The sequence below is a fragment of the Bacillus sp. FSL R9-9834 genome, assembly GCF_038006905.1.
In the GTDB taxonomy this organism is placed as follows: Bacteria; Bacillota; Bacilli; order Bacillales; family Bacillaceae_G; genus Bacillus_A; species Bacillus_A pacificus.
In genome coordinates, this window is record NZ_JBBOWD010000002.1 from 115,343 (window position 1) to 172,623 (window position 57,281).

Consider the following 57,281-nt stretch of genomic DNA (forward strand, 5'->3'; position numbering starts at 1 on the left):
ATATATAACGCCCTTCAAAAGATATTCCACCAGGTATATATCCTTCATCACTAGCACGATTAAAAATCTCGTAGTAATGCATATCTTGATATTCTTCATCACAAAGTTGAAAAATGTCTAATTCACTATTATTAAGGTTATCACTTTTTAAAATTTTATTGTATACAGGTCTAGGTTTTATGCTACGATATCTACAATCATTACGCATTTTAACAACAAGTGTTTTCCAGTCTAACAAGAATTGATAACTGTTTTTTCCTTCCGCAATCAATCGTTTTAGCATCTTATCCTCAGATACAACTCCGCATAACCAACAACCACTTCTCGCACCGTTCATTGAACAGGCAGAACCAATATCATTTGCACTCGTTTTAATACCACACTCAAGCATTTCTCCACCATATTGAATTGTCATCTCTTCTACATCAATACCATAACTTAATGTTCCTCTATCCATTAACTCAAAAAATACTTCATCAGATGTTAAAAACTTTATTGGATGGAAATACTTTATTCTAGGCATATCCGGATGTTCAGCAAAGTATGATGTTGCATCATCTTCAATTGCAGCAATACTCCTTCTTCGACGCGCACTCTCCTCATTCCTTACACCGGTATAAAGCAAAACATCAAATTCGTCGTTTTCTATACCCATAGGAATTGCGTTTAAAATTTCTTTCAATTTATTCTGCATCGGCAGAAGTTTCAAATGGCTCGTGCACCATCTATTTCTTACATTTCCTAACGGAATAGAAGTACCGCGACCTAGTAATTTATAAAAAAATCTACTTTTCATTTGCGGTTTCACCATATGAACCACAAATGGCATTTTCCCCTTATTATGAAATTCACCTGCCGCATATCTCTTAATTTGTTCTAAACATCTATATTGATAAGCAGTCATTTCTGGTGTCTCAACACCCGTATCTGCACAAATTATATGAACGGTGTGAATACGTTCCTCTGGTTCCATATCTTCTAATGTTTCGCATAACAATTGCATTACGAGCGATGAATCTTTTCCTCCACTCATTGCAACCATGTGAGTCTTATAGTTTAAATAAACTTCTTTCATTCTTTGCTTTATTATTTTAATTTCATCTAAAGAGTTTCTGTTCATTTTTTCTTACCCAAAATTACAATAAAAAACACAAAGGGATCTCCCCCTTGTGCATATTGCAACAAAGGGTTAGCCCCCTTTCAATTTATGTTATTTATTGCATGAATAATCTTTAATGAAGCAGCTGATTAAAATAAAGTTAACTGTCCTGATTCGTCATTATTCAAATTCATCTCTTTGCTAATTTTTTCTTCCGGTTCTAATAATTCTTCGGTACATGATTTAGATAAGACATTTTGTGTATTACAATCTGCATGATTCCGCTGGTAACAAGCGCAATACAATGGTACTTCAGGATCCACCTGTTCTAAATAGCAATCTCCTTTGCCTAAAGAACAAGTTTCCCAGTGTCCACATGCCCCAAATCCTTTCTTAGAATAGCCTAGAGCCGTGTATGAAGCGTCTGATTTCATATGTGGGTTTCTTTCCATTATCCTTTTTAACTGTTCTATCCACATAGAATTTCCCCCTTACAAAGCAACCATATATACATTTTTTTGCAACTTAATGAACATTTCTTGCAGAACAAGATTTAACGAAACATTCGCTTGTCTTCTTATATAACCTTTTTCTAAAAGTTCTATTGCATCAGCAATTCCTTTTACACCTAGTTTTTCAGCATGTAGCTCTAAAATATTGATTTGACTTTGAAAAGATATAAAACCCTTCTTTTTCGTTAAAGCATAAAGTACATCCTTAAACCATATGTTTATAAATTTAAATAGAATTGGCTCTTTTTCTTTTGAATCTATTAATTTTAATAACTTTATTATTTCTATATAGACTGCAGGTTCCATCAAATTCTTCATCAAGCAGGCTACTTGCGAATGTAGATCTATAAACCACTGATCTCTTGCTAGTGACATAGCCTTATCTATATTATTTGTCATACGAGTTAAAAGCTTTACTATATCCTGAGAAAGATTTGCTGCAGATAATTCTTCTTCGTATTCTCCCAAAGGTGTATCTAGAAAGTTTAAAATTTGGCATCTAGATTGAATCGTACCAAGAACCTTTTGTATATTTTCTGTAACAAGAATGGCCGTTGTATTTCCATCTGGTTCTTCTAAAAATTTTAATAAACTATTTGCAGCACTAGTTGTTAGCATTTCAACTCGATCAATAAGATAAATCTTTCTTGAGAGTTCAGTAGATGTGTATGAGATCTCCTTGTGTAATTGCTGAATTTGCTCCTTCTTAATACTCCCACCCTCTTCTGGTGAAATAATAACTACGTCAGGATGAATGTTGTTATTTATGCGATTACAATTTCGGCAATCATTACATGGTATTCTCTCTGTATTTTCTAGGCAAAATAGGCTTTTAATAAATAATAAAGCTGTCTCTTTTTTTAAGGTACCTGCTTCCCCGTTAAATAGATACGCATGATTAACCTTATTATTTACTAATCCATTTTTCAGTATTGTCCCTACGATATGTTGCTTTTGCATTACTTCATTCCAAGATATAATTCTTGTCATCATTACCACTCCTTAATTTTTATTAACACAAAAAGACCTTTCGAAGAAATAAGTGCTATTGTAAGAGGCTTACAATAATTCTTATAACCCGAAAGGTCTTGTGTATTAGTTTAAGCAAAATAAAAATATTAATACGTAAATAATACCGAAAATTCAGATAAAAAACAAGTATACACGCCATTGTTATATTACTTCACCAGTTTTATAAATTATTGTCCATAAAAAAAAAATAAAGTGTCACGAACGTTGATTTTGTAATAGAAAAAGCCCTTTTATTTTGAAAATAGTTTGATTAAAAATAGAATTATCTTTGTGAACGAATGTACAATTTTTATAAAAAAGTTTGATTAAAATTCATTATAAACCCTACTACAACAACATTCCTTATAAACTTTATGCTTTAAAGCGGTTGAACTTTTTTCAAAACGTCGCGACTTTTTTATAAACAATTCATCTTTTTTCAAAACGGTACGACTTTATTTCAAATACATATTAAGTTCCTCTGTTATCTACTAGCCATAAAATGAATAAACGATATGAAATTCTATTTTGATGCTGCAGCTTTACCTTTTATACACTTCTGTAATAAATCTTGATATTTCACATGGTTGATTTCTAACTACCTTTGGACTAGAGATATACAATTCACTTTCAGCACGGGTAATTCCTACATAAGCTAATCTTCTTTCCTCTTCTAAGCTTTCTTGTAGCTTCATTATTATTTCTTTTTTATTTGTAATTCTATCTTCCATCACCTCAAGTGCTGACTTATGAGGTAGTATACCTTCAGATACACCAATAAAGAACACGGTTGGAAATTCTAATCCCTTAGAGGAATGTATAGTATGCAATGCAACCGCATCAGGGTTTTGCTGCTTCTGCAATTCTTCCATTTGCTTATTTCGAAGGATAACTTTGTCTATAAATTTTAAAAATGAATCTATATCTTTAAATTTCTTGGATGATGCTGTTAGTTCATCAAGCACTTCTTTCACTAATTCTTGATGAATAGTTAAAGATCCACGTTTATTGTTCTGTAAATACTTTTCATATCCAATGTACCCATTTCTAATTTCTTCAATAGCTAGTGCTGGGTTTAATCTCCCCAAGCCCTTTAAGTTTTTAATCACTCCTATAATAAATTGAAGTTGATACTTTTTTAATTCTGGAATTGATGTTAAGTAGTATAATAAAGGTTTTACCTTTCCCTCTATATAATCTAATGTAGAAGCTCGATTAATATGAGACATCGTTTTATCCTTACTTATATACAGTACATTACATATTTCATTTATTGCCTCTTCATCATTTGGATTTAATGCTAGCCTTAAAAAACCTATAATTGGCCGTACATACATATTTTCATAGAAAGTATCCTTATTACTATATTGAACATAAGGGATATCATTTAATACTAGCTGCTCTACAATCGCTCTACTGACAGCATGAGTCCTGTATAGAACTGCGATATCTTTAAATTGTCTTTTTTCACCTTTAACTACACTCTTTATACTTTGCACTATATTTATTGCCTCTTCATCACTATCTTCAGGTGAACTATAAATCGGTTTAGGTCCGTCCACTTTATAGGCTCTAAGTTCTTTTTTAAATTGTATCTTATTGTTTTTTATTACTTCATTCCCAAGTCCAACAATATATGGATTTGATCTATAATTGACCTCAAGCTTTATCACTTTCGTACCTGGAAATTCATTCGGAAAATCTAATATCAATTTTGGATTGGAACCCCTAAACGAATATACAGTTTGACCATCGTCCCCCACACCGAATATTAATTTTTGCGGGTATGCTAACATCTTAACTATCATTTGTTGCAGCAAGCTAATATCCTGATATTCGTCCACTAGGATATGAAGAAACTTATTTTGAAGTAATTCAAGAAGATGATAGTCATCTAAAAGAAGTTCATAGGTATATAGTAAGATATCATCAAAATCCATTTGATTATTATCTGCTTTCCATTCTTCATAAGATTGATATATTGTCTTGATTTCCTTTTCAATTGGCGTTTTAGCAGGAAGATTCTTTGGAGTTACAAAAGTGTTTTTGTAATAAGAGATAAGTGACAATATAGTTTCAGGGTCATATGCTTCCTGGTATTTATATTTCTTTAATATGTTTTTAATAATGATGTGTTTGAACTTTTCATTACTTAAAATACGTTGATCGTATCCTCTGCTTCTTAATATCCTCAAAAATACAGAATGAAATGTACCAGCAACAATAGTATTTAATACCGATTTACTTATGCCTGGTAAACCAGCAATCCTTTCCTTCATTTCATTGGCCGCTTTACGTGTGAATGTTAAAACTAATATTCTTGATGCATCTACATGTGCTACACACATTAAGTAGCCTACTCTACTTGCTAGAACTCTTGTCTTTCCACTCCCTGCAGCAGCAATTGCTAATACAGGTCTATCAATTGTTCGAACAGCTTCAATTTGTTTCTCGTTTAGATAAATGCCATTTTCTTCTAACGCTCTAAAATAAAATGAATCAAATCCATTATCAGTTATTAATTCCTTAGAAGTGTAAATATCAGCTATTTCCGCTTGAGGTATCGTCTTCATTTCAAAGTAGCCTTCTGGTAGAAATACACTTTGTTTTTCTGACATCTTCAAAACTTTCCCCTCTCTTTCATACTTTTGTACAAATAAAAATAGCCCTCCGGAAAAGAATTGCATGTACGATGTACAGCGTTCTTTTACCCGAAGGGCATAATTCCTAATAAACGAAAGAAAATTCAAAAATATATCACAAGTATTATATCATACTTAAATATACGGTTCACTTTACATTTTACTCATTTGCATATCTATTCAAGGCACTTTCAAACGCTGAAATCCCCTTACTATTTACAAATCGGATAGGAGTGTTATAACGAGCTGCGGCTGGAATAATTAACTCATGATATATATGACTCAATAATTCTGTTAGATAAAAGACTACATCAGCTTTTTTAACTGCACTATCTATCTTACGATGCTGATCTTCTGCTACAAATATAATTTCTGCATTGTACTTTTCAACGCACTCTCTATAGTATCTTTCTTTATTCCCACCAATTACAGCCACTTTCTTTCCTGACAAATCATTCTTATGCACATCTCCTTCCGGCTCTTCTTCTTTCTGCAATTGAATGATTTCTTGAGCCATTTGTTCAATCATTTTATTTAAATACTCTATTTCTTTTTTATGTTGTTCGGACTTGATTTCCTCCTCAGTTGCCAACTCAGTCATCAATTCATTTACTGACCTCTCTGTTTGCTTAACAACTCTTGATGCCTTAGCATCTGATGAGATTTTTTGTTTTTTCAAATATTCATTTTCCATTTTGTATTTATTTAACATTTTTTCTTGTTTATTAAGCTTTTTTTCATACTCGTTTAACTTACTTTGAAGTTTATTCCACTCCTCTTTAAATGAAATCTCTTCAGCCTTTTCTTGACTAGGATATCTCTCCTGATGAAATATTGCTAATTCTGCAAGAATGTTAATGTATCTGAATGGAGCAGCTTCTAAGTACAAATCATGCATATCATCTGTTCCTTGAGTTTTTATATAAGCAGTGATAAAAATTGTGAAATGCATTCCGTACTTCTCAATTACTTCTTGTACATCTTTAATTTTCTTCTGTTGATTAACTGTTTGATCATACGCTGCTTGTAATTGAGCTATCTCAATTTCACCAGCGACTTTTAAATTCTTTTGAAGCCTTTCTTTCATCTGTGGTTTACTATATTCTTTTAACAAGCGATCGATTTTCCCTCGTTTACCCTGTTTCTTTTCCTTCGCTGTTAAGAAAATTTTACAGTCATTGAAAAAACGAGTAACTATTTTCTTGTGTTTCGGTGAATCACTTTCTATTAAAGAAATAATAATGTACAAATCAACAACATCAGGTAATGAGTCCATAGATTCTAACCAATACTGAGTAACAGCATCTTTCACTTTTGTAAATAATTCATCAGATATCTTATCTTGACCTATAGAATCTCCTTCCTCAAAACACTCACTATAATGTTTAAATAAATCTATTGATTCTTTTCCGTCCTTTTTTGTAATCGAAACTAATTCACCCATTTTTAATCCCCTCTCACAATAGAATTTTCTGATAACTCCTCTAAATAGTAATATGTGGAATTACGAGTGTCAAATCGATTAATAAAGTTTTTAATCTTCCTTTTTGTTAGTTCAAGAGTTATAATATTCTTATAATTTTTTACTTTTTGTTTTTTCTTCTTTAAATTAAAAGCAGCCCTTTGGGTTGAGTTAACACATGAAAATGTGAACAGTAACTCTACTCATTTGGCTGCTTTTTTGCATTTAAAAGGATTGCCATTTAATAAAATTTGATATTTATGGGAGGAATATTAATGAGTAATTATGTTGCACTATACCGTGCGTATAGACCAAATAGCTTTAATGATTTAGTGGGGCAAGATCATATTAAAACGACCATCATGAATGCGATTAAACTAGAAAAAGTAGCCCATGCCTACCTACTCTCTGGACCACGAGGTACTGGTAAAACAACTGTTGCCAAAATAATAGGAAAAGGTGTTAACTGCTTAGCTCCATTAAGTAATGGTGAGCCTTGTCAAAAGTGCGCCAACTGTAGTGATATCAATAATAATAAATTCGCGGACATTCTAGAATTTGATGCTGCAAGCAATAATGGAGTAGAAGAAATACGGCAGATACGAGATCAGGTACATTTAGCACCGGTTACAGGGAAATATAAAGTGTATATTATCGATGAAGTGCATATGCTTTCAAATTCGGCATTTAATGCTCTATTAAAGACATTAGAAGAGCCACCAGCACACGTTATTTTCATACTGGCTACAACAGATCCACAAAAAGTTCCTAAAACTATCATTTCTAGATGCCAACAATTCGAATTTCGAAATATACCTCTTCAAGCAATGATTGACAGGTTAAAATTCATTTCCCATGATCAAGGGATTCGTATTACAGACGAAGCATTACATTTAATATCCCAATTAGCTGAAGGCGGTTTAAGAAATGCTCTTAGCATAATGGACCAAGTCATCGCATACGCAACAAATAATGTAACAATAGAGCATGTTGCAACAGTCGTTGGTAAGGTAGCAATTCAGGATATTGAAAAACTAATACATTATATAACTGAGAAAGATTTAACCAGCACTTTGGATTCCTTGCAAACTATCCTAGAGAGAAAACAAGCGGATTTCTTTTTAAGCGATTTAATTGGTTACTACAGAGACCTCATGATATTCAATCTATCTCAAAAAACTGACATGTCTAAAGTGGCCATTTATAATAATGCCTTTATAAATCTTGCTGAGCGAATACCATTATCCAAGATTCCAAGTATTCTTGAAGAGCTTACAACGGTACAGTATAAAATAAAAAGCTCTGTATATGCAGCGACACTAATTGAAATTGCATTAGTTAAGATACTTCAGCTGGAGCAGGAAATATCAACGATCCAACCGAATATCAAAAATAATGAAAATGAAGATTCCAGTGAGCTTAATCAAACATTGTTACAAAGTTTACTTGATACCATCGCAGCATTCAATCAGCGTTTAGACGAATTTGAAAAACAAAAAGAAGAACCAACTGCTAATCAAAGACGCAGAAACATTCAAATTTATCGCGACCCTAAAGCTAAGGAAACTGCAAAAGATATTGTTTTACCAGAAATCACTTGGGAAACAAGCAAATTATTAGAAACATTCCTACCCAACTGTATCGCTCATATAAAGAAAGATAATCCCCTTATTGCAAATAGTTTAGGAGAAATAGTTCATGCCACTGGATCAAAGCACCATATTATATTCGTAATGGAAAATCCCCAACAAGTTGAGACTTTATATAATCCATTAAATGATTCCATAGTTACTAAAACCATTTCACAATTACTTAGACGTCAAATTAAAATGATTTACTTAGAAAAAAGTGAGTGGGAAGAGATAAATACTAATAAGGAAGTGTAAAAATGAATCGTATCAAAGTACCATTCGGAAGAAAAAAGAAACCTAAACTCCCAGTTGAAGATATTTCCGCCTTATCTTCTATGGAATTTGATCATCTATTGCATGTACTTAACGAACATGCAAATAGATATACGTATTATAATCGCTCTTATGAAATTAGAAAGTTCCAACAATTAATTGCATTTCATCTAGCAAATAAATTAACAAAGCAGCAAACATTTTCTAACATCGAATTAGGTATCCTAAACGTTATACTTGAAAATAGGAACCTACCAATTGAGGAAAGAAAAAAATCAGGTGATTTTGTATTATTAGAGGAAATTGATAAGCAAAATAATTCAAATGAATTTATTAACCAACTAATAGAAAATAACTTTCAATTAGTTGAGAACATTGCATACGTACGATTAAATGACGCTAATGAACATAATTAAATAATCCATTAAAAAATAACCCCGCTTAAATATAGGCGGGGTTAAACATTTGAAATCAAATGAACAATAGGATTAATGATACCTCAATCAAAGATACTATTGAGTAAGCTATGTCCTACAATACTATAAGATGCCGATTTTTCATCCCATTTTAATTCAATTTCTAATATTTCTTCTCTATTCCGTACTGTATTTTTAGCATTACGATGTTCAATCCATTTTATTTTTTCTGGTACATCTGGAATAAATAATGCTGTAAAGTAAGCTCTCCTTAGTATTGTTGCTAACTGAGCATAACGATCTCCTACTGATCGAGTATCATTCCCATACATCACAAATCTTGCTTCTATATCGTTTGCTATATCTTTATCATTAAGAACATACACTTCTACAGGAAATCGTTGTACCTCACGTACCTTATCTTCATTCGGTTCCATGGATTTAAATAGACCAGTAATATACGGTAATTCAAACTTATATAATCCAGAATGTATTTGTTGATATTTTGGTACTTCTTTGGTTCTATTAAACATTAGTAATCCCCCTTAGTATATGAATATAACTCGATTTAATTTTTGCTACCGATTACTCTTTATTCTATATATACTTTTCTTTAGCTTAGGCTTCTTGTGTAACCGTACTTTAGTTCCATTAATATCTAAGTCAATTTTTTCTTCCTCTAAAACCTCCATTTTCTCTTCATGTTCCTTTTTAATTCTATCTCTTTCTTCTTTTTTCTTAGTCGCTTTTGGACCAATTACGAACAGAATTAAGAATATGCTTACCATTACAACAAAAGTTGTCACTAGTACCTCTCCCCCTTCGCCAAAACTTCGTACCATATATTTTTTAATCAATAAGATTTAATCTTGAAATCGACAGGAGAATAAGCACTAGCATCATTACACAGAAATATTATAGAAATAATTTGCACTATTCCTCCTTCTCCTTTTATAAAACGAAATTATAAATGACGCAGTAAGGCCGGTACCAGCAAGGTCATTACAAATATAAAAATGGAACTATATCTCAAACTTGAACTCCATTTTCCATATTTGGGATGTTCAAATTTCTTATAAAGCATACCTAATGCTAAAGATATCAAAAACATTAATACAGCTGTTCCTAAAATTATAGAAGTAATTAAGCCCACCATATTACTCATAAAGGTTTGAAAATCAAATGAACGTGTTGTCAACATTAACACTGGTAGAATCCTTATTAAAAGTATGAGGATAAATGAACCTACTCCAAAATATATAGATCTTTTTTTCCACTTTATATGTTTAAACCATAAAGAAGCCCCAAAAACTAATAATGATATTAAAATTACTACAGAAAGTATAAGGAAAATAACATCAAAGAATGCAGGCACACTCGCATGGACTGCACCATCTATTTTATCTCCCCCATCTTTTATTACATCACTGCCACCATTAAACAAAGAACCAAACCAGTCTACAATCCAATCGGTCATCCAAGAAATATCGAATGGTAACTCTTCATTATTTGTTTGTGCAGGAGCAGCTGAGTTATACACCTCCAAATTATCCTCCCCCTTAATTGAAATTAAGCCCTTTACTTTAAGTATATAAATTTTCTTATTAAAACTAAGAAATTGGCTAAATTTGAGAAGAGATAATATTATCAAATTAAAAATTGTTAGTGTTTTATGCAATGCTAAATTAACGATTATACAATCATTAAATAAACATAACCCCGCCCATAATTTAGGACGGGGTTATCTATATAACTTTAAAACTTAGATTGATTAAGTAAAAAGCCATTTAATAATCATAATTAATACAACTATCCAAAACACAATACTAAAGATTTCAATGAGAAGTGAACCGGTATCACTTTGAGATTCTTGTTTATTTACATTTTGATTTGGTGGATAGTTTGAATAATCTTTCTCAATATCACGATAGATTGTATTGCCTTTTTCTCTATTTTGTTCAGCTATTCTCTTTAAATCATTTAATTCAAATGGAGATACTTCTAAAATATCCTGCATTCCATTATGATAAGAAATTGCAGCATACATTTTAGTCTTATTTTTCGCCGTCACTCCACCTACAACAGCCCCTACTCCTCCCAGCAGAACTCCCCCTACAATAGCTCTTCCTGCCACACTTTTTTTACTTCTAGATTTTTCCTCTGTTAAAATCTCTACATCTCTTATATTCATACTCCATACATCTGGATCAATAATATGTTTATTGGCGATGCCATTATTAAATTTAAAACCATCTTTAAAATTACCACTTATTTTCTTTCCTACCTCTAAAACTTCACCTTGTCGAACAATTGCCATTAAGTAACACTCCTATATTTTTTCAAATTATACTTAAAGATATATAACTATTTTTATAAAATCTTTTATTTTATTTATTTTTTTAATCAAATTAATAGATGTTATAGTAAAAAATTATTCTCTTCCAAAATTGTTAAATTCTTTATATGCTTTGATTCATATACTAAATTTTACACAAATCACCATTTCTTGTCTATACAAGTGAGTTTTCTACAATCATTAGCGTTACTTTGTGTTGATTTGAAATAAAGTTTAATCAAAAAAACTCCACAAACCCATATTATATGGTAAATAAGAAGACTCCATTTTGAAAAAAGAATAATCAAAATGGAGTCTTTTGTTAGAAATCCGAATCTAGTTTTTATAAAAAAGATTAATCAAAACTCATAGACATATCTATTACAACAATATATTTTTACCTAACCTATTCTTCAAACCAAAACAGAACTTCAATAGGTGCTTTCAAAACCTTCGCAATATCATAAGTGAGTTTGAATGAAGGATTATATTTTCCATTTTCGAGATTGCCAATTGTTTCCCTTCGGACACCAACCTCATTGGCTAGATCTTCTTGAGACATACTTAGCTTTACCCTATATTCTTTCATTCGAGTTTTAAGTCGCATCTTGCATCCCTTTCTTTTCTCTACGTTCAAATATTTCTAAATTAATTACAAAAGTTCCTAATGGTATTACAACTGCAAGTACAACGCATAATCTGATTACATGTACATTTGCAAAAATAACGATACTTAAGATTAGTAAAACACCCATTACTAATGCCACGAAAAATGCCTTTGTGGCAGCAATGCGAACATGCAGGATAAAAAGTTCATCTGGTATAACTTTTGCATATAAAAAGAAGGGGAAGAAAGCGAAAAAGTAATATGTAAATGATGTTTCACCTAAAAATGAATGAGGACCTAAAAGTCCTAGAAATCCTAGAAATCCAATAAACCCCAAGTAAGCCAGTTTGTTTTTCATGTGAATTCTCCTTTGTGATGTATTTCGCACTAATTGTTATAAATATATCACATTAACTTGGAAATAAAAAGGATTGAAAACGGTACGACTTTTTTATAAGCAGTTAATCTTTTTTCAAAACGGTTAAACTTTATTGCAAACCTACACTTTGAAATATAATTTGATCAGATATACCTTACAGAATAGCATTTTACAATAAATAAAAACTCAGCATAGCTGAGTTAAATTAGTAGTCTATCCAATTCTCTTTTTGGAATGGGTGTTTCAATTAATAGGTCCAAATAATAACCTTCTTCTGTATCAAAGAAATACTCCATAGTCTTCTCAAATCCTTCTTCTTCACTTTGCATATATTTCTCTACTTCATAATTAGAAAGCGCTGAAACTGATTGAGCAATTAAAGAATATACGAATCGCTCTGCTAACACATTATCATCAAAATGCTTTTTTTCTTTTCGAAAACACCCAGGAGCATTATAAGTAAATGAGACAAAACTTTTCATAATAAAATCCCCCTTTAATTGTCTTTAAATAATCAATGGATTTTCGTATTTTTTTCTTCATTTAATTCTAAAAGTTTAAACCTACCTTTTCCCGTTTTTACAAGTAAGCCTTCATCAACTAACTGATCCATGATATTACGAACTACATTAACATCTAGTTTCATTTCCTGTTTTACACGTGTCACTGCAGTATCCCCTGTTTCTATAATATAAGTCTTTATCCGCTCATATGGTGTTGGTAATGGTTTAATGGTTAATCCATTCTTTGGACGCTCATATGGGAACAAATCACATATACTTTGCAATATATCTTTAGTTTTACCTTTAGATAAGTCAACAACAGGACTTTGAAACCTTACATATTCTTCGCTCATGACAGGGCTTTTTAATAAAGCATCTCCCTTTCCTAGTAATTTCACGCCTGGTGCATTTCCAAAAACAGTTTTGTAATCATGATAACTACCACAACTAAAGGCAATTTTAGTTGGTAAATTCGCCTTGATTAACCCGTCTACAACTTTTACTTCCGGTCTTTGAGTACCACAAATCACATAAATACCTGCGGCTCTAGCCTTTTGGCCTATTCGCACAATATAGTCTTTCACATCAGGGTTTTGCATGACTAAATCACTAAATTCATCGACAATACAAACAATATACGGAAGTTTTTCCACATCAGGTAATACATTATAGTCAACTAAATCATCTATATCGTATTCTTCCATCAATGCATATCTTCGGTCCATTTCTTCAGTTACTGCAGCTAAGACAGCTGTTGACTCCTCAACTTCAGTTACTATTTTTTGAACATGTGGGAAATCCTTAAATTTCTTAAAATCAATACGCTTTGGATCTATAATATAAAAATGCAAATCATAAGGCGTTTTCAATAAACATAAGGACAAAATTACTCCTATTAAAAAATACGTTTTTCCACTTCCAGTTGCTCCAGCTATTAACATGTGTAAGGTATCTGTTAAGTCCTCAAAGAGTGGCTTTCCATGTTCATCTAAACCAATGATAAAAGGTAATCTTGCCTCTTTTGTGAACGTTAAAAACTCGGAACTGCTTATGATATCTCTCAAGTAAACAACACTTCGTTTTTCTTTTGGAAAACTAAACATAATTGAGTTCAGTTCTGAAGCAGATGATAATTGTAGGTCCTCCAAACCAACAGCTACCCGTATATCCTCTACATGTTTTTTAATGTCTCTAAATTTAACATTAGAAGGAATTGAAAGAGTTACATGCATAATTGTAGACCCTTCCTCTATTTTGATAATTTCACACGATTCCTTTATAATATTTTGTTCTCTCATTACATTTAGTATCTTTAATGTATTCTCATCTGCTTCTAAACGCGTATTACGCTCCTCTTTTGTATAGGGTAAAAGTTCAATCACTTTTTCCATAAAGTCGGAACTGTACACTGTATTTGTTTCTGACTTAACTGCAGAACCAATAATCGTACATTCATTCGTACCAATAACATCTTTTTTACTTTCTTGTCTCTCTTGCTGTACAATCAAAGACAAAATTTCACTCTCACTTATATACTGTTTATTTTGGTTCACATGGATCTTTCTGCTTTTTATACCGTCTATAACATTTTCATTTTCTTCGATTGGAGACATTTGTAGGCGGTTAAAATAAGTAATTTTCTCTAATGAATTAGCAATTACATGCTGTAAATAATCTTTTCTCGAAGTGTCTTCAGCGTAGATTCCAATGATTAATTGATAATGATATAGCGGCTCTTTTATTTTGGCTTCAATATCCTTCACCTGAGAATTTTTATTTAATGGATAGTTCATACTTTTAAATAATTGATAAACATATTTTTGGAACTTCCGTTTAAACAAAGCATCTGATGGATTCGCTATTCCAGATAAATAGTCAATGTATTGCTCTATGAGGTCTTCTTTTGCTTTATCCTCTTTCTGAGTTAAAAATTGCATCCATATTTTTTCTCTTTCCTGCAGTACATTCTGTATATTTTGAAATATCCCTTTGTCATTCTTCAATGGAAATATACTCCCTTTTTGTAAAGACACTTCATACAGGTTCATACCACTGATTAGTTCTAAAACATAATTACTATCTATCTGCTCCTGAACTATCTCAAAGTTATTTCCTACTGGCGTAGATAAATAGTTGTTACAACCTTCTTTATAAATGATTTTCTCAAACCCTATTGTTGTATTCACATCACAATTTAAAACATATTTAACCGTGTTTTCATCAAAAGTATTTATTGAATAGATTGTCGATAATAAAACATCAGCCTGAGAAGTAAATCTACGTTGAAATTGTTTAAAAAACATTACCGATCCCCCTATTCGATTTATTTTCTCTTTCCTTTTTTCCATAGCTTCATTACTGTTCCTTTCAAAGGAATTCTTGTAAAATGGCTCTTTAACGATTTTCCTATTGAAAACACATCATCACCATTATCTTGAAAACCTTTTAAAAATCCTGGAGGGTTTGCGACCCTATAGAAACCACCAATTATAAATAAGATTTTCAATAAAATCATATTTGGTTCTATAAGTCCCCTTGTTGCAAATAGAACAATTGCCATAAAAGTAATAAATGTAGCATGTATAAGCTGTATCAAAGACAACTGCTTAACATTTTTCCACCATAGGTTAAACCAATGCCGATGTTGATCGAATATCCATGTACATAGTGCTAATGGAGTACTTATTACAAGCAACATCAAATCAAACCATCGCCTTCCTGCTTTTAATAAAACAGGGATTAGTGTAGAAATAAGTAGTAAATCAAAACCTATTAGTGCAATTAAATTAATTACACTTAAAGATCCATTTAACACTAATTCACCAGCTTTTATTTCACTGACACCAATACCAGTAATTGCATCTGAACATAGATTTAATAAGGAGAAACCTTTTGCAAAAAGTGTAGGAGCAGCACCAGTTAGTAATAATGCAAGAGGAATTCTGTGAAGGATTTTTCGTATAGGGGTGTGTGGTTTGCGAAGCATCATTTTTATCGAATTAATAGTACATAAAATCATGATTAAAATTAATGAAATAGTAAAAAATACAAGTGTCTGATCTTTAATAATTGTCGTTTCAAACAGAAATGCCGGTAACTTTAACAATACGTTTGAAACTAACTCAAAAATTTCATTTAGCAAAATTACACTGCCATTATAAATGTGTTGAGGTAGATTTTTAATAAACAAATCAATACTATCAATTGCATCTGATATTCCTGTTACTTTTGACTTAATATCTGTTAAAAGAGTACTTACACTTTCAAAATAATTACTTCCAGGGATAAATGAAAATGGAGCAGGATCTTCTGTTTTAGTAGGTAGTTTGAATTGAAACTTATCTTCAAATGGCGCCCATGGTTCAGCAGCACTTTCCATAGCATAAGCTTCTTTCACATGAAACATTAGGAAAGATGTTGCTACGGTTGCATAGGGAATAAGGTTTCCAAAGCCTCTTGAAATGTAGGTAAGTACCTTGCAGGATCTATATACCACTTTAGATTTCCAAACAGTGAGTGGAATAACAAAATGATGCAAAATATAGCGAGTGGCATTAATAATACTTGAATTAACCCGCGAATGATATCGTTGCTCCATTCCTGAGCAAACTTGTGTTTTCGAAACATGCGGCAAACTCCTGCCAATACGGAACCTACTAGAGCAATTCCAACTGCAATGATGATACAGCTCATTAAAATAGCCAATAGTACTTGTATCATTTCTGCTGGCATTAATACTGCTTCCGCCGTCTTCGATACTGTTTGAGCAGCTGCTGGTGATGCGTACATGAGAATCCCACTCAACGTTGGTATACTTTTTTTTGCTAATTCTAACCACTGGTACCTTTTCTTCTTTTTGCTGTTTATCACTTCCCTTTTTAGATTTTTTACATGAAAAGGGACTTTCTTAAGTTGCTCATTAAACTCTTTTTCAACATTTTGATACTCAGACTGATTTTGATGAAACTTTATTTTATATGTGTTTCCCACTTGTTCGACGGAAAATGGATGTCCTTGCCCTTCATCAATTCTGTGATGTTCTAACATAAGTACACCCCATTTAAAAAATAATTAACTACTAAACATTTTCTTCGTTAAGTTCCTTTCTGATTGCTTCATAATCATGAGTTGGTGAAGCTGGCGCTTTAGACTTTGTTTGTTTCTTATTCTTTTTATCAAAGGTATGAAAATAGTCTATCGCTTTCGTAACACCAACTGTAAAAGCGCCCGCAACTCCAAACTTCGATACAGTCATTATAAGAAACCCTATACCAGTCATATTGTCATGCCACCTTTTCTTCTCGATTTGGTAAAATTTATTACGCCTGTGCCTGGTTTTATGACATTTATTTTTAAAATTAAATCAAAAAGTTTTAAATTTAAAACTTAAGGACAAAATAAAAACTACTCTAATCCTTATCTCGATAGAATAATTCCTCAATAGGTGGATATTGTAGTGCTGCCCAAATTTTAAAGAATGCTTCTAGCGAAGGCTGAACATGATTATTTACAATTAAGCTTAGATTCCCTTTTTTTATATTGGTTATAGCAGCTAATTCTGTTTGCTTCATACCAATTTTCTTAAGATATTGTCTCAATTTATTACGTAATGGGTTCCCTGTATCAGAAGCTAATAATTTCAAATAGTTTATATTAATTTCTTCAATTTCTGTGGCTTGTTCAATCTTTTTTAAAAAAGTTAAAATAATTCCTCTGACCAATATTTCAAGATCTACTTTTTCTTCAACATTTAATTTTTTCCTGAAATTCTGATATCCTACCATCTCTACCAACTGATCATATATTTCCTCTGAAACCGTAAATATAATCTCCTTCTCATCCATAATTGAATAAAAACCTCCTTTTGCGGAAATCGTAATACTACATGTTATAAGCGAAAGGACAGTGATATGCGTGATTTCACTATTAAATAATACTGAAAAAGTAGATGAGATATTAGATGAAGTATTTGATGCAGGAAAAAGAAGTAAATAAAAAGGGTGAAATTGATGTCATTTAAATTTCTCGGAATGTGGGTACCACAAACTGGAGTAACACCTGAGTGGTTAGAAAAGCTTGAGATATGTGACGAAAGTATATTTAAAGAACTAGGCTTATCAAGAGAAAAGGTTATTGAAATCTGCCAACACCTACATGATAATTATATCTTAATTTAAAATCATCTTTCATATACAAAAAGTAAGACACACCTCTTGTCAGAGTATGTGTCTTTTAAACTTTCCATACTTTAATCTCTATTAATGCTTCTCTCTTTTTTTCTCCTCCGTTACACCTCGCGATGTAAGTAGAAGTAAGTTAATAAAAGTTAAAATAAGATAGACTAATTTCCTCAAGTAACATGTCTCCTATTACATTAATTCTTTTAAAACAGATGAAAAACGAAACCTTATAAAATATTTACATTTTTATAAGCATAGTAAGTTTACATTGAATTCTATTATCTTTATATTATTTATATAAGGATATTAAAACTTTTGAAAAGCTAATTAGTTATAAATTCGAAATAAGGCTACATTTTATTCAAAATGATTAAACTTTTTTCGAATCTGCACCTGCGGAAAAAGTCGAAAAATTCATCATATATTACTTAATCTATTCTGTTAATATGAAATAGAAATAATAATTAGGGGGTAAATATGCATAGTGATTTGGAATATAAACTTCAGAACATTTTATTAGAAAAAAATGATAGTAATGGCCCATTAATCAGTTGGAAAATTAGTACTGATATTATGAAGTTTACTCATTCAGATAAGAAAGGGAGAAATCCTACTTTAGTGGGGAATATCATAGTATATATGTTTGATGAACAAATTGAAGATTTATACGCAGCAGCAGGATCCCACTCTAATGAGTTTCAAAATATTTTAGATGACACTTGGGTAGTGAGTGAGAAAACAGACATAAATATGTTCTCAAAAAATTTATATGAACCTCATTTAAGCTGGTCTGATCCAGTATTGTATTTAGACGGTAATAGTTATAAAAAAGCGTGTATAAGTGGAAGAATTGCCATCTTACATAAATTACACATCCAGGAAGAGACCACTATAAATAAAGAGATTAGATCTCAGTTAATCAGACATCTAATGCATGAACTAATGTTTTACTTCAACGTTGATTTTGTCCTTACAAAGGGTGATTTATTTCAAAACGAAACAGAAAAACTATCTGAAAATTCAGAATATAAAAAAGGGACTATTGAAAGCGAATTGTTATCCATTGGTTTCAATAAAACTGGAAAATCTACTCTAATCCTCAAGTTAAACATGGTTAATGTAGATGATTATTTCACATTTTTAAACCAATAATAAAAACTATTAATATTAAATGAAATACATATATAACGAACATAATAAAACCAGTTGGGAAACGCGTTGCCCAACTGGTTTTATTATGCCACAACCGGAACAGAGTGAAGGGCGTAGCTTAATGTAGCTTTATAAAAAAGTTTGATTAAAAATATAGTAAAAGTGCTGATATATCAATACAACTAATTCTTATCTTTTGAAAAAAGATTGATCAAACCTTTAATTCTTATTTAACCTATATGGTTTTAAAGAAACTAATAAAACCGTACATAAATATGCTAAAAAGTTCGCTAGAGATTCTAACATGACAGTTGAAGAGTGGATTGATTATCATACATCCACAATGAACGCATACACTACAGATCAAATTTCACTTCTAAATGATAAAAAGGACTCATGATTTATTAAAAGAGTCCTTTTCTTCAATATATTATAAGTCTTACTTTTATTTTGCGTCTTCCAAAAACTACTCAACACTCGCTAATATTTCTTGCTTATCTACTGGTTCGATATTTTCATTATTCAATCCCATAATTCTTACCAAGAATCCCAAGCTGTATCTCCCCCTACAAATATTTTGTGAACATACGATTTATAAGCAGCACCTGAAGTAGTCTTTCCTTCAAATTCTAGATAACCATATGCATTACTACTGCTAGTTTCTTTACCTCTCACTATTGTAGGTAATCCAACATTTTTACTAATTAAACCAGTAACACTCGGTGCATATACTTTACTAAGACTATCATAACCACCTTTTACAAGTGAATAATCAGCTTTAAAAGTAGAGCGTACCGATCCGCTTAAACGAGAAACTGACCGACCATAATAATTAACATAACCTGAACCAGTAGTAGAAGTACCACCTGAAATGACTTCTTGTTTATCTGTGGCTTTAACCTTTTCAACAGTACCACCTGTAATAGTTTCTAACGTAACAGATCCATCTAAATATGTTGTTTTCTTTTCTGTACAAAATACACCATTTTCATCTAAATATTCTTTAGATTGTGTAATTCCAGTTCCTACTTTTTCAGGATCCTCAGCGTCTAATACTTCTCCTCTTTTAATCTTTTCAATCAACCTTATTTGAGTTTCTTCTGAAATCCCACCTATAGTGAAATTGTCTTTTATTTCTTTAATTAATTCTTCGCTAAGCATTTCTTTTTGTGGTGCTACAACAGGATTTGCTGGCACTTCTGCACTACTAATAGTTGGCGATGCAGCTATTGTTAATCCTAATACTAAAGCTAGTCCTAATTGTTTTTTCATAAACAATCTCCCCTTGTAATGTTTTTGAACGTCTGGAAAATTAAGACATTTCACACTATAAAGATAACATAACTTATTACAAACGATTTCAGAATCCAGTTTTTTCAACAAAAGACAGAATATTAAAAATATAAAATGATATTTTGGATTACCTACCTTACTTGGTACCGATAAAACACCCTTTTTTTAAGTGGTTTGATATTTAAGTTACCTTTAACAGTTACTTAAATATAGTTTTTGATAAGCGAAAATTTCTTTCCATGTATACATTTTGGAGAAGGTATATGTTTCTTATTGTTAGGAGGAAATGACTTTCATTAAAAACAAAATATTCTGTATATTATTTCTCAACTTTTTAACATTTCTGCTAAGTGATGTAAAAGTTGTATAATACTGGTAGGATTTGTTTTAAAAATTAAGGGATAGGGAGGAAGAAATATGAAACTAAGGAGTAAGATTGCAGCAGGGATATTTACGTTGTCATTAGCTATTGGTTCATTTGCACCTTCATCTTTTGCAAGTACAATAGAGGTTAAAAAAGAAGAACAAATCAAATCTATTAAAGAAAGTTATGGCGATACTAAGGTTCAAAAATCTTTAATAGAAAAAGTAAATAATGGGGAAACTTTAGATAACGTTAATCCTGAAAAGAAATCACTTGGGAAAAAAGAAAGAATAGGTGAATCAGCTACCTTAACAACTTTTCCAGATGGTTCAAAAGAAGAGACGGGAATTGATTATAGTGAAGCGAAGTTTTTTGATGAAAAAGGTAATGAAGTGCAACCTAGTAAAGTTCAACCGATAAAAGGAATAAAAGGACCTCAAGATAGTATTACTGGTGGGACTTGGACGAACGGTTCAGGTTATTCTTGTGTAAAAGGTGCAAAGGTATGGCGTCAATCATATGGAAACTTTATAGTTCAATATTATGCAGATTATTGTAATCACAATGGTGCATATGATAAATTAGATCGAGTTTGGGGACGTACTCTAAGTAATGTTCATGGTAGTTACTCTATAGAAACAGAAGGTGTATTTAGAACTTGGGAAAAAAGTGGTTATTCAGCCTATGGAGGCGTGAAATTTAACTTTACAGACAGTAACGGTAGATCAAGTACTCAATATTTATATATTCGTGTTGGAAATGATCGCGCTTGGGAAGATTCGAATTTTTAAACATATGAATAACGATAAAGGAACAGGGATATATTCCTGTTCCTTTATCGTTATTCTATATATTTTTAAAAAATCATTTTTCTTTATGATTAATTGTATTTTTAATTTCATTAAGGAGCTTAATAACTTGTTTTTGATGGTTTGTTTGATTTTTTAAATATTTTATTAAGTTAAGAGTTAAAAATATTCCTAAAAAATATAAAGTAAATTTAATTAATGTGTCTATAATAACCAGGAATAGCGAAGTATTTGGAAGAAACCAATAAAATGGTGCAACAATTAAAAAACTTAAAACTAACGCTATCCATAAGTTGTTTTTATTCAAATTTATCACTTACCCTTCCTTAGAAATTAAAGTATTATACTATAATCATAACATAGTCAATACATATATATGTTGAGAAAAGTATAAGTTAGAATCAAGAAATTTTGAGGGGATTTTAGGATACAATTACAAACCAATAATATTTATTAACATTTGTTCTTTAAAGAACTCTTCTTCTGATAAACCTATTACATTTAAGAACCATTGAATCAAGAACATTAACCTCTCAAATACAAATACTGTTAAAGATATTCCGTATTTACGTATAAGATGAGTCCTAAGTTTAACCTCAATCTCCTTTAAATCCTCTTGTAGCTCCGGTTCAAAATTCGAAACTAACCTCCATCACCTGATAGTGGCGGGTGCTTTTTCCCACTTCAAGAAATACTCCAATTCCCTCCTGTTGTCTACTAGATTTATAATCGCATCACTTTTTAATTTCAAATCCTTCTCGTTTTTTAAGATTTCAAAATCCTTTTCTTTAGATTTTTTTCAACACTTAATAGTATTTCTTTTTTATCTACCACTAACGGTAGCGAAAACACCGCTTTTTTTTCCAAATCTTCTTTTCTATATCGTATTAAAGATTGCATTTGTATTTTTGGAATACCTTGACTCTTCAGGTAACGATATACCATTACTTTATATCGGAACTTCATATTTAAATCTTCTATATCCTCCACTAATTCTTTGAGACTATATAAATTTACAGGCAATTCACTAATTGCTAATTTTTTAGTAACTCTACTTTTTAATTCTCCTACTGAATATAATTTTTTCGCTTATTGTAGCGCTATAACCTCAAATCCTTTTGCAACAGTAGTTTCTTTCTCTTGTTTTTAACTATTACTTCCAATCTCTCTCTAGCTGCGGCGCTTAATTCATTTAAATAATATCGTTCCCGATCACAAAGTAGAACCGATTCTTCCAATACAAATTGCTGAAATCCTATGCGTGAAAATAACTTACGTTTCGTGAACAAATCTATATATTTACTTTTATCTCCATGTTGATTTAACGCCTTATTTGCTACGAAGTTGATATATATATGATGGACGTATGGCGCTATATTCTTTTGGACATAATCATAACTACAACTAAGATAATCAGCCATTTCATCAATTGTCATATTAAAATCATCTTTTATCAATCCTAAATATAAAGATGCTATTGATTCTAAGGTTTGCCCCTCACCATTTATTTTAACTAGAAATTCACTCTCCATACGTTCTCCCCTCCACTGACACTTATATAGCTTAGCATAACACACCATTTCCATTGTATGTTACGTATAAAAGTAACTTATAATGAAAATCTATTAAAGCCTCTGCATCATTATAATCCATTTCGGTATCTGTAGCTTTATAAAAAATTATGTGGTTCTACTGTTTGAGAAGGGGATTATGGACAATCAAAATATATATGTGAAAACAAGGTTTGCGAAAGGTCAGATCCAGATTGGGCTTATAAAAAGAGAAGTGAAATTTTAGAGCCTTTTTTAGAGAAAATAGAGAAATATAGTTCTTTTAGTCAAGGTACAATTGATTTTTATGATACTAGATGGGTTGGAGATGGTTCAGCTGAAATCACACTAAAGGATGGTACAGAATTTATGTGTCATGTTAAGCAAGGTAAATTCAACCCATTTGATTTTTCTCATTTCGAAGAACTAGAAATTAATATTAACGAGAGTGTAATCAAAGAAATAAAAGAAAACATGCTAAAGTTAATTAATTTAAGAGAAGAAATGCGAAGAGCTATTAAAGTAGGGAGTAAATAAAAAAACTTATCGAACTTTAATATAAATTATCGAACTTTATTACAAATACACACTTAATTTAATAAACAATGTAAAGGAAATCTATATTTTAAATTCACAGTTATATCTGGTTTAGGCGTGGGTAATACTAAAGAGGAAAATACTTGTGCAAAAACTTAAATACTTGTTTTGTAGCAACGTATGAATAATATCGGTTATAATACATTATCTCTGAAAGGACGATGCAATTGTTATTCACATTTTTTATAATCTGTCTGTTTATTTATGGAATAGCTTTTGCTATTAAAAATGCACAATTGAAATTTAGTCCAAAACAACGCACGGATCAAAGAGATATAGGAATCAAACATAATCGTGAAAAATGTGGGAATCGTTTTGAAAGAGAAGTTTTTGACTGCCTTGTGAAATTGGGCTACTACCCTTTATCACAAGTAAAGGAAGGACGATATAGATTAGACTTTGTTTTATTGGAAAACAACAAACGAATTGTTATTGAATGTGATGGAGATATTTTTCATAATGCTCAACATGATAAAAAGCGTGATGCTTATTTGAAAAAGGCTGGTTATGTTTCTGTACTTCGTATTAAATATAGCCAATGGAAAGAAGATAAGAATAAATGTATTCTTAGACTTGAATCAAAATTATACGAACTACAACATTTACCATCTACACACCCCTCTTTTAATTTACAATTTAATATTGAATAAAAACACTGCGCAAAATATATGACAGTGTTTTTATTTTATTTTATTTATGAAAGATATAATTTATTTAAATCTATTTCAACTAGAGCTCTTGTTAATTTAAGTATGATTCTTAACAAATTATTGAGATTCTTCTTCGTCTAGAAAATTAAAATTACAATCAATTAGATTTTGTAAATACTCATCAAAGCTGTTTGCAATCACTTCATATTCATCGGGGTCGTGTAAAAAACGAATTATTTGACCACATACCCCTTCCTCAGAAGGATTAAAATCAATATACAGCCTTGATGTTCCACCGTTGTTCATACAGTCTGAAAAGTGAATATACGTGCCAGGGAGAAGTCCTTCTGGATTTATCTTAGGGTCAACAGCATCCTCGTCATCTTGGTATTCTAAAAGATAGGAGACGTCTTCTCCTTCTTTTGAACTTTCAATCATCTCCTGTGTAGAAAGCAAATAATACGGATACTCTTCAACATCTGAACCTAAAATACATACCGAGACTTCGTTTTCTCCATATTTCCGCCAATATGTACCATCGATATTTTCAAGTAAAGAAATTAATGATTCTGGACAATTTGGATATTTCGTCCTTAATATATCAATATCCTCTTTTGTAGCACCGTATGCTTTATTTAGCGCTTCGAGATCAGCTCTTGATAAGGCTTCTTTCAAACCGTTTAAAAATTTGTTTACCAAATCCATAATATTGTCCTCCCAATAATGAAATATAAAATTTTTCAGTCTATATATCTATCATAAATGAGATTTTACCTTTAACGTTTTTTACATCTAATTTAATTAGTACCATTACGCTCTAGCTCTTCACGATTAAAGTATTGTTCTAGTAGCTCTTTACCTGTTTTGATTGTTGTATAGTACTCGCCACCATACAGTTTCCCTTCTGATGGATTATGAAAATCTTCGTATTTCTTGAAGTCTTCATTTTCTTCAAATGATTTCTTTGCAACTTCCATGTCTTCTGCTTCTATTTTAGCAAACAATCTACCTATATCGAATACACCGTCTTCATCAATACTCTCTTCTACTAAGTAATGCGCTTCTTCCTCTATAGGAGTTAGCTTCTTCTTTGTAACAGAATATAAATGTTTCGTTTCCTCTTCCTCTACCATAATAAAGAACCAACCCACTCTTACTACTGTACATGGTGCTAATCCTAGTAATGTATAGGCAACTACCTTTTGGTCTTTCACATATTTCCCCATTTTTCTTCCCCTTGTAGTTTATTTTAAACCGTAACCGTAGTCTCTCAGACATCTATCTGCCCTCAGTAAAGTATCCCTAGCTGCTTCCTTCTCTGTAGATGTTAATCTGTTGTCAATCGTGTTCCAATACACCTTACCGTATTTCTCTATCACTTCTACATGAGCCATTTCAACAAATGCTTCGTGACGTTGCATGACGTCTCTATTGTTTTCTCTGTACCCCATATACTTATACCACGCGTCTACTCCGATGTCTTCTCCTGTACCGCTTACTTTCGTGAAACCTGCTTTGGCACTACCTATGAAAAATGGCATATTTTATCACCTCTTTTATTTCATAAGTTTTTTTACATATTCTGTTTAAAGAACAAAGTATTTATTAACGTGGTGATACATATCTATAACCATATAAAACAGTAATTCCCTTAACTACAATTGTATTTTCTTCTATACTTTTCACTATCGCTTTTCCTGTTAAACGGTTCATATATCGAATATAAATAGCAAATTCTATAGGCTCCTTTATTTGTTTTGCTTCTTCAAAATAATATAATTCTTCTTCACTTACACTTAATAACTCTAACTCCCAATCTGCAAAGTTAGTTTCATTTATGGATAGTCCATGAGATTCAGGTGATCCTATTTCATATTTAAAATCTTTAACAAAAACACGATCTACGCCATGCCAGTTCCTTTTTCTTCCCATTTTTGTCATCCTTTTCGTTCCTATTAATAATTTTTTCTTCTTCTATTAGGTCAATTATTGACTATGAAAATATTGGAATATCTCCATTTTTATCATACAGGATAAAAAGTGATTACACCAATTATCACCATATATTTCTATAGTTTCTTGAAATGATGTTGTTAGCTCATATAACAAAGCTTTTTAATTGTAAATGCAAAGAGCTATCATCATTAAACATGATGATAGCTCTTATATTAATCAAAACTAATATCTTCTTTATTTTTTTCTAAATCCCCACCAACTAATACTAGTTGTAGTTGTTCATAAATTTCCTGTGTATCCGGTGTAGTTTCTGCTTGTTTACGTTCACGCTTAACTGCAGAATCATTTTCTTCTTTAGTTTCTGCGACCATTTCTACGTGCTCCAGCACCGCTACACGCTCTAAGCCTTCCATTTCATCTAAATCTTCTACATCATCTGCATCGTCAATTATTTCTGGTTCTTCTGTTTGTATAATTTTCTTCTGTTCTTTTTTCAATTCAATTACTGGTTGCTCTTGTACTATGTTCTCTTTTTCAATATTAACTTCAGCAGCTTCAATTACCTCTAAAGGTTTGTTTTTCGTATTTACTTTTTTATTTGCTTTTGCTATAGCAATTTTCACTTTCATCACTCTTAAAGAAGAGGAAATATGATTTAGTATTCTGCCTAACCCATAGAAACGAATTGCCTCAACAATAACACCCATTACAATTCCAAAAATCCATGAATTAGAAAAGTATCCAACTAAACCAAATGTTATAACTCCTGGTAAATATAAGCTAGCATAGGCTATTAAATTAGGTAAAGCTTTTTCTACTGTTAATTTAAAGCTGTATTTAACTATTAAATATATGGCGCTCAACCCCACTATTAAACCAGCCAAACTTAACAATAAATTTTTAAAAGTTTCACCTATCATTACAATTTCCCCCCTTAATGTTTTAATTTTAATTTTTTTATTAAATTCCTCTTTACTTTTCACATTTTTTCAAAAATCAAATAAATTTATCGCTAATTGTCCTTCTTCAATCTTCCGTTTCAAATATATACAACTACTTTCATCCTTTCTTTTTAGAAATATCTATATAAATGGCATAAGCCTAATTGTTTTTAAACACAAAAACCCTTTCGGGTATATGAATTTTTGCAAGCAAGGCTGCTTTACAAAGTCATTTCCCCGAAAGGGTTGTAGTATTTTTGGATTTTAAAAAGAAAAAAGAAAGTCTTACATACATTATATAAATTACTACCATCATATTCAATTTATTTTTAACAGAAGATTCAGACCCTTATGTGTATTTACATTTTTTGTTATAATATGGATATATTTTAAAAGGGTTAAGCTATAGCTCCTTATTACTATTGATATGATTTCATAGTATATTACCACCTATTTTAAGTATTATATATTTTAAAATATTGATTGAATTGTGCTATAGTCTCTTATTACCTTCTGATATGTATGCAGACTAATTGTTTGCTATAGTTCCTTATCACTTCTTGATATTATATGATATGTCACCATTGAAGACCTCTAAAATAACATTATTTAGAGGTCTCCATTTATGGATAAAAGCACTAACTTTATATACTTAAAATATAACATGAGTAACTTTTGAGTATGTTTGATAATTCGCCTTTAACTATTATTTCTATTTTAGGAGTAGATTCTATGGAAGGAAAAACATTGATAAAGTATATTTTTTACTTTTTTTCTTATTTACTTGTTTACATACCCTCACTTCCAGTTATAGTTGTTCTTGGTATGGCTGGCGCTTCTCCTGATGTAGAACATACTATATTAGAATGGATAATTACGACTTTTGAGTTAACTGTTACAATTTTAGGGGCTTGGTTTTTTAACTTTATTTTCAAAAACATAATAGGAATTAAGAAAAATACAAAATTCACTTGGACTATCTGTATTCTTCATTTAATTCTTATTCCTTTGACATGGAGACTTCTTCTTTATTATTAGGTTATCGATCTTTTTTATGAATAAAACTATATTTTAAATCCCGATTATTCAATCGTGTACTTGCATACTAAAAAAATAAATACCTTTGTCTGTCCTAAACAAATATTCTTCATAACAGCATGCATAATAACCTCCTGGATCTAATTTAATCCAATAAACCTCATCTGGTTCTTGTTTGAATACATTTAATAACTGCTGTATTATAAATTCCTTGGGAGTCACTCCATTTAAATCATATCCGTACGGTATTTTCCCAAACCAAGAAGACTCTCCATTGGGATATTGGCAAATTAGAAATTCTTTTTTCCATTCTTTCAAGCGAATAAGTTCTAATATGTCATTACTAGTAGCGTATGTCGCGTTTTTGGCTAGTTCAAAAATATTGTCCTTTTTATTTTCTGACATAATACTAACCTCATAATAATTACTTACATATTCGTCTGCATTTATATCAGCAAAATCGCTTAAGATTTTATTAATTGTATTCATTTTTTACTCCTTTTAACTTTAAATTATAAGAGAACGACAATTATGTAAAAAGTAAAGCCGTCCTGATGGACGGTTTTTTGTATTTTTTGGAGAACATAGTTTTTTCCGAAATGCTGACGATACTCCTTATAGTCTTGCGAAATATTATTTTAAATAATGCGTCTTTTGCTTCATTATGATTATATAAATGTATATAAATTGTAAGTCATATGTCCAATTTTTTCTGTACTTATTTCGTTTTAGCTTCCATACTTTATGTATGTAGTGCATTCTTATCAATTTTCCCCATTACTTTAACTCGTAGGGGCATTAACTTTAGAACTCTACTAACGGATAAGCAAGTTAATAATTGTACTTAAAAATGGAGTGATACAATGAATAAGACGTATGATGTCATCATTACCGGTGCTAGATGTGCCGGCTCTACCCTGGCAATTTATCTTGCTAAGGCAGGTTTCCATGTGTTATTAGTGGACCGAGCGAATTTTCCAAGTGACACATTATCAACCCATACCTTTTTCAATAATACTGTCGCACTTCTTCGAGAAACCGGTGTCCTGGACAAGTTATTGGAAACAAAAGTACCGCCGGTACGGGATATTAAATTTCAATTTGAGGATACCGTGATAGAAGGTCTCATCCCTGAGGTTTACGGAGAGGAAAGTTGTTATTGTATTAGAAGAACTTATCTCGATCATATTCTACTTGAACAAGCCAAATCCCAAATGAATGTAACTGTTTTAGAAGGATTTCGTGTGACGGATGTCATCCGTGATGACGAAACAGTGATAGGCGTGAAAGGTTTAAACGGCGACAACGAGAAACAAGAATTTTTAGCTAGCCTGGTAGTCGGGGCAGACGGCCGATCCTCTATTATTCGCAAGCTGGTAAAAAGTGAACTCAAAATAAGTATTCCGGCAACAGTCGGCATCTATTTCGGGTATTTCTCTGGATTTCGCCACGATAATGTCCCTAAATTTGAAGTATACAAGATAAAAGATAACACAGCCATTCTATTTCCGACGAATGATGATTTATATGTAATTGTCGGCATTTTCCCATTAGAAAATAAGGAATTGATAGAACGGTTGAAATTAAATCCGGAAAGCTGTCTACGCAATTTCTTTACAGATAACTTTCCAAATACAACAATTGGGGCGCGTTTAAAAAATGCAGAACTAGTAGAACCGGTCAAAGGCATTCTCGGATATGATAATTACTGGTATAAAGGAATGGGAAAAGGATGGGCGTTGGTTGGAGATGCAGTTTGTTTTAAAGATCCTGGCATGGCGCAGGGTATCCATGATGCTATATGTGGAGCACGTATATTATCCAATATTCTATCAAAATATAAGGGACAATTCGATCAATCAAATCAAATGTCTGAAGAATATCAAAAGGCAATAGAAGATGAGTTTATGGTTCGGTTTCACATGGGATGCCAAATTTCAAAGAATGAACGCATATCTGAACAACAGGATGCTGTCAACAAGCTAATCAGTTCCCATCCAGAGGCTATAGAGAAGTTTTTAGGGATTTACAATTATGCAAACGAGCCCGCTGCTTTAGAAAAAGAACTCGCACGAATTATGCAATCGATCTAACAATGATTTTAGAGATTAAGTGATTTAAGTACAAAAATAATTCGCTATGAACCTCCCCCACTTACTCGCTTCCTCTTGAAGTGGGGATTTCTTAGCATCAACATAGACAAGGTCCGATGAGGAGCAGATTTCCCATCTCCTCTCTGCACCTATGCAAGGACTCCTTTTCTTCATTTGACTAAGCACCTTCTGCACATGCAGAAGGGTGAGAACACACCGTCTACTACTTTTTGCTTACGCAATCCACAAATACTTTCTCTTCGTTTCTTCCGGGATATGACACATCTTTCTGTACAGTTCTTTTGCCAAATGCTGCGGGCACCGTGAATGTCCCAGTGTTCTTCGTAGCCGCACACACAAACGTAGTTACGTGTCCGCACTTTCTTTCTTATTTGGCAACAAGGGCATGTTTTTAAAGATATTTACTTTTCTTTATGAAGTTACTTTAAATGCTCTCTACGTTCATATTTAGTCATTTGTAACAACTTGCTTTCGTTTTTAGTTCTGTTGTATCTTAATATCCTGTCTTTCCTCATTCCCGACCTTATTATATCGTCCCAATACATCTACTTGATATTTTTCAATCAATAGTAAGTTTTTAGTACCAATACCTCTTGCTAGTAAACTTTCATCATGTGATTCCAAAGTAAATGCTCCTGTACTACTATCGAGCCCTTTAAAATAGCCAATAAATTCCTTTCTTTTAGCACCTTCTACATCATCTGCACCAAGCATTTCAAAATCATAAGGTGGATTTAAATAAATAAGCTGAAAGACATTTCGCTGTACTACCATTGTCTCAATAGCTGCATTACTGCAGTAATCCAGTAATTCCATAGCAACTTTGCTTCGAGCCTGATCTACCTCAACTCCGTATGTTTTTATTTGATTTTCATCATTATCTAAACGCTTGACTATTTGCTTTAATATTCGCCCTTCGCCACAAGTTGGATCAAAATATTTATTGACCCTTTTGGTTTATTGAATAGTTCAACTAGATATTTTCCTTGTTGCTCTGGCGTCGCGAAAAAGCCACTTCTTAACTTGTTACCGATATTACTCATAATTACATCTCCCTTTAATATTTTTACTTTTTAATACCACAAAAAAGCGGTCCTCGGATAAAGATATTAAGCACTTTAAACTTAAATCTCAGTCCGAAAGACCGCTGATATTTGTAGATATAAAAATAAAATTAAAAAGTATACTTACATTTTAACTATAAATCTAAAATAATTCAATTTGATTTAGTATAAATCGAATTTTAAGTCAAGTGTAATCTAGCATATTACGAACCACTGCAGGCAAAAACAACTGTTACAAATGAAGCAGTAAGTTGGGCTATTATATCCGTCTACTGCACCTGTAATAGAACTTCTATCAGTAAAAAATTATGATGTTTCTTTCCCCTAATAGTACTATCATATTAGTAGGTGGGGAATTATGCTTACAGTAGAGAATATGTTAGCAAGTTACGGCTTAGATTTAACTAAGAACATTAAAATCGTTCGACATAAAGATGAAGGTAGAATTGATGTTGTTGATTTATATGAAAAAGGACAAATAGAGTTATACCAGAAACACCAAAAAGATGATGTGTTTGGAGACTGTGAATATGTAGTTAGTTTCCTAGACTTTGAAGAAGGTAAAAAAGCTGTATTTATCGGTGTTTACAAGGTGTTAGGTAAAGCCAATCCCCAAAAATTCATTGCTGATAAATATTATGAATGGATGAAACCTGAGTACAAAAAGGGTAATGCATACTATTATGAGATGGAAAAAGTTACAGGCTTTGAGGAACTAGAGGATCGAATAATTATTAATTGGTCAGAGAGAACATTTCATATGTGGTTTGCTCCACTAAAAAAGGTAAAGGCAGTCAGAAAGAGAAAACAATTTGATATCATAGAAATTATTCAAAAAGGAGCAATTCGTAAGTTTCCAGGATTTCTTGATTTCTCACTTACATACAACGATTTAAAAAGCCTTTACGATAACCCTGATGTAAACTCCACTTGGTGTAAAATGCTTTCCTCAGTAGCAGGAATCTATGTAATTTTAAATAAAAAAACAGGGAAGTTATATGTAGGTAAAGCAAATGCACCTGGTGGAATAGGTAAAGGCGGAATATGGGGCAGATGGGAATCTTATGCTAAAACTGGACATGGAGGTAATAAGCAGTTAATTGAGCTATTAGAAAATAATCCTGAACATAAACAGGATTTTCTTTTTTCGATATTACGTACTTTACCCAAAACAATTACGAATGATGAAATACTAGATATTGAAAATATTTACAAGGAAAAGTTAGGTACACGTGAATTCGGATATAATGCGAATTAGTCTTTAATTTGAAATAAAGTTTAATCAAAACTTGCCCTCAAAATACTTTAACAAATTTCCCCTATAAACAGTTAATCGTTTTTAAAAACGGTTGTACATTGATAAAAACGATTGAACCATATTTCAAATCCACATTCGGATTAAAATTGCACGACATCAATGTCGCACTGAGCAACCAATTTATTAAAATAAATTGGTTGCTTAAAAGATTATTCGAAGAAGATCAGTAACAGCTTTAAATCATTTTCTATCCGTTATAATAAAACTAATGTTAATTGTCTTATCTTTCCCTACATATCTATCATATCCGAAATCATATGTGTTTGGTGACTCGTTCTCGTCTACCCCTTTTGCTATTAACTTATCAATCTCCTCTATTGTTAGTTTAGGGTCTGCGATACGAATCACACATTCCATTAGTTTACGGTATTGCTTATATGAAGTTTTATCCTCAAATACTTTCTTGTTTGTTGCAACTGATACGGAGTTCGATACCCAATCGCTTTTACCCACTTTAGCGTATAGTTCGAAACCCTTCCAGTTTGCTTTATATATATTATCGTTTTCTTTATCACGATGTTCTATCTGTGAATCTTCAATCAAAATCATACTGTTTGAGTATTCTTTTAACTTGTTTTCAAAGTCTAATTGATGTGTATACCCCTCTTCTATTTTATCAACATTACTATTTGTAGTTACAGCCCATACTAATATCAGTCCAAATATAATACCTAAAATAATTTTATATCTCCTTACTTCTTTGTCCACATCTATTCATCCTTATCTTCTTTAATGTTTCAGGCTGCCTTGATTTCACTTTCTGGTTGTGAGATTGGATACCCGTTTTTATCTGTATTTTAATTTCATTCTTTCAATGCTTAATATTAATTTTTCTTGTTGTTAATTTTAAAATAAAGATCAATCAAAAAAACTCAATTTTCCCCAATTTAATTTAAGTTACTATAAAATTATTTTTAATCATTAAATTCAGCACTTAGTGGCATATGATCACTAAACTCAATCCACTCTTCATAGGAACCTATTTCAATAGATTCTAATTTGTTAAGGAATATATCAGAAGCAAATAGACAATCAATATGAAATGGTCTCACTTTTTCTTTTCTAAAATAATGGGTCGCTTTCAACTCTTCACCTTGTTCTTCCTCAAAAAATTGATGATATGCACTCTTAATCCCAAATGCTTCAAGAAATCCAATAACCTCAGAATGTGTCTTAACTCTTTTAATATAATCAAATACCTTATTACTGTTCCAGTCCCCTACAATGATACATGGCTCCTTTAGCAAAGAAGCATATTTCTCTAACGCTAAATATATTTGACCTATGTAACTACTATAACGTTTTTCACCCTTCTGTGACCAAACAGCAAACATTATAAATTCCTGGTTATCAGCAGAGACTTTTATTGGAACAATATAGCGGAAAGACTTATCATATTCAGGATGGATTTCGATTTTATACCTTTTATCAAAAGTAATTATTCCAATACCCTTGTTTGGATTATCCCCTTCCCATAAAAATTTATAAATACCTTTTTCTTTATCAATCTGCCCCCATTTTTCTGGTTGTTCACACTCTGAAATTATCAATATGTCTGCTTTAAGCGGTAATATTTTATCGATTTTCTTCCTAAATGCCATGCCTGCATTCCATGCAACTATTTTCATTTACCCAGCTCCTATATGTGACTACATAATATTTTACAACCTATCGACACCCTAAAATTTTTTAAATCCGAAATAATTGATACATACTTATTCAAGCAAAAAAAGGTCATTGTAACAATGCCCTTTGCCACTCATTTATTTACAACCTTTTTAACTATTCTTTGGTTTGTTTGCTGGAAAATTAAAAGCTTTAAAAACTTCTAAATGCACTCCAGTAATTTGCCCTTCTATAAAATCGATAAATTTATTAATCTCCATATCAGATGTCTTTGAATTAAGAGTGAAATCATAAGAAACAATCGCTTTAGTACCATCAATGTCATAGTATGTTAGATTAAATTTCGGATGATTTTCCACTCCTTTGACTAATTCATCAAAAAAGTCTTTAATTGAAAAACCATACACCTTTGGTCCTTCTCTCTCTTCAACAACTTCCACTTTAAGTTTCATATCTTCAATTTTAGTAATATTCATTTGAACCTTCTTCATAAGAGCAGTTTTTGGTTCACCATAATTTACAAGTGCATACGTAGTATTTAATTCGAGTTGTCTTAAATCCATTTTCAGCGCTGCATCTCTTGATAAAAATACTCTCATAATTATATCCCCTTTCTAAAGTATTTCACGAAATAAACACAAGATATATAAGCATATTTTGCATTACTACCAAACATGTTGTTATTATTTTAGCCAAAAAAACCCCTTACTCAAAGAACGCAAAGTGAGACGGCAGAAGATGGATTAACTTGGTACAAGCAATGGCAGGATGCCCTCTTTATTGTTCAACAGATAGTAAATTGTTACTTGACAATTTGTCATGATCACTTCACTACACATCGAATGTATGTTCAGTTTATAATACACATATATCGAAATGGAGGTGAAACAAATGATTATCAATAAAGCATATAAATTTCGTATCTATCCAAATAAAGAACAAGCGAGCCTAATCAATAAAACGATTGGTTGTTCCCGTTTTGTATTTAATCATTTCCTATCTCTATGGGATAACGCATACAAAGAGACAGGGAAAGGTTTGACATATGGTACATGCTCTGCCAAACTTCCTGCTATGAAAAAAAAGTTTGTTTGGCTAAAAGAAGTCGATAGTATTGCGATTCAGTCGTCCGTTCGCAACCTTGCGGATGCTTATACACGTTTTTTCAAAAAACAAAACAGTGCTCCGCGCTTTAAATCTAAGAAGAACAACGTACAATCTTATACCACAAAACAAACTAATGAAAACATTGCTGTTGTAGGAAACAAAATAAAGTTACCGAAACTAGGTCTTATTCGATTTGCCAAAAGTCGCGAAGTAAAGGGACGCATTGTAAACGCTACAGTTAGACGGAACCCTTCTGGCAGCTACTTTGTGTCATTGTTAGTTGAAACAGAAATACAAGAACTTCCGAAAACACATTCTTACATCGGAATAGATGTGGGACTAAAAGATTTCGCCATTTTGTCAGATGGAAAAACCTATAAAAATCCAAAGTTTTTTCGCTTATTAGAAGTTAAGTTAGCGAAAGCACAGCGTGTTCTTTCTAGAAGAACGAAAGGATCTACTCGTTGGAATAAACAGCAAGTAAAGGTAGCTAGACTTCATGAATACATTTCAAATGCTAGAAAAGATTACTTGGATAAAATCTCAACTGAAATCATCAAAAACCACGATGTTATCGGTATAGAGAATTTGCAAGTATCGAATATGTTAAAGAATCATAAATTAGCAAAAGCAATTAGTGAGGTTTCCTGGTCACAGTTTCGAACCATGTTGGAATATAAAGCAAAATGGTACGGCAAACAAGTCATTGTCGTATCGAAAACATTTGCTTCCAGCCAATTATGTTCTAGTTGTGGATACCAAAACAAAGACGTTAAAAATCTAAACCTACGTGAATGGAACTGTCCCTCTTGTCATACACACCATGATAGGGATATTAACGCAAGTATCAATATAAAGAATGAAGCGATAAGACTTCTAACCGCAAGGACTGCGGGGTTAGCCTAATAAATTAGCGTTCGATAGAACTCACTACTTAGGAATCCTCCACTCTTAAACGAATTGACAGTGGAGGAAGTTCAAATTCTATAGATATACAATCATTTCGTAATTCATTAATAATATCCCTTTTAATACTAGTTATTATAATCAAAGTTTATACAGCTATTACCGTATAGCAACCATTTATTAACATAATTTTATCATGTTATGTTGTACAACATCAAACTACATTTCAGAAAAGTCTATTTAATCTAAAAATTAAAAATAAACTATTACCATATGGCAACCCTTTATGTTAATATAAAACAAAGGTATTACATTACTTCACTTTTTTGTGTCTATTAAGGAGAAAGAATGCGAATGAATATAACACCGGAACTAAAGAAATGGCTCGCACAAGAGCTCATGATAACTAAAGATGTAGCTGCACTTCTTGGAGTTTCTAACGCACGAGTTAAAGCTCTGGTTAAAGAAGGGCGTTTAATCCCTATTAAGTCTGAAGAAAAATGTACTATTTTCCTTCGTTCTGAGGTTGTTATATTAAAAGAAGAGTTAAGAATTAACCGATCAAAGTTTATGAAAAAGGATCCAAAAGATAAATAATATGATTAGACAAGGAGGATAAAAAATGAACAATTCAAATCAAAAATTGATTGATAAAGACGCTAAGAAAATAGGTGCGAAAATACTAGTATTAAAACTCAAAAAAAATAACCAACCTGCAAAAACACGTGTGTTAATTAAAGTGAAATATTCCAATTGCATCGAAGTACATTTGCGGGACAATTTACACTCCACTACAAATGTTTCAATTTTAGAGAGTATCAATGATGTACAGGAACAAATAATCTCAGCTTTAGGCATTCATGATATTAGACTAAAATTTTTACAAGATTCCCGCTGGTTTTTATATGGTCATGATGGTACGATCCATGAATTTTGCTATGGAGAATTAGAACCAATCAATTTAGATTCAGGCCACATAGACCAAGACTTCTTAAAACTCACCCTAGACTCTGCTCCAGATATTACTTTTGATGTAAGTATCCCTAAGAAACAAAAAAAGAACATCATTAACAATAAACACCATCAACTTGAATTCCATCTCATCTAATTTAGCCAAAATAATATATTTTCATTTACAACCATGTTAAGGAAGTGATTTTTTGAAATCCCTTAAAGACCTTTTTAAAAGGAATACCAGACCGCAATTTCCTATTCAAGATACTAAAGCACTTTCCTCCAAAGAAGTTGATTATTTAATTTTAGATTTAAGAATTAAAAATGATGATAGAAAAAAATTGGATCTCCCAAAGCCTGTTAAAGAATTCGGGGATTTGATTACTGAAAAATTGGTAAACAATTTAATGTATGGTATCCAATTTAGCGAACTAGAGATAAAGATCTTAAATGGGTTTTATCATGACGTAGATGTTTCTTTTATTGAATTTCTATTGTTAACCGATTTAATTCAATATGAGGAGCCTAATAAAGTAATAGGAGACTTACAAACACAAGGTTACTCTTATATAGAGGGCATTGGATATTTACGTTTTAGAAATTATTATGAAACTAATTAGCATTTTTTAGGAGGATATATATAATGACTGAAGTTAAATACTTAAAAAGTATGTGCACAATTGTGCTATGTATGAAGTTACTATGTGTTTGTCGCGAAAACTTTTAAATGTTTTTAGTAATCAAAAAAGCTATAAAGAAATTTTATCTCTTTATAGCTTTGAATTAATGAATTACGCAGTATAAATATACTAAAGTCATCAATAATAACCATTTACACTGTAGATAGACTAGCTTAGGATATTAAAGGTAATTATTCCTTAAATAAAATTTATTACCTTTAAGAAGTAGCGCCAACTTCCTATCAACTTAATGTTTTGAATTATCTTCCAAATGATAAAAATGAACTTCCTTGCTATAAATGACACAATTTCTTCGTTTTGGAGCATTATAGAATTTCAACTTGATGCCGATGTAGCAGGCCACCTACTATAAGGGGATCTTATTACTCCCTGTTTACTCATCTTTTATTTTAATAGATATTATATATTAATAAATTGTTAATTTTTTTGTTCCATATAAATTTAAATACTCTTGAATTTTAGAAAGATGAACATAGGTTTTACCATGCTCTTTTTCCATATAACTCATTACATCAGAGATTTTAGCAACTGCATATATTTCTACACCATACGTTTTTGATGCTTCTTCTAAGGCTGAAAGTTGAGAATCTAATGCTTTTTCTTCTCTATCAAGAGCAACAAGAAATGCGGATAATTCTCCACCTTCTCTCTCGATAATTTCTTTTGTTTCTTTAATTGTTCTGCCCGATGTAATAACGTCGTCTACTGCAAGCACTTTTCTTCCTTTTAAAGAAGTCCCCACAATATTTCCACCTTCACCATGGTCTTTTTCCTCTTTACGATTAAACGCATAATTAACTCGTAGTCCATGTTTATAGAATAAAGCCATAGACACAGATAAGGAGATTGGGATTCCTTTATATGCAGGGCCGAAAATAACATCAAATTCGATGTTATTTTCTATAATACTAGAGGCATAGGATTCTCCTAATTTAGCTAATTTAACTGAATCATCAAATGAACCGAAATTAAAGAAATAGGGGCTGTTACGGCCTGATTTTAATTTGAAACTTCCAAATTCAAGGATTTTCTCCTCGCAAATGAACTGTATAAATTGATTCTTATTAGTATTCATTTCACTATTTACCACCTTTTATTAATAGAAGATACACATATATATTTATGATAATTGGAATCTCTTTTCTGTTTCTTTTTATAATTTATATAATCAAGCGGCAAAATTAATATAGACTTCGAACTTAACATCTATATTTCCTAGACTAAAGTTTTACTTTCTATATTGTCTGGTTTCATAAACTTCTTAGCATCTATTCTCTGTTGAAGTTGTTCTTCTTCTAATAATATTATTCCTTTTTTCTCTAACCAAACATCATCATAAATCTGATCCAAATAATTTATTCCTGTATCTGGGATAATAGCCACAACTGCCTTTGCATTACTATTATTAAGCCAGGCCAATGCTGAGACGACTGATAATCCTCCAGAACCGCCTATCATGATTCCATACTTTTTAGCTAAGATACGACAAGTTGAAATCGCTTCTTGATCACTTGCTATACAAACTTGATCTATAACTTCTAAATTTGTATTTTGGCCTCTCCAGCTCAACCCAACTCCGTTAATTAAATAGGGATTAAAGTGATTTTGGAATACAGCAGAACCTTGTACATCACAAGCAATAACATTAATTTCAGGATTAAATTGCTTAATAAATTTCCCGACTCCGCACAAATGTCCACCTGTACTTACTGCTCCCACAACAGAGTCAATAGGTAAATCGACAATTTCTTTACCAGTAGTTTCAGCATGAAAATTTGGATTATCAGGATTATCATATTGATTTGTCCAATATGCATTAGGATATTGGACTATAAGCTCTTTCACACGTTGAATTCTTGCTTTTTGGAAACCACCATTTTCATCTGGATTTTTTACCATTTCAACCTGGGCACCATATGCGTTATACCATTTTAATAGGTTCGAACTAATCTTTGGATCCACCACAATGATTACCTGAAATCCATAAACAGCTCCTAACATTGCTAGAGATTTACCCAAATTACCTGAAGTTGACTCTATTAAAATATCACCTTTTCGAATTTTCCCACTTTTCATAGCAGCTTTCACTAATCCAAGAGCCGTTCTATCTTTCACACTAAAATTGGGATTGAAGTAATCTAATTTTAAATATAACTTTTTCCCATAAGGTACCAAATCACTTTTAAAATCTACCACGGGTGTATTTCCTATACATTCTGTAATGTTATCATAAATCATACATTTATCACTCCACGATTTTGATATGCCCCTTAGTACTAGTTAGAATTTTATTTCCACTAGAAGAAATTAAAACCGGATCCTCTACGTGTAATGCTCCTAATCCAAACTCATAATATGGTGTTTCTACAGATAAAACCATTCCATCCTCAATTACATCCTCATTATTTGGAGCAAGTATAGGCAATTCATATGGTTCCAATCCTATACCATGCCCTACGTGATGCCTTCTGTATTCTTTGAAACCAGATTTATACACTGCGTCCATCGTTAAGTCAAAAACATCTGATCCCTTCATGCCAGGTTGAATTTCTTGCATAGCTATACATTGTCCTTTATAAAGTGCATTAAATTTATCATACTCTGGTTTCATATACTTATAAGATAAAACTCGTGCAATATCTGCCCAATATCCGTCACACACAATATCACAGTCAAACCAAATTAAATCTCCTGGCATTAATTTAATATCCTTACTTTGCCTACGCTGACCACCAACAGCATGTCTTCCGACTTTAATCATTGGTAAAACAGGTAATGCTCCTTTTTTAGCAATAGAACAATTAAAAATATTGGCTATTTCATATTCACTTATACCTTCAAATAAATTAGCAGCTACATCTTCAATTGCATTCTCTATACATCTTGCTGAATAAGCCAATGCTTGAACTTCATGATCTGTTTTTACTGACCTAACATGCCTTAAAATATTAGATACCGAAACTACCTTACTTTTTTTAAAACTATTACTAATAGTATCGATATGATATGGCTGCATTCCATCTTCATCTATACCTATGTTACAATGTTCAACGTCTATATCTTTTAAAAGAGCAATAAGCGCCTCTATCCCATTAGAATGGCTCGCATCGAAATTGGATAATAGTTTCAGACGCTCTTCTTCTTCAGAAAGAAGAACATTATTTTTATGTTCTCTATAAAAAACCCCATAAGTATATATTTTTCCTACCTGCACTCGTGCATCTAATACTTGATCAATTTCCCCAATAGAATGGACAATATGAACAATTTCAGGATTATCTATTGTAATAACTGAATAACATTGTCCAAAATATGGATTTAATGTCTTTACAACTGGCTGAAATCCTGTAAAATAACGAATATTTTCTTTTGTAGAAGCAATAATTGCATCTAACCCATTTTGTTTCATCTTATTAACTAAACGTTCTATATTATAAATCAATGTAATTGTTCACCTCAATTTCCATAGTCAATCCCAGTTCTTTATTAGTTCTAATACGGCAGGAGCTAATAAATTTTTATCTTTATATTCAATCCAACTTACTTCACTAATCTCTGCCTTAGGTTGAATTTTCCCTTCCCAATCCGCGGAAAAACATACAAGATCAACTACTGCTTTTTCGTTATAAGCTGGTCCTGTGACTGTATATAAATATTGAATACTCTCTGGAATTAATTTAATATTTAACTCCTCAAGTAACTCTCTTTTTAACGTTTCACTGGCCTTCTCGTCTTGTTCAATTTTCCCACCTGGTAGATACCAATGTTTATTATCTCGAACTCTTACTAATAATAATTTATTGTTTTCTTTTTTAACGAGACATGCACACTTTATCAGTTTCACTTTTCAATATCCTTTCCACCATATTGTACATTTTGCCTTTTTCGTATGATAAATAATGACCAGCAGCTATACGCATTGGGTCACCAGCATGATAGTACTCATATACCAATTGACGTTGTCCGAAAGCATCTCCTGAAGCATCCCATGCTAAGTTAAGTAGCATTGTTCTTTCTTTTGCATCAAATTCACCTGTTGAAAGAGCGGTCATTAAGTAATCTCCATTTTCATTGAAAAAGTCTTCATGATGAGGTGTCGCAAGCATAGAACCAGCGGCTAGTGATTGAATGCATTTTACCATTTTTTCATACATTTTTGGAAAATTATATCTAATTGCTTGAATTGCATTAATACTTGGTGTTATTACTCCCTCATTACTCATATATGCATCTTGTTCACTTAACACGATACTTGCCTTTAACAACTCTACATAGGATGTTAACTCTCCTAATTTTTCTTGAATGTTTATAAATTGATTCAGTTTTAGCATCTCAGCTAGCTTAATAGCAATGCCAGTTAAAAGCTCAGCTTTTGCCAGTCCTCTTACAATTCCTTGATGCCCCGTATGGTGCCTTGCAAAAGTCTTATCATAAAACTGATTAGATTTTTCTACATCTCTAAATATTAGAACTCTATCCCAAGGAATAAATACTTCATCTAATAATAAATAAGCATCTATTTCATCAAATTGATTTGTTAATGGATGATCAAACGTATCATAACCTTCTTTGACCAAAGGTTTTCTACATATTACTTTTAAACCTGGAGAATTCACAGGTAGAGTAAATGCTACAGCATAATCTTCATCTCCTGCCTTAAGGCCCGGCATATTAAAAATTAGGAGTTCATCTGCAATTGGAGCTAATGTAACAATCATTTTTGCACCTTTAACCACAATTCCTGATGCATCATAACTCACCACATGTACTCCTGCAAAATCATGTTCTTGTGCACCTAAAGCTTTTGAACGGTCAATCTGTGGATTAATTGATCCATGTGCTATAAATAAATTATTTGCCTTTACATGTTTATAATATTCTTCTGCATTTTGAGTATAATTTGCATATTCATCTCTACCAAAAAAACTAGCATGAGCTGATAGTGTAGCTACTGCTGCATTAATAAAGTCTGGTGTTCTACCAAGCATCCCATAAGAGATATCTGCTATTTCTTTGTAAGCCTTTCTTTTTCGCTCTAAATCTTTTATGCTTCTCGGAATTAGCAAACTAATTGAGGATCGTTGACCATCCGTATCTACAAAACTATGCTCTTCTGGTTTTTCATTTTGCAAACTATAATACTCTTCCACACAATGAATTGCACCTGAAAACGCTGAATGTTTTGTTACATCTTTAACTAATTCACCATTTAAATATACTTTTCGATTATCATTAATTCTTTCTCTGTACACCATTTTCTGTTTACCTCCAATATTAAGAATATTAAGTTTTTTGAGACTAATAAATACTTATTTAAATTTCACATAAATAGATTGGATCCGTATATAATCTAATGGACTCTCTCCATAGTTTTAGCATCTCTTGCCAATCTTCCTCTACATAATCCTCACGGATTATGAAGCTTAAAGGTACATTTAAATTTAAAAAACGTCCACAATTTATTGTAAACTTCGTAACACCAGCAGGAAGTAAAATACCTTCATCAACAACTTGAGCAATTTGTTTTAAACTTAAAGATGGATAACGAATAACAATTCCATCTTCTTTTAACTCATTATTAGAAATACGTTGAAATTGATATTTATCTGTATATACATTTACAATTTGTTTCCATGTCTCTACCATTGAAAACAAATCTAATTGATTCATAAGCTTGGAATAAACATAATGATTATTCCCATCAATTGTAACGATTGCTAAATAATTATGTTCCTGAATAGGAACGTCGCTCCAATATAAATTAGTATTTTTTTTAAAATCTGCAATGAAATTTCTGTCATTTGGAATATAGTGCGCCCACGAATCAATAGATATTAATTCTGATTCCACTACTTGAACAACCATTCGTTTGCAATTTAAGGCTTGTAGAGACGATGTTCTATGTGCACCATCAAGTATTAAATACTTGTCCTTACTTATTTGAAAAGCAATAGGTGGATTCTTTAATTTTTGCTCTTCTTTAATTTTTTTACAAATTGATTTTAATCTCTTTACTTCATATTCTTCATGTAAAAATATTTGTTCAATTGGCACTACCTTTAATGCAGATAACACAGATTTCCCTCCCTAATCTCTTAAACATCCCACTGATAAAACCACAAATGTATAACCGGTACTTTATAAATGATGCAATTCGTCCAATTTATTAATTTATGATATTAATCAGATTTTAATAGTCTGAGAATTCCCAAACTTCCAATGATTAATAATATATCAAACCAAAAATGCTTTTTCAATAATATATGGTAAAATTTATTATTTTTTTACAAAAAAGTAATCGTCTGACATCACTCTTCAGATTTCATACATTTCATTTCCTTTATTTCTTTAAAATCCCTAACACTACCATGAATACAAATCGTTTCTTTATTAAAAGTATGGTTTAAATTTTAATAATATTTACTGGAGAACATAAATAGTTATATATTCGTAAACTATTATCACTAGAAAAAAACTTGATAAAATTTTATCAGAAAATTTTATCAAGTTTTTGCATTTCATCATCTTATAGATATTACATACAGGAGATATCATATCCATATCCGATTTTTTTGTTTTAAGCAGAAAAAAAGGGAACTTATTATAAGTTCCCCTCTCTATTTATTATAAACTATACTATTAAGCTTTTTTATCGACCCATTTATTTACAATAACATGATTGTAATCTTTCATTTGTGCAAAAAGCTCCTCTATATTTGTTGAAGATAGAATTAGATTAAGATTTTCTGGTCTTGCAAATCCTTTATCAACTGTATGTTGTAACATTTTAAGTAAGGGGTCAAAGAAGCCGTCTACATTAATTAACCCAACTGGTTTTTTATGAATACCAATTTGTCCCCAAGATAAAACTTCAAACATTTCTTCATAGGTTCCGTATCCACCAGGCAATACAATAAACCCATCAGCCAGTTCACTCATCTTTTGTTTACGTGAATGCATAGAATCCACAACTATTAAATCAGTAAGCCCTTGATGTGCAATTTCTTTATCTCGTAAAAACTCAGGGATAATCCCTACTACATTTCCACCAGCTTGTAAGGCAGAGTTTGCTACACTCCCCATTAATCCGACTTTACCTCCACCATAAATTAATGTGGTATTTTTTTCACCTAAAAATTCCCCTAATTTTTCCGCTGTGTTTTTATACTCTTCACTTTCTCCAAAATTCGATCCACAAAATACACATATTGAATTCATGATTTCGACTCCTCATTTCTAAAATATATTTCTTTGTCAACACCATTAATAATCATATCAAATTTCTTTGTTATTTTTTTATAAAAATATTAAGAAATAACTCTCATGTCTGAAAAAACAACTTAAAAAACATTTGAATAACATTTATCTGTGGAATATAATGGATGAGGCGAGCTCGCTATATTCATAAAATACTATTAATTTCAAAAATATTATTATATATATTTTTATTTCTAACAATTCTATATCAATGGGAGATATTTTATTATGTGGATTTTATTTTTAATATTTGCCTTTTTGGCTGGACTTGCTTTACCGATTCAATTCAGTATTAATGCACAACTTCGTACTGTTGTAGGTTCACCTCTTGTTGCTGCAACTATTTCTTTTATAGTTGGTGCAATCACTTTGTTCACCGTTTCATTATTTAAAGCTGGTTTTAGTTTTAATAAAGGTATTGCATCTGCACCATGGTGGGTGTGGACTGGAGGCGTTTTAGGGGCTTTTTATGTACTAGCTACCATTATTCTTATTCCAAGAATTGGAGCGGGAACAACCGTAGCTTTGGTACTCGCTGGTCAAATCGTTGCATCTGTATTAATAGATCATTTTGGTTTAATTAATGTTCCTATACATCTGTTATCCTTACCACGTATTCTTGGTGCTATTTTAGTAATTATAGGTGTTATACTCATCCAAAAATTCTAGTTATAAATTATTGCCTAGAATACTTTACATTGTTCATTTTAGATAAGGAGTTTTTAGCATTCTTTTAACTTTAATAATTTGAAGGGAAGATTCTAACCATGTATGCAAATATCCGCAATTTATTATTTAAGATGGACCCTGAAAAAGCTCATACACGAACTATTCAAGCTCTAAAGGTTATGCAATCATTTTCATTTGCTAAAGATTTATACAATACAAATATGAGCTTGAATGATTCTAGATTAGAATGTAAATTACTAGATATTACATTTCCTAATCCCATTGGTTTAGCAGCTGGTTTTGATAAGTTTGCCGATGTATATCCAGCTCTTGCATCCCTTGGTTTTGGCTCAGTTGAAGTAGGTTCTATTACACCTAATCCTCAGCCTGGAAATCCTAAACCTCGCCTATTTCGTTTACCCGAGGACACAGCACTTATTAACCGTATGGGGTTTAATAGTGAGGGATTAAATAAAGCAAAGCAAAACTTTATGACTTTACCACGTCCAGCTATACCTCTCGGAATTAATTTAGGAAAAAACAAAGATACTCCAAACCAAGACGCCAATTTGGACTATCAAAAAGGACTGGAAGCACTCTATACTCATGGTGACTATTTTGTCATTAATATTAGCTCGCCAAACACTGAAGGATTAAGAGATTTACAATATGTCGATACTTTAAAGCCATTATTAACTTCTATTTTAACTAAACGTGATGAATTATGTAAAAAACATAGTCAATATCGTCCTATTGTTTTAAAGATTGCTCCCGACTTAACTCCAGAACAACTTGAAGGAGTTATCTCAATAATTTTAGAAGTAAAAGTTGATGCAGTTATTGCTGCAAATACAACTATTTCTCGTACTAATCTAACGTCTAAATATCAAGAACAAAGTGGTGGTTTAAGTGGTAAACCATTAAACTCACGTTCTACAGAAATTATTTCTAAAATCTATCAACAAACTCAAGGCAAATTACCTATTATTGGTTCCGGTGGTGTTTTTACTGGAGAAGATGCATATGAAAAAATTAAATCTGGTGCTTCACTCGTACAGCTCTATACTAGTATGATTTATCGAGGGCCCTCTGTTGCAAAACAAATTAACCAAGAAATTTTAAATCTACTAGAAAAAGATGGACTTTCCAGCATTACTGACGCTATTGGTCTATATCACAAATGAATTCTGCCCCGCTTCTAAAATTGAAGCGGGGCAGAATTCATTTGTGACAACATTTTTATTGGAGTGACATAGCTGTGAGTACCATTTTATGAAGCAATATTAAAGATAAGTATACCGGTACTCTTAAACATTTAAATTATAAACGTTTGAAAGAAAATAAGAATTATAACGTTAAGTGTAGATTCAAGCAAAAATAAAAATTTAAGAATAAATTTTTTAAAAGAATTGGATGATGTCATATATATTTGTAAAATTACTATGGATAGTTCTATTGCACAGTTTCTTAACTGATAGAAAGTTAGAGTGAGTACAGTTGAATCTTATGCAATTGTAAGTAATTGCTGTAATTCATTGTATGTTGAAAAAACGAAGGTCGGCTGCAAACTTCGTTTTCGTTTATATAGCATGGATTGTTCTGATTCCTTTCAAGGTACGTGTAGCATGGCGAAGACTTTGAAATCCTACGGATTTGAAAAAAATGTCGCTGGATATGTCTATAATCCTGTTCTATGAGATTATTCAAATAATCCATAGATTACACCTCCTTCCCCTCTAAATTTAGAGAAAAAGGATTAGCAACTTCTCCGCCCACGCTATACAGTTGAATTTATTCTATCATAGATGTACCACTCTTCATAGTATCCTGAAATTTATAAATGCCTCGATTGGGATATATATAACAGAGCATTTCCCAGTGACTGAATAGTTTTCTCCCCTGTTTTGAGTAACCTGTTTCCAAAGTCAAAATCAACCATACAGATCATCTTGGAGATAACCTAATTCTATTAATTGTTCTAGAAACATCTCTTTAAAATTCTCCCGCATAAATATAATTTTTCTAGTGCATCTGAGAACTTACCGAAACTATGTATCATAATGTATCTAGCATTCAACTCTTTCAATGTAAAAAACGATATACAGAATTAACTAGCAAATGTTATAATTGGTTAATTTGTACAAAGGGGGATATTTATGAAGATGTATTATAACGAACGAGCTCATGAATATGAAAAGGTTTATTTTAGAAACGATCCTATTCGTCAAAAAGAACAGATTCTCATTCAACAGAAACTCCAAAAGCTATTTACAGACCAATCTATTTTAGAAATAGCTTGTGGGACAGGCTATTGGACACAGTTTATAGCTAAAACAGCAAAACATATAACAGCCTTAGATTATTCCAACGAAGTATTAAACATTGCAAATCAAAAAAACATTTCCCCTTCTAAAGTGAATTTTCTTCAAAGGGATGCCTATCAGCTTGACAAAATCTCTGGAAACTTTGAGGGAGGTATTGCAAACTTTTGGTTTTCACATATACCAAAGTTTAGAATTCAAGAATTTTTAAATCAATTACACAATAAGCTTGGGTCTGGAACAACAGTTTTTATGGCTGATAATATTTATATAAAGTCCATAGGTGGTACTTTAATATATAAAGAGAATGATCCAAATACATATAAATTAAGGACTTTGGATAATGGAACAAAATACGAAATCATAAAAAACTATTACACCGAGGAAGAACTAAAAAATATATTTATCCCTGTTTCAAATGATTTACAGATATATATGGGACAGTGTTTTTGGTGGGTATCTTACAAAATTAAATAAGAAAGTTCAACTTCTTATAACGAATTTTTGAAGTGCCCTCTAAAAGTTAGGCATGGTTATTTCATTAGGCAGCTTGATAAAAGTGGGCCCGGTATTGCACCGGGCTCATTTTTAATTTTGTCTTTATCCGTTTTGTATTTTAATAATCTATATATTTTTCTAATTCTATTTTGAAATGCTCTACACTTTCAAACTCGTTTATGTAGAGAATTTCAGACTTCATGATTCCAAAGAAGTTCTCCATTACTACGTTGTCATAACAGTTGCCTTTACGAGATATACTTTGTACGATACCTCTTTCTTGTAATGCCTGACGGTACTGTTTCATTTGATAATGTCACCCTTGATCTGAATACATCAATAGTTGGTAATTTCCCTTATTTTGAACTAAGGCATTCAAATTTTTTAAATACGCATTTTCCATGCGTAAGCGTTCTAATTCAGCTTGTAACGCTTCAATTGAACCTTCCGCCAGAATCCTTTTTGTATCATGTTTTGTGTGTTTATTTTTCATGGATGGATGCCCCTTTCTCTTTGGTTCAAGGGCATCTAAGCCACCTACTTCAAATTGCTTCTTCCATTGATAAACCTTTGTAAAAGAAGGGATTATGAATGTAGCTGCTGTATCCATTAACGTGTAACTTTAGAATAAAGATTGATTAAAAAATTCCCGTTAACCTTTATTTAAAAATAAATGAAAAAACTCCATTTTGAAAAAAGTTTGATCAAAATAGAGTTTTTCTTTGTGATTGGTTGTTCAGTTTTTATAAAAAAGTTTAATCACTTTACTACTTTAGATACAGTATAAACATTTTTATGTAATAAATCTTTCCATACATGAAATCCACTGTCTATTAATTCTTCAAGTACTTGTGCAGTTATCTTCTTTTGTGTATAAACTCTATAACCCGATGAAATCCCTTCTACTTCCACATCATCTCCCACGATTTTAAAAATTCCCTCTAATGCATTCATTTTTCTCCCCATATCCTTATATAGATTGCCTATAGTATAAGTCAGTACATTTATATGTCAAGATGGCACAACAACAAAAATATTTTATGTTAAATATACAGTTTTAAAGAGAAAACCGGCACATTTTTTCAAAAGGTGGTCAATAAAATCTGTCGAATAAAAACTAATAGAACAATTGATTTCTTTCAAAAAAAGGAGCTGACATGATGTGTTTTTCTAGTGAAGAACACAAACATAATTTCCAAAGATTATTAGATGCAAGAGGAATCAATAAAATTGGACAAAGTCCTGATTATGAGACAGTTCTATACATCACTGCATACCCTGAAATTTACAAATGCTTTGATTGGAACATTTTCGAAACAGAATATTCTCCATTAAGCGCATTGATTTACCATGAGGATAAGAAACAAGGGGTTAATCCAGCGGCGCTAACAGGATCTACACTCCCAATCGTCAAGGCTGGTCAATCGCTGTTTAATGGCTATAAAGTAGATTTATCCGAATTACCTCTATATAATGAAGAATTATTTGAAGTGTTTTTTCAAGCATGTAAATTAAGATGGAAAAAGAATCTGTGATAACTAAATAACAGTTCTGAAATAACTTTTATAAACCAAAAACCGTTTTGATTATTTTTCAAAACGGTTTTTTAATAGATTGAAATACTACTTTTACTAACCAAACAAATACACCATAATTTTGCTCACACTATTAGATGTAACATTAAATGCTGAATGTCCTATCCAAGCCGCGAGAAAACCATATTTCATAAATAATTTACCATATATAAATCCTGGAAAGAAATAGACCCAAAAATTCGTTTCATCCGCCCCGTGATACATTACGAAAAAAATATTCGACATTATTAACCATAGCATTTTAAATTTCTTCTCTTTTTCTTCAGACCCATCATAAATCCTATTGAATCCTAAAATTTTATCCTTGCATTTGTATAAAAGAGAAAAGAAAAACACGTACATACAAAGTCTAAAAAATACTTCTTCAACAAACGGCCCTACTAATCCTACAATTACCAATTCTCCCTCAGCACTAAGATTACCAACGGATACATATTGATCTGAACCAGGCTTTATCAAATTAGGATTGAATACATTTATACCATTAGCTACAAAACTGATTAAAAATTGCAATCCAATTCCAAGAACAATAGATTTACCTATTGCAATAACAAGGGGTTTCTTTCGAACCTTAACGAAATGTCGCAAAAAACAATCTCTCGCCAGTTTAAACACAATTAATACTGCTATAAAAAATATACATGCCGAGGACAGTTGAATTCCATTTACCCCTAAAACCCCCCATTTTAAATAATTATCTGTTAATCTCACCAATCCAATCAGTATAACAGTTAACATGATGCATAGCGACGCCATAATTGAGTAGAAAATACCTTTTGAATAACTTCCCATAAATACCTCCTTTATCTTTCTTAACATTATTATAATAGAGAATTTTCATCTCATGTTGTGAGTTTGTATCATCCAAAATGTCTACTTGTAATAAGGAATTTCTAGTTCTTTTTGATTTCAGCTAATTCAACTTTCTACTATTTTCTGGGTTTAAAAGCCCAAAATCCCAAATGAAAGTAGGGATCATAAACTCTTTTACTTTTTTATGTCCATATTCCATTTTATGTGACTTTTACACTTAAATTACTATGCTTAAAAATCATTAAATAACTATCATATACCAATTTTTATAAAATTCTTCCATTTTTATGGAAACTAGATTATATTTATATTGGGTTCAAAAAAATAATAGTTTTCTATTAGGGAAAGGGGAAAGATGATGAAAAAAACAATGGGGAAAGTATTACTGGGAACGACGCTAGCTTTAACTATGATTTTACCAGCAAATGCATCTTTTGCAGCCGTAGATTCAGTTACACACGGGAAAGAACTTTCACAAAAAATCGTTGTACAACCAGAAAAGATTAAGAGTCTACAAGGGAAAGAAAAAGAGGATGTAATCAAGTTTGCTAAAGACAAAGCTGAAAACGTACAAAAGAAAATCGAGCAAAAAGTAGGAATAGCTGATTCAATTGATGAGAAAAACAAAGCGTTAAAAGAGATTTGGCCGACATTAAGCGAGGATGAAAAATTAGCTTACCAAATAGGTTCTATTCGAGTTGGAACTGAAAGAGCTCCAAAAGATTTAGTAAAAGCTTTAGCTAATAGCTCTAACGCTTTTACAGATTATGTTACAGGTACAAATGTATGGGGGAATTGGCTATTTAGATATTGGGTGTCAAATTCTTGGACATATGATTATGCTAAAATAAGATCAGCTAATCCATCTGAAACTGCAAAAGTATATTGGGCTGGTTGGTACTATAAAGGTAGTAGTGTACTATACTCAGAATATCAATATAACCAATACGATTATATTAGAAATGTAGAAGGTCGTTTTGAATCTACAGTAATTCAAAACTGGGATAATGGTGCGGCTCGATTTGATACTAAAATTAGAGCTAATGGAGACTACTCAACAAATGGTTGGATTGTCGAGTAAGTTGAAAAATTTGAATTTTCATTATAAAATATAGTATAAAAGGTCAAGGCTTTTAAAAGCTTTGACCTTTTATACTATATCCCAAGAAGGTTCATTCCACTTAACATCCATTATAAAAGGAGGCGGTTCTTTGATAGGAATGGTTTTATACGGCTTGTTTTATATAACGATTTTAGTATTTTGTATTTATTATTTACCTATAATAGCAAAAGATTTAAAGAGCATTAGAGACTCCAATCAGAAAAATCAAGAGTTGCTAGTTCAATTATTGAAAGAAATTGAAAAACAGAATAAAGATTAACATTCACTAATATAAAAAAGGAACTATTTTGGAAGATTAATCAAAATAGTCCTTTTTGTTTAGTTAGTCCCATTTATAAATAATATTGAAAATAACCTTCCCATCCCAAAAGTACACTCATCAGAATAAATATTTCATCTCTGTATATCCACTCCCTCATCAAAAAAGTTTTTAGACATACTGTAGTTTTTCAAACTCATGTATATTAACGTGCAACGTTAGAATTTAAATTCACCTGCATCAAAAGGTACACTATAAAATAGTTGGTGTCATAAATAAAAAGCCCTCTATTAATAAACTGCACCACAACTATTAGACTATGGCTAATAATTAGAGGTGTAGTTCATAAGGAAATTGGCTTTTTGCTTATCCTGAGGTTGTTATTTTCATCTAAAAATAAATAATAGAAATATAATACAGCTTATGACCTGTTTTTACACGTATCTCGGTCGAGCCCCTTAAAGGACTCCAAAATAAAAAGGCCAATTTCCCTGCATTAAAATTGAGAAATTGGCCTTTTTCGTTACTCAAGAAAAGCGCACGATTGTGGCAGATCAGATGTTTGTCTTATTGAAGAAAAGCATCCATTTTTGTGTTTTACTATAATTCAAATTCCTTATCCTTATCAAATAGTTCCGAGCCTTAGAAAACTAATTTGTGTCGGCAAGAGCAAGAGCCAGTGAGTATTCAATCTTCAGATCTTTTAATTGTGAAACAACTTTACCAGATGGTTGATATGGAACAGACAGTTCATTAAATGGCTCGACAATCTCCATAGGCGGAATACCGAACCAGCCCTGGCAAGTACCAAGTTTAGTGGAAGATTCGATCACATGTGGCCAGTACCGTTCTGTCTTCATTCCCCCAAGAACTGTCGCCGGTGACAGGGTTCCTAGAAGCCTCATATTGGAGATGTGGTCTAATATCACTGCCTGTTGAGCATTCCCTATAACTACTTCACCCAACGCATTTAAAGTACGATATTCAACATTCTCTTGTAATGCTTGACCAATACACCCTAACTTATATTCATTAGATAAAACAAACTCCACTAATAAATCAAGTGGTAAATACAAAGTTGGAACGCCATGATGTAAATTAGCGGCACGCTCAATGTAAGCCATTGCTATCATGTAGGAAAACGCTAGATTCGGGGCGTTCCTAGCTATTAGTGCCGCCCCAGCGACAGGCTCCCTTGCGTCATTTAGAGAGACGTCTAATGGTGGAAGACTCATTACCGACACATGCTTTCGACGCTTATTCCGTGTGAAGATAGTCTTCCGTCGAACATTTCCTGCTAAATCGAGATACCACCAGGCATATGGTCGCCAACGCAGATCAGACATATTAGTGTGTGTTAGAACCACCCGTATATGTAAATCTGCGTTACCGGATCTTACCAACTCTGATGCACGACATACTGTATGAAGTCTTGACATAAACAAATTAGGGCTAGCGTGGGGAAGAGTGATTACGGCACGAACATTCGAGTTTGCTAGCAGAGATAGTTCTCTTTCTCGTAATCCCAAAAGATCCAAAGCCTCTTGACTGCTAGAGTAACGGTTACGGTTACTCCATAGCCAGTCCGAAAATAAACTAGATATCAATATTCTAATAACTCCCTTTTTTCTGATTTAATCTGTTTCTCTATTTCTTGAATAAACCTCTTCGCATCCACCATCGACTTGGTCTTTGCATACATTATGCTACCAAAAGGCCAGTAACTACGAGACGTGTAACTCTTTTTTTTCCTACGATCATAGACCTCGATGTCCGAGCCTAAACTCTTTAAGTTTTCGTCTATCTTGATACCTTTAGCGGTTGGTGGAACACCGATACGCAACCATGACCCATCCGACTTTTCTTTTGTACATCTAATGTCGAGCTCATGACCAAGTTGTTGGTAAGTAAATATTTCCCACAAATTTAATCCCGTAATGAGATGTAAATAGCGTGTTATACCGCCGCCTCCCGGTCTCCCAGCAATTTCACCAACCCACAAATTCCGACCGTCACTCAATATCTCCACATGAACAACACCCTTGGTTATCCCCAGCGCCTGTACTGCCAACTCAGACAAGTTTCTTAGCTTATAGTCTTCCCTGCTAAGTGGGTCGATTTGTATACTAGCATTTAATCCACCAACTGCAGCAAGTTGAGGTCGATAATAAGCCGAGCTAACACAGTGTCGAAGCACTCCCCCTTCGACTACTCCATCGCAATGAAATTCTTGTTTTACTTTTATCTGTTCCTCAACGATTACTTCATAACCTATATTTCGAATGTAATCTAATGCTTCTTCTGAACTCATTTTGATAACCCCACGGCAACGCGATCCATTAAGCGGTTTTACTACTACCTCCCCACATGACTTACAGTTTTCTTCATTTTCTATAAAATCTAATCCAGACCAATACGGAATAACTGGAACACCTGCCTGTTCAAGTTTACGCTTCATAATTAACTTATCAGTGCAAGCCACTGCTTCAAGTTCTTTCATACCAGTTAATCCATATCGTGATCTTAATCTTCCTGCTAGTGAGACATTTCTCTCCGATGTAGCTACTACGTATTGGTAGCTGTCCTTCCCCCATAAAGCCATTGCTGCATCTTCTAGACCTATTATGTGTCCATTACTATCTGGAATACATTCACTATTTTCAATGGAGGGGGGATCCATCAATCGTGTGAATCTGTAGTCATGCAATTCCGACAAGACCGCATTCACTTCTTCCTTCCCCGTATCTAATACCAACGCATGACCTTTAGATTTATTTCGACGAATCATCGTAGGAATAAATCCTTTCCAAAACGTCTGTTAAAAGCTCGTCTAAAGTGGTGAAAGAGGACCACCCGGTGAGTTCCCGCGAAATCGAAGCGCTAATAGTTGCATTTCTTCGCATAGGTGCTAGCAAAGTAGGGATATCTGGTATAGCTTTGTCCAAGACGGTCTTTAGCCCCAATGCAGCCAAAGGGTCGCTGCATACTGCGACAACCGCACAAAGGCAGTTGGCCTTAGCAAACCCTTCAATTATAGGCATAGAATTTGAAGAAATCACATCCCCTCCACACTCTCCAATAAGAATCTTTGCCCCACTTTTAACTAGATAATCCGACATAGAAATGGCTGACTCCCAAACCTCTTGACCTCGTCGACCATATGTCGTGTCCATGCCAGTATCGACGTAGTCCGACGTCGCTACTGCTCCCGCTTGAATGTAGTTTTGTGTATCCCTCATACGGCCGGTACCCGACAGTTTAACTCCACCAACTGCATGACCTGATTCTGTTAAAGTTCGGATGAGAGAGCTGGTTACACGGGTCTTTCCTACCTCTGCTGACGTCCCAACAACTAGAACTGTTGGAACAGCAACCTCCACATCTACCAATGATTTAATTTTTCGCTGAAGGGATAAAAGTTGTCCATCCTTCTTCAGCCCTCCAATTATCTTTAGCCTTGTAGGCGGACCTGCTTCTCGAGGGAAATCATCCGCAACTCCAACTAATCCCCCCACCGCCAATAAATCTGCTTCTTCAATAAATGTTGAAGGTACTCGACCACTTATTGAAGTGGACGAACCACGTTCTCCCCATGCTCCTATAATTTTAGCCCCAACCGAAAGCGTCAAGTCTGCACCGGGGGCCACATCAATATGCTTATAGGACCCAAGACGTATTACCTCTGCTAGAACCAGTTCGTCTCGAACCGGTTCCGGATTTGGCACTACCTCTACCCCTTCAAGATCTCCCACATGTCTAGCTATACTAGTAGTTATTACTGATCCGTGTTTTAAATCCATCACTTATTCCCACCAATCAAATCTAGGATTGCCATTCGGACTGGAACTGCATTAGATACTTGTTGAAAATACTTAGCCCTAGGATTACTATCAACCTCCAGAGCAATTTCATTGACACGTGGGAGTGCATGCATTACGGCTAATGAGCTCTTAGCTTGACGCAGAACTTCATTGTCTATGATTGGCAAATCAGAACCTTGCTCATCAGATGACCATCTCTCACGTTGAGGTCGGCTAACATAAAGTACGTCAAGTTCCGATATGACCTCGTCAATTTCGGAAACTTTTTCAACATGACCTGATAAATGACTATCTAAAACATCAGGCTGAAATCTGTCTGGAGCTATCCAGTAAAGTTTGCAATTATATCGAAGCAGAGCCCTTGTTAGAGAGTGTACAGTGCGACCATATTTAAGATCTCCAACAAACCCTATCGTCAAATTGTCTATTTTCCCGAAAATTTCATTAATTGTAAACAAATCATAAAGAGTCTGTGTAGGATGCTCATTTGAACCATCACCACCGTTGATAATGGGAACCTGAGCAATTTCTCGTAATGGCTTAAGAGCTCCGTTGGTTGGATGCCTAACTACCAACAGATCCGCAAACGTCTGCATTACCTGTATTGTGTCACTTAAAGTCTCCCCTTTCGCTGCGCTGGAGCTAGTTGGATCTCCGAAACCAATTACGCCGCCTCCGAGACGTTGAGCTGCCGACGAAAACGATTGGTAGGTTCTAGTACTTGGCTCATAAAAC

The 57,281-nt window shown here is 32.4% G+C and carries 65 protein-coding genes and 3 pseudogenes (2 of these 68 running past the window's edge); 20 read left to right on the top strand and 48 right to left on the bottom strand.

Annotated elements, in window-relative coordinates:
• The 5 genes from MKY00_RS28210 to MKY00_RS28230 form a co-directional block, all read right to left on the bottom strand.
• Positions 1 to 1,120, bottom strand: the 5' portion of a protein-coding gene (locus MKY00_RS28210) for a phosphoadenosine phosphosulfate reductase domain-containing protein (protein WP_033674515.1). It extends 614 nt beyond the left edge of the window; 1,120 of the gene's 1,734 nt are visible here — the first part of the coding sequence; it begins with the start codon at positions 1,118 to 1,120; the stop codon falls past the left edge of the window.
• Between the two features lie 128 nt (positions 1,121 to 1,248).
• Entirely contained in the window at positions 1,249 to 1,578 is a 330-nt protein-coding gene (locus MKY00_RS28215) for a hypothetical protein (protein ID WP_000264764.1), read from the bottom strand.
• Positions 1,579 to 1,590: 12 nt separating this feature from the next.
• Positions 1,591 to 2,601: a hypothetical protein gene (locus MKY00_RS28220; RefSeq protein WP_000196818.1), complete on the bottom strand. Its 1,011-nt coding sequence runs from the start codon at positions 2,599 to 2,601 to the stop codon at positions 1,591 to 1,593.
• A 563-nt stretch (positions 2,602 to 3,164) separates the two neighbouring features.
• A complete protein-coding gene (locus MKY00_RS28225; protein WP_001291527.1) occupies positions 3,165 to 5,240 on the bottom strand; it encodes an ATP-dependent helicase in 2,076 nt (691 codons plus the stop codon).
• A gap of 184 nt (positions 5,241 to 5,424) precedes the next feature.
• On the bottom strand, positions 5,425 to 6,708 hold the full coding sequence (locus MKY00_RS28230) for a DUF2325 domain-containing protein (RefSeq protein ID WP_000504300.1): 1,284 nt from the start codon (positions 6,706 to 6,708) through the stop codon (positions 5,425 to 5,427).
• A gap of 293 nt (positions 6,709 to 7,001) precedes the next feature.
• Between MKY00_RS28230 and dnaX the strand changes: the two genes are divergently transcribed.
• Positions 7,002 to 8,612: a DNA polymerase III subunit gamma/tau gene (dnaX, locus tag MKY00_RS28235; protein WP_000074055.1), complete on the top strand. Its 1,611-nt coding sequence runs from the start codon at positions 7,002 to 7,004 to the stop codon at positions 8,610 to 8,612.
• A 2-nt stretch (positions 8,613 to 8,614) separates the two neighbouring features.
• Positions 8,615 to 9,046, top strand: coding sequence for a hypothetical protein (locus MKY00_RS28240; RefSeq protein WP_001079847.1), 432 nt, complete (start codon positions 8,615 to 8,617; stop codon positions 9,044 to 9,046).
• 83 nt (positions 9,047 to 9,129) lie between these two features.
• Here MKY00_RS28240 and MKY00_RS28245 read toward each other — a convergent pair whose 3' ends face one another.
• The 12 genes from MKY00_RS28245 to MKY00_RS28300 form a co-directional block, all read right to left on the bottom strand.
• Positions 9,130 to 9,579, bottom strand: coding sequence for a hypothetical protein (locus tag MKY00_RS28245; protein ID WP_000483321.1), 450 nt, complete (start codon positions 9,577 to 9,579; stop codon positions 9,130 to 9,132).
• Positions 9,580 to 9,624: 45 nt separating this feature from the next.
• Positions 9,625 to 9,852, bottom strand: a complete 228-nt coding sequence (locus MKY00_RS28250) for a hypothetical protein (protein ID WP_000206849.1) — start codon at positions 9,850 to 9,852, stop codon at positions 9,625 to 9,627.
• 158 nt (positions 9,853 to 10,010) lie between these two features.
• The gene (locus MKY00_RS28255) at positions 10,011 to 10,610 is read right to left on the bottom strand and encodes a hypothetical protein (RefSeq protein WP_049800275.1); all 600 of its coding nucleotides are present in this window, start codon (positions 10,608 to 10,610) and stop codon (positions 10,011 to 10,013) included.
• Positions 10,611 to 10,817: 207 nt separating this feature from the next.
• Positions 10,818 to 11,363 (bottom strand): hypothetical protein, encoded by a 546-nt coding sequence (locus tag MKY00_RS28260; protein ID WP_001018982.1) that lies wholly within the window; start codon positions 11,361 to 11,363, stop codon positions 10,818 to 10,820.
• A gap of 424 nt (positions 11,364 to 11,787) precedes the next feature.
• Complete coding sequence (locus MKY00_RS28265) at positions 11,788 to 11,988, bottom strand: helix-turn-helix transcriptional regulator (RefSeq protein WP_001237537.1); 201 nt, start codon at positions 11,986 to 11,988, stop codon at positions 11,788 to 11,790.
• Positions 11,978 to 12,346, bottom strand: coding sequence for a DUF3796 domain-containing protein (locus tag MKY00_RS28270; protein WP_000791541.1), 369 nt, complete (start codon positions 12,344 to 12,346; stop codon positions 11,978 to 11,980). Before MKY00_RS28270 ends, MKY00_RS28265 begins: the two co-directional genes overlap by 11 nt.
• Before the next feature lie 221 nt (positions 12,347 to 12,567).
• The gene (locus MKY00_RS28275) at positions 12,568 to 12,849 is read right to left on the bottom strand and encodes a hypothetical protein (protein ID WP_000834891.1); all 282 of its coding nucleotides are present in this window, start codon (positions 12,847 to 12,849) and stop codon (positions 12,568 to 12,570) included.
• Between the two features lie 32 nt (positions 12,850 to 12,881).
• The gene (locus MKY00_RS28280; protein ID WP_000465462.1) at positions 12,882 to 15,173 is read right to left on the bottom strand and encodes an FtsK/SpoIIIE domain-containing protein; all 2,292 of its coding nucleotides are present in this window, start codon (positions 15,171 to 15,173) and stop codon (positions 12,882 to 12,884) included.
• A gap of 20 nt (positions 15,174 to 15,193) precedes the next feature.
• The gene (locus tag MKY00_RS28285; protein WP_000443125.1) at positions 15,194 to 16,249 is read right to left on the bottom strand and encodes a hypothetical protein; all 1,056 of its coding nucleotides are present in this window, start codon (positions 16,247 to 16,249) and stop codon (positions 15,194 to 15,196) included.
• A gap of 41 nt (positions 16,250 to 16,290) precedes the next feature.
• Positions 16,291 to 16,917: a hypothetical protein gene (locus tag MKY00_RS28290; protein ID WP_000889449.1), complete on the bottom strand. Its 627-nt coding sequence runs from the start codon at positions 16,915 to 16,917 to the stop codon at positions 16,291 to 16,293.
• Between the two features lie 31 nt (positions 16,918 to 16,948).
• The gene (locus tag MKY00_RS28295; RefSeq protein WP_000145720.1) at positions 16,949 to 17,149 is read right to left on the bottom strand and encodes a hypothetical protein; all 201 of its coding nucleotides are present in this window, start codon (positions 17,147 to 17,149) and stop codon (positions 16,949 to 16,951) included.
• A 130-nt stretch (positions 17,150 to 17,279) separates the two neighbouring features.
• A complete protein-coding gene (locus MKY00_RS28300; RefSeq protein ID WP_073519097.1) occupies positions 17,280 to 17,714 on the bottom strand; it encodes a helix-turn-helix transcriptional regulator in 435 nt (144 codons plus the stop codon).
• 165 nt (positions 17,715 to 17,879) lie between these two features.
• On the opposite strand from MKY00_RS28300, the gene MKY00_RS28305 reads away from it, so the two are divergent.
• Together MKY00_RS28305 and MKY00_RS28310 are read left to right on the top strand one after the other, a co-directional pair.
• Positions 17,880 to 18,047 carry a hypothetical protein gene (locus tag MKY00_RS28305; RefSeq protein ID WP_000008615.1) on the top strand — a complete coding sequence of 56 codons (168 nt, stop codon included), beginning with the start codon at positions 17,880 to 17,882 and terminating at the stop codon, positions 18,045 to 18,047.
• Between the two features lie 480 nt (positions 18,048 to 18,527).
• Complete coding sequence (locus MKY00_RS28310) at positions 18,528 to 19,202, top strand: hypothetical protein (RefSeq protein ID WP_000555304.1); 675 nt, start codon at positions 18,528 to 18,530, stop codon at positions 19,200 to 19,202.
• A 537-nt stretch (positions 19,203 to 19,739) separates the two neighbouring features.
• Here the strand turns inward: MKY00_RS28310 and MKY00_RS28315 are convergent.
• A complete protein-coding gene (locus MKY00_RS28315) occupies positions 19,740 to 20,474 on the bottom strand; it encodes a hypothetical protein (protein WP_000744352.1) in 735 nt (244 codons plus the stop codon).
• Between the two features lie 438 nt (positions 20,475 to 20,912).
• On the opposite strand from MKY00_RS28315, the gene MKY00_RS28320 reads away from it, so the two are divergent.
• Positions 20,913 to 21,650, top strand: coding sequence for a hypothetical protein (locus MKY00_RS28320; protein ID WP_000776882.1), 738 nt, complete (start codon positions 20,913 to 20,915; stop codon positions 21,648 to 21,650).
• A gap of 783 nt (positions 21,651 to 22,433) precedes the next feature.
• On the opposite strand, the gene MKY00_RS28325 is transcribed toward MKY00_RS28320, so the two are convergent.
• Positions 22,434 to 22,634: a hypothetical protein gene (locus MKY00_RS28325; RefSeq protein ID WP_000672240.1), complete on the bottom strand. Its 201-nt coding sequence runs from the start codon at positions 22,632 to 22,634 to the stop codon at positions 22,434 to 22,436.
• Positions 22,635 to 22,768: 134 nt separating this feature from the next.
• Complete coding sequence (locus MKY00_RS28330; RefSeq protein WP_000443245.1) at positions 22,769 to 23,200, bottom strand: hypothetical protein; 432 nt, start codon at positions 23,198 to 23,200, stop codon at positions 22,769 to 22,771.
• A 387-nt stretch (positions 23,201 to 23,587) separates the two neighbouring features.
• Here MKY00_RS28330 and MKY00_RS28335 point away from each other — a divergent pair, with 387 nt between their 5' ends.
• Entirely contained in the window at positions 23,588 to 23,755 is a 168-nt protein-coding gene (locus MKY00_RS28335; protein WP_000334784.1) for a hypothetical protein, read from the top strand.
• Between the two features lie 221 nt (positions 23,756 to 23,976).
• Complete coding sequence (locus MKY00_RS28340; RefSeq protein ID WP_002037703.1) at positions 23,977 to 24,465, top strand: DUF559 domain-containing protein; 489 nt, start codon at positions 23,977 to 23,979, stop codon at positions 24,463 to 24,465.
• A 117-nt stretch (positions 24,466 to 24,582) separates the two neighbouring features.
• Here the strand turns inward: MKY00_RS28340 and MKY00_RS28345 are convergent, their stop codons facing one another.
• The 5 genes from MKY00_RS28345 to MKY00_RS28365 form a co-directional block, all read right to left on the bottom strand.
• Complete coding sequence (locus tag MKY00_RS28345) at positions 24,583 to 25,170, bottom strand: SMI1/KNR4 family protein (RefSeq protein ID WP_000366660.1); 588 nt, start codon at positions 25,168 to 25,170, stop codon at positions 24,583 to 24,585.
• 92 nt (positions 25,171 to 25,262) lie between these two features.
• Complete coding sequence (locus MKY00_RS28350; RefSeq protein WP_000521679.1) at positions 25,263 to 25,691, bottom strand: hypothetical protein; 429 nt, start codon at positions 25,689 to 25,691, stop codon at positions 25,263 to 25,265.
• Positions 25,692 to 25,709: 18 nt separating this feature from the next.
• Positions 25,710 to 26,006 (bottom strand): hypothetical protein, encoded by a 297-nt coding sequence (locus MKY00_RS28355; RefSeq protein WP_001115744.1) that lies wholly within the window; start codon positions 26,004 to 26,006, stop codon positions 25,710 to 25,712.
• 64 nt (positions 26,007 to 26,070) lie between these two features.
• Positions 26,071 to 26,406: a hypothetical protein gene (locus MKY00_RS28360; protein ID WP_002037702.1), complete on the bottom strand. Its 336-nt coding sequence runs from the start codon at positions 26,404 to 26,406 to the stop codon at positions 26,071 to 26,073.
• A gap of 227 nt (positions 26,407 to 26,633) precedes the next feature.
• Complete coding sequence (locus tag MKY00_RS28365; RefSeq protein ID WP_000578904.1) at positions 26,634 to 27,341, bottom strand: hypothetical protein; 708 nt, start codon at positions 27,339 to 27,341, stop codon at positions 26,634 to 26,636.
• Positions 27,342 to 28,094: 753 nt separating this feature from the next.
• Here MKY00_RS28365 and MKY00_RS28370 point away from each other — a divergent pair.
• Positions 28,095 to 28,400 (top strand): hypothetical protein, encoded by a 306-nt coding sequence (locus MKY00_RS28370; RefSeq protein WP_000398642.1) that lies wholly within the window; start codon positions 28,095 to 28,097, stop codon positions 28,398 to 28,400.
• A 48-nt stretch (positions 28,401 to 28,448) separates the two neighbouring features.
• On the opposite strand, the gene MKY00_RS28375 is transcribed toward MKY00_RS28370, so the two are convergent.
• Positions 28,449 to 28,889, bottom strand: a complete 441-nt coding sequence (locus MKY00_RS28375) for a hypothetical protein (RefSeq protein ID WP_001092361.1) — start codon at positions 28,887 to 28,889, stop codon at positions 28,449 to 28,451.
• Between the two features lie 374 nt (positions 28,890 to 29,263).
• Here MKY00_RS28375 and MKY00_RS28380 point away from each other — a divergent pair, with 374 nt between their 5' ends.
• Positions 29,264 to 30,493, top strand: a complete 1,230-nt coding sequence (locus MKY00_RS28380; RefSeq protein WP_001044763.1) for an NAD(P)/FAD-dependent oxidoreductase — start codon at positions 29,264 to 29,266, stop codon at positions 30,491 to 30,493.
• Positions 30,494 to 30,663: 170 nt separating this feature from the next.
• On the opposite strand, the gene MKY00_RS30285 is transcribed toward MKY00_RS28380, so the two are convergent.
• From MKY00_RS30285 to MKY00_RS28390, 3 genes are all read right to left on the bottom strand, one after another.
• Positions 30,664 to 30,915 carry a zinc ribbon domain-containing protein gene (locus MKY00_RS30285; protein WP_354693001.1) on the bottom strand — a complete coding sequence of 84 codons (252 nt, stop codon included), beginning with the start codon at positions 30,913 to 30,915 and terminating at the stop codon, positions 30,664 to 30,666.
• A 76-nt stretch (positions 30,916 to 30,991) separates the two neighbouring features.
• Positions 30,992 to 31,423 carry a CRISPR-associated protein Csn1 gene (locus MKY00_RS28385; protein ID WP_227571989.1) on the bottom strand — a complete coding sequence of 144 codons (432 nt, stop codon included), beginning with the start codon at positions 31,421 to 31,423 and terminating at the stop codon, positions 30,992 to 30,994.
• Positions 31,417 to 31,557 (bottom strand): hypothetical protein, encoded by a 141-nt coding sequence (locus MKY00_RS28390; RefSeq protein WP_000065208.1) that lies wholly within the window; start codon positions 31,555 to 31,557, stop codon positions 31,417 to 31,419. The genes MKY00_RS28385 and MKY00_RS28390 overlap by 7 nt, the downstream gene beginning before the upstream one ends.
• 379 nt (positions 31,558 to 31,936) lie before the next feature.
• Here MKY00_RS28390 and MKY00_RS28395 point away from each other — a divergent pair, with 379 nt between their 5' ends.
• Positions 31,937 to 32,836: a GIY-YIG nuclease family protein gene (locus tag MKY00_RS28395; protein WP_000958557.1), complete on the top strand. Its 900-nt coding sequence runs from the start codon at positions 31,937 to 31,939 to the stop codon at positions 32,834 to 32,836.
• 240 nt (positions 32,837 to 33,076) lie between these two features.
• On the opposite strand, the gene MKY00_RS28400 is transcribed toward MKY00_RS28395, so the two are convergent.
• The 3 genes from MKY00_RS28400 to MKY00_RS28410 all read right to left on the bottom strand — a co-directional run bounded on the left by MKY00_RS28400 (position 33,077) and on the right by MKY00_RS28410 (position 35,121).
• Positions 33,077 to 33,604 carry a hypothetical protein gene (locus tag MKY00_RS28400; protein ID WP_000357020.1) on the bottom strand — a complete coding sequence of 176 codons (528 nt, stop codon included), beginning with the start codon at positions 33,602 to 33,604 and terminating at the stop codon, positions 33,077 to 33,079.
• A 206-nt stretch (positions 33,605 to 33,810) separates the two neighbouring features.
• A complete protein-coding gene (locus MKY00_RS28405) occupies positions 33,811 to 34,524 on the bottom strand; it encodes an endonuclease/exonuclease/phosphatase family protein (protein WP_000706156.1) in 714 nt (237 codons plus the stop codon).
• A 150-nt stretch (positions 34,525 to 34,674) separates the two neighbouring features.
• Positions 34,675 to 35,121 carry a hypothetical protein gene (locus MKY00_RS28410; RefSeq protein ID WP_001263523.1) on the bottom strand — a complete coding sequence of 149 codons (447 nt, stop codon included), beginning with the start codon at positions 35,119 to 35,121 and terminating at the stop codon, positions 34,675 to 34,677.
• Between the two features lie 292 nt (positions 35,122 to 35,413).
• On the opposite strand from MKY00_RS28410, the gene tnpB reads away from it, so the two are divergent.
• From tnpB to MKY00_RS28430, 4 genes are all read left to right on the top strand, one after another.
• Positions 35,414 to 36,535, top strand: a complete 1,122-nt coding sequence (tnpB, locus tag MKY00_RS28415; RefSeq protein WP_000586187.1) for an IS200/IS605 family element RNA-guided endonuclease TnpB — start codon at positions 35,414 to 35,416, stop codon at positions 36,533 to 36,535.
• Between the two features lie 354 nt (positions 36,536 to 36,889).
• Positions 36,890 to 37,132 (top strand): helix-turn-helix transcriptional regulator, encoded by a 243-nt coding sequence (locus MKY00_RS28420; RefSeq protein WP_001027911.1) that lies wholly within the window; start codon positions 36,890 to 36,892, stop codon positions 37,130 to 37,132.
• Between the two features lie 25 nt (positions 37,133 to 37,157).
• Positions 37,158 to 37,643 (top strand): hypothetical protein, encoded by a 486-nt coding sequence (locus tag MKY00_RS28425; RefSeq protein WP_001065869.1) that lies wholly within the window; start codon positions 37,158 to 37,160, stop codon positions 37,641 to 37,643.
• Between the two features lie 52 nt (positions 37,644 to 37,695).
• Positions 37,696 to 38,109: a hypothetical protein gene (locus tag MKY00_RS28430; RefSeq protein WP_000838545.1), complete on the top strand. Its 414-nt coding sequence runs from the start codon at positions 37,696 to 37,698 to the stop codon at positions 38,107 to 38,109.
• 487 nt (positions 38,110 to 38,596) lie between these two features.
• On the opposite strand, the gene pyrE is transcribed toward MKY00_RS28430, so the two are convergent.
• The 7 genes from pyrE to MKY00_RS28465 all read right to left on the bottom strand — a co-directional run bounded on the left by pyrE (position 38,597) and on the right by MKY00_RS28465 (position 45,408).
• Complete coding sequence (pyrE, locus tag MKY00_RS28435) at positions 38,597 to 39,265, bottom strand: orotate phosphoribosyltransferase (protein WP_001095420.1); 669 nt, start codon at positions 39,263 to 39,265, stop codon at positions 38,597 to 38,599.
• Positions 39,266 to 39,405: 140 nt separating this feature from the next.
• Positions 39,406 to 40,428: a PLP-dependent cysteine synthase family protein gene (locus tag MKY00_RS28440; RefSeq protein WP_000638693.1), complete on the bottom strand. Its 1,023-nt coding sequence runs from the start codon at positions 40,426 to 40,428 to the stop codon at positions 39,406 to 39,408.
• 7 nt (positions 40,429 to 40,435) lie between these two features.
• Positions 40,436 to 41,632, bottom strand: a complete 1,197-nt coding sequence (locus MKY00_RS28445) for a M24 family metallopeptidase (protein WP_000639934.1) — start codon at positions 41,630 to 41,632, stop codon at positions 40,436 to 40,438.
• Positions 41,633 to 41,659: 27 nt separating this feature from the next.
• Positions 41,660 to 42,034, bottom strand: coding sequence for an NUDIX hydrolase (locus MKY00_RS28450; protein WP_000766910.1), 375 nt, complete (start codon positions 42,032 to 42,034; stop codon positions 41,660 to 41,662).
• The gene (locus tag MKY00_RS28455; protein ID WP_000263000.1) at positions 42,003 to 43,445 is read right to left on the bottom strand and encodes a 4-hydroxyphenylacetate 3-hydroxylase family protein; all 1,443 of its coding nucleotides are present in this window, start codon (positions 43,443 to 43,445) and stop codon (positions 42,003 to 42,005) included. Before MKY00_RS28455 ends, MKY00_RS28450 begins: the two co-directional genes overlap by 32 nt.
• 58 nt (positions 43,446 to 43,503) lie before the next feature.
• Positions 43,504 to 44,265: a ParB N-terminal domain-containing protein gene (locus tag MKY00_RS28460; protein ID WP_000947371.1), complete on the bottom strand. Its 762-nt coding sequence runs from the start codon at positions 44,263 to 44,265 to the stop codon at positions 43,504 to 43,506.
• A gap of 564 nt (positions 44,266 to 44,829) precedes the next feature.
• On the bottom strand, positions 44,830 to 45,408 hold the full coding sequence (locus MKY00_RS28465; protein ID WP_001084316.1) for an LOG family protein: 579 nt from the start codon (positions 45,406 to 45,408) through the stop codon (positions 44,830 to 44,832).
• Positions 45,409 to 45,675: 267 nt separating this feature from the next.
• Here MKY00_RS28465 and MKY00_RS28470 point away from each other — a divergent pair, with 267 nt between their 5' ends.
• Together MKY00_RS28470 and MKY00_RS28475 are read left to right on the top strand one after the other, a co-directional pair.
• Positions 45,676 to 46,116 carry a DMT family transporter gene (locus tag MKY00_RS28470; protein ID WP_000264902.1) on the top strand — a complete coding sequence of 147 codons (441 nt, stop codon included), beginning with the start codon at positions 45,676 to 45,678 and terminating at the stop codon, positions 46,114 to 46,116.
• Positions 46,117 to 46,214: 98 nt separating this feature from the next.
• Positions 46,215 to 47,300, top strand: coding sequence for a quinone-dependent dihydroorotate dehydrogenase (locus MKY00_RS28475; protein WP_000271221.1), 1,086 nt, complete (start codon positions 46,215 to 46,217; stop codon positions 47,298 to 47,300).
• Positions 47,301 to 47,620: 320 nt separating this feature from the next.
• Here MKY00_RS28475 and MKY00_RS28480 read toward each other — a convergent pair.
• Positions 47,621 to 47,835 (bottom strand): annotated as a pseudogene (locus tag MKY00_RS28480) (DDE-type integrase/transposase/recombinase); the annotation flags it as partial.
• 437 nt (positions 47,836 to 48,272) lie between these two features.
• Between MKY00_RS28480 and MKY00_RS28485 the strand changes: the two are divergent.
• Positions 48,273 to 48,914, top strand: a complete 642-nt coding sequence (locus tag MKY00_RS28485) for a class I SAM-dependent DNA methyltransferase (protein WP_000785006.1) — start codon at positions 48,273 to 48,275, stop codon at positions 48,912 to 48,914.
• 64 nt (positions 48,915 to 48,978) lie between these two features.
• Here the strand turns inward: MKY00_RS28485 and MKY00_RS30290 are convergent.
• The 3 genes and pseudogenes from MKY00_RS30290 to MKY00_RS28495 form a co-directional block, all read right to left on the bottom strand.
• Positions 48,979 to 49,281: pseudogene (locus tag MKY00_RS30290) on the bottom strand (transposase); the annotation flags it as partial.
• Between the two features lie 207 nt (positions 49,282 to 49,488).
• Positions 49,489 to 49,545: pseudogene (locus MKY00_RS30295) on the bottom strand (hypothetical protein); the annotation flags it as partial.
• Between the two features lie 149 nt (positions 49,546 to 49,694).
• On the bottom strand, positions 49,695 to 49,889 hold the full coding sequence (locus MKY00_RS28495; protein WP_000992383.1) for a hypothetical protein: 195 nt from the start codon (positions 49,887 to 49,889) through the stop codon (positions 49,695 to 49,697).
• A gap of 206 nt (positions 49,890 to 50,095) precedes the next feature.
• Between MKY00_RS28495 and MKY00_RS28500 the strand changes: the two genes are divergently transcribed.
• Positions 50,096 to 50,470 (top strand): hypothetical protein, encoded by a 375-nt coding sequence (locus MKY00_RS28500; RefSeq protein ID WP_000333633.1) that lies wholly within the window; start codon positions 50,096 to 50,098, stop codon positions 50,468 to 50,470.
• A gap of 96 nt (positions 50,471 to 50,566) precedes the next feature.
• Here the strand turns inward: MKY00_RS28500 and MKY00_RS28505 are convergent, their stop codons facing one another.
• Positions 50,567 to 51,322, bottom strand: coding sequence for a CPBP family intramembrane glutamic endopeptidase (locus tag MKY00_RS28505; RefSeq protein ID WP_000536137.1), 756 nt, complete (start codon positions 51,320 to 51,322; stop codon positions 50,567 to 50,569).
• A gap of 379 nt (positions 51,323 to 51,701) precedes the next feature.
• On the opposite strand from MKY00_RS28505, the gene MKY00_RS28510 reads away from it, so the two are divergent.
• Entirely contained in the window at positions 51,702 to 52,424 is a 723-nt protein-coding gene (locus MKY00_RS28510; RefSeq protein ID WP_000753388.1) for a hypothetical protein, read from the top strand.
• A 130-nt stretch (positions 52,425 to 52,554) separates the two neighbouring features.
• Positions 52,555 to 52,725: a hypothetical protein gene (locus MKY00_RS28515; RefSeq protein ID WP_002170379.1), complete on the top strand. Its 171-nt coding sequence runs from the start codon at positions 52,555 to 52,557 to the stop codon at positions 52,723 to 52,725.
• A gap of 650 nt (positions 52,726 to 53,375) precedes the next feature.
• On the opposite strand, the gene MKY00_RS28520 is transcribed toward MKY00_RS28515, so the two are convergent.
• From MKY00_RS28520 to pyrB, 4 genes are all read right to left on the bottom strand, one after another.
• The gene (locus MKY00_RS28520) at positions 53,376 to 53,858 is read right to left on the bottom strand and encodes a hypothetical protein (protein ID WP_139242471.1); all 483 of its coding nucleotides are present in this window, start codon (positions 53,856 to 53,858) and stop codon (positions 53,376 to 53,378) included.
• A 470-nt stretch (positions 53,859 to 54,328) separates the two neighbouring features.
• Complete coding sequence (locus MKY00_RS28525; RefSeq protein ID WP_000621198.1) at positions 54,329 to 55,513, bottom strand: ATP-grasp domain-containing protein; 1,185 nt, start codon at positions 55,511 to 55,513, stop codon at positions 54,329 to 54,331.
• Complete coding sequence (locus MKY00_RS28530) at positions 55,497 to 56,525, bottom strand: DUF1611 domain-containing protein (protein WP_000364397.1); 1,029 nt, start codon at positions 56,523 to 56,525, stop codon at positions 55,497 to 55,499. Before MKY00_RS28530 ends, MKY00_RS28525 begins: the two co-directional genes overlap by 17 nt.
• Positions 56,525 to 57,281 carry the 3' portion of an aspartate carbamoyltransferase gene (gene pyrB, locus MKY00_RS28535; RefSeq protein ID WP_000083389.1) on the bottom strand. Its footprint extends 140 nt past the window's final position, so only the last 757 of its 897 coding nucleotides appear in the window; its start codon lies beyond the right edge, outside the window; its stop codon occupies positions 56,525 to 56,527. Before pyrB ends, MKY00_RS28530 begins: the two co-directional genes overlap by 1 nt.

Excerpts from the sequence above, each read along its gene's own strand:
- MKY00_RS28215 (WP_000264764.1), bottom strand. The coding sequence starts at position 1,578 with ATGTGGATAGAACAGTTAAAAAGGATAATGGAAAGAAACCCACATATG.
- MKY00_RS28220 (WP_000196818.1), bottom strand. The coding sequence starts at position 2,601 with ATGACAAGAATTATATCTTGGAATGAAGTAATGCAAAAGCAACATATC.
- MKY00_RS28225 (WP_001291527.1), bottom strand. The coding sequence starts at position 5,240 with ATGTCAGAAAAACAAAGTGTATTTCTACCAGAAGGCTACTTTGAAATG.
- MKY00_RS28230 (WP_000504300.1), bottom strand. The coding sequence starts at position 6,708 with ATGGGTGAATTAGTTTCGATTACAAAAAAGGACGGAAAAGAATCAATA.
- dnaX (WP_000074055.1), top strand. The coding sequence starts at position 7,002 with ATGAGTAATTATGTTGCACTATACCGTGCGTATAGACCAAATAGCTTT.
- MKY00_RS28240 (WP_001079847.1), top strand. The coding sequence starts at position 8,615 with ATGAATCGTATCAAAGTACCATTCGGAAGAAAAAAGAAACCTAAACTC.
- MKY00_RS28245 (WP_000483321.1), bottom strand. The coding sequence starts at position 9,579 with ATGTTTAATAGAACCAAAGAAGTACCAAAATATCAACAAATACATTCT.
- MKY00_RS28260 (WP_001018982.1), bottom strand. The coding sequence starts at position 11,363 with ATGGCAATTGTTCGACAAGGTGAAGTTTTAGAGGTAGGAAAGAAAATA.
- MKY00_RS28265 (WP_001237537.1), bottom strand. The coding sequence starts at position 11,988 with ATGCGACTTAAAACTCGAATGAAAGAATATAGGGTAAAGCTAAGTATG.
- MKY00_RS28270 (WP_000791541.1), bottom strand. The coding sequence starts at position 12,346 with ATGAAAAACAAACTGGCTTACTTGGGGTTTATTGGATTTCTAGGATTT.
- MKY00_RS28275 (WP_000834891.1), bottom strand. The coding sequence starts at position 12,849 with ATGAAAAGTTTTGTCTCATTTACTTATAATGCTCCTGGGTGTTTTCGA.
- MKY00_RS28280 (WP_000465462.1), bottom strand. The coding sequence starts at position 15,173 with ATGTTTTTTAAACAATTTCAACGTAGATTTACTTCTCAGGCTGATGTT.
- MKY00_RS28285 (WP_000443125.1), bottom strand. The coding sequence starts at position 16,249 with ATGGAAAGTGCTGCTGAACCATGGGCGCCATTTGAAGATAAGTTTCAA.
- MKY00_RS28290 (WP_000889449.1), bottom strand. The coding sequence starts at position 16,917 with ATGTTAGAACATCACAGAATTGATGAAGGGCAAGGACATCCATTTTCC.
- MKY00_RS28295 (WP_000145720.1), bottom strand. The coding sequence starts at position 17,149 with ATGACTGGTATAGGGTTTCTTATAATGACTGTATCGAAGTTTGGAGTT.
- MKY00_RS28300 (WP_073519097.1), bottom strand. The coding sequence starts at position 17,714 with ATGGATGAGAAGGAGATTATATTTACGGTTTCAGAGGAAATATATGAT.
- MKY00_RS28305 (WP_000008615.1), top strand. The coding sequence starts at position 17,880 with ATGTCATTTAAATTTCTCGGAATGTGGGTACCACAAACTGGAGTAACA.
- MKY00_RS28310 (WP_000555304.1), top strand. The coding sequence starts at position 18,528 with ATGCATAGTGATTTGGAATATAAACTTCAGAACATTTTATTAGAAAAA.
- MKY00_RS28315 (WP_000744352.1), bottom strand. The coding sequence starts at position 20,474 with ATGAAAAAACAATTAGGACTAGCTTTAGTATTAGGATTAACAATAGCT.
- MKY00_RS28320 (WP_000776882.1), top strand. The coding sequence starts at position 20,913 with ATGAAACTAAGGAGTAAGATTGCAGCAGGGATATTTACGTTGTCATTA.
- MKY00_RS28325 (WP_000672240.1), bottom strand. The coding sequence starts at position 22,634 with ATGAAGTTCCGATATAAAGTAATGGTATATCGTTACCTGAAGAGTCAA.
- MKY00_RS28330 (WP_000443245.1), bottom strand. The coding sequence starts at position 23,200 with ATGGAGAGTGAATTTCTAGTTAAAATAAATGGTGAGGGGCAAACCTTA.
- MKY00_RS28335 (WP_000334784.1), top strand. The coding sequence starts at position 23,588 with ATGTGTCATGTTAAGCAAGGTAAATTCAACCCATTTGATTTTTCTCAT.
- MKY00_RS28340 (WP_002037703.1), top strand. The coding sequence starts at position 23,977 with ATGCAATTGTTATTCACATTTTTTATAATCTGTCTGTTTATTTATGGA.
- MKY00_RS28345 (WP_000366660.1), bottom strand. The coding sequence starts at position 25,170 with ATGGATTTGGTAAACAAATTTTTAAACGGTTTGAAAGAAGCCTTATCA.
- MKY00_RS28350 (WP_000521679.1), bottom strand. The coding sequence starts at position 25,691 with ATGGGGAAATATGTGAAAGACCAAAAGGTAGTTGCCTATACATTACTA.
- MKY00_RS28355 (WP_001115744.1), bottom strand. The coding sequence starts at position 26,006 with ATGCCATTTTTCATAGGTAGTGCCAAAGCAGGTTTCACGAAAGTAAGC.
- MKY00_RS28360 (WP_002037702.1), bottom strand. The coding sequence starts at position 26,406 with ATGACAAAAATGGGAAGAAAAAGGAACTGGCATGGCGTAGATCGTGTT.
- MKY00_RS28365 (WP_000578904.1), bottom strand. The coding sequence starts at position 27,341 with ATGATAGGTGAAACTTTTAAAAATTTATTGTTAAGTTTGGCTGGTTTA.
- MKY00_RS28370 (WP_000398642.1), top strand. The coding sequence starts at position 28,095 with ATGGAAGGAAAAACATTGATAAAGTATATTTTTTACTTTTTTTCTTAT.
- MKY00_RS28375 (WP_001092361.1), bottom strand. The coding sequence starts at position 28,889 with ATGAATACAATTAATAAAATCTTAAGCGATTTTGCTGATATAAATGCA.
- MKY00_RS28380 (WP_001044763.1), top strand. The coding sequence starts at position 29,264 with ATGAATAAGACGTATGATGTCATCATTACCGGTGCTAGATGTGCCGGC.
- MKY00_RS28390 (WP_000065208.1), bottom strand. The coding sequence starts at position 31,557 with ATGAGTAATATCGGTAACAAGTTAAGAAGTGGCTTTTTCGCGACGCCA.
- MKY00_RS28395 (WP_000958557.1), top strand. The coding sequence starts at position 31,937 with ATGCTTACAGTAGAGAATATGTTAGCAAGTTACGGCTTAGATTTAACT.
- MKY00_RS28405 (WP_000706156.1), bottom strand. The coding sequence starts at position 34,524 with ATGAAAATAGTTGCATGGAATGCAGGCATGGCATTTAGGAAGAAAATC.
- MKY00_RS28410 (WP_001263523.1), bottom strand. The coding sequence starts at position 35,121 with ATGAGAGTATTTTTATCAAGAGATGCAGCGCTGAAAATGGATTTAAGA.
- tnpB (WP_000586187.1), top strand. The coding sequence starts at position 35,414 with ATGATTATCAATAAAGCATATAAATTTCGTATCTATCCAAATAAAGAA.
- MKY00_RS28420 (WP_001027911.1), top strand. The coding sequence starts at position 36,890 with ATGAATATAACACCGGAACTAAAGAAATGGCTCGCACAAGAGCTCATG.
- MKY00_RS28425 (WP_001065869.1), top strand. The coding sequence starts at position 37,158 with ATGAACAATTCAAATCAAAAATTGATTGATAAAGACGCTAAGAAAATA.
- pyrE (WP_001095420.1), bottom strand. The coding sequence starts at position 39,265 with ATGAATACTAATAAGAATCAATTTATACAGTTCATTTGCGAGGAGAAA.
- MKY00_RS28440 (WP_000638693.1), bottom strand. The coding sequence starts at position 40,428 with ATGATTTATGATAACATTACAGAATGTATAGGAAATACACCCGTGGTA.
- MKY00_RS28455 (WP_000263000.1), bottom strand. The coding sequence starts at position 43,445 with ATGGTGTACAGAGAAAGAATTAATGATAATCGAAAAGTATATTTAAAT.
- MKY00_RS28465 (WP_001084316.1), bottom strand. The coding sequence starts at position 45,408 with ATGAATTCAATATGTGTATTTTGTGGATCGAATTTTGGAGAAAGTGAA.
- MKY00_RS28470 (WP_000264902.1), top strand. The coding sequence starts at position 45,676 with ATGTGGATTTTATTTTTAATATTTGCCTTTTTGGCTGGACTTGCTTTA.
- MKY00_RS28475 (WP_000271221.1), top strand. The coding sequence starts at position 46,215 with ATGTATGCAAATATCCGCAATTTATTATTTAAGATGGACCCTGAAAAA.
- MKY00_RS28485 (WP_000785006.1), top strand. The coding sequence starts at position 48,273 with ATGAAGATGTATTATAACGAACGAGCTCATGAATATGAAAAGGTTTAT.
- MKY00_RS28495 (WP_000992383.1), bottom strand. The coding sequence starts at position 49,889 with ATGAATGCATTAGAGGGAATTTTTAAAATCGTGGGAGATGATGTGGAA.
- MKY00_RS28500 (WP_000333633.1), top strand. The coding sequence starts at position 50,096 with ATGTGTTTTTCTAGTGAAGAACACAAACATAATTTCCAAAGATTATTA.
- MKY00_RS28505 (WP_000536137.1), bottom strand. The coding sequence starts at position 51,322 with ATGGGAAGTTATTCAAAAGGTATTTTCTACTCAATTATGGCGTCGCTA.
- MKY00_RS28510 (WP_000753388.1), top strand. The coding sequence starts at position 51,702 with ATGAAAAAAACAATGGGGAAAGTATTACTGGGAACGACGCTAGCTTTA.
- MKY00_RS28520 (WP_139242471.1), bottom strand. The coding sequence starts at position 53,858 with ATGATAGCAATGGCTTACATTGAGCGTGCCGCTAATTTACATCATGGC.
- MKY00_RS28525 (WP_000621198.1), bottom strand. The coding sequence starts at position 55,513 with ATGATTCGTCGAAATAAATCTAAAGGTCATGCGTTGGTATTAGATACG.
- MKY00_RS28530 (WP_000364397.1), bottom strand. The coding sequence starts at position 56,525 with ATGGATTTAAAACACGGATCAGTAATAACTACTAGTATAGCTAGACAT.